Origin of the sequence: Devosia sp. (assembly GCF_017307495.1) — a bacterium.
Lineage (GTDB): Bacteria > Pseudomonadota > Alphaproteobacteria > Rhizobiales > Devosiaceae > Devosia_A.
Genome location: NZ_JAFKHE010000018.1, coordinates 113,565 through 170,061 on the forward strand (window position 1 = coordinate 113,565; position 56,497 = coordinate 170,061).

Annotated in this window: 54 protein-coding genes and 1 tRNA gene (2 of these 55 only partly in view); 29 read left to right on the forward strand and 26 right to left on the reverse strand. The window is 66.5% G+C overall.

Annotated features, from left to right (window positions below; all coding sequences use genetic code 11):
- Positions 1-203 carry the start of a Ppx/GppA phosphatase family protein gene (locus J0I99_RS11200; RefSeq protein ID WP_291397644.1) on the reverse strand. Its footprint begins 976 nt before the window's first position, so only the first 203 of its 1,179 coding nucleotides appear in the window; it begins with the start codon at positions 201-203; its stop codon lies beyond the left edge, outside the window.
- A 265-nt stretch (positions 204-468) separates the two neighbouring features.
- Here J0I99_RS11200 and J0I99_RS11205 point away from each other — a divergent pair.
- Positions 469-542, forward strand: a tRNA-Gln gene (locus J0I99_RS11205).
- 208 nt (positions 543-750) lie between these two features.
- Here J0I99_RS11205 and J0I99_RS11210 read toward each other — a convergent pair.
- The 4 genes from J0I99_RS11210 to J0I99_RS11225 form a co-directional block, all read right to left on the reverse strand.
- Complete coding sequence (locus J0I99_RS11210) at positions 751-1,422, reverse strand: trimeric intracellular cation channel family protein (protein ID WP_291390776.1); 672 nt, start codon at positions 1,420-1,422, stop codon at positions 751-753.
- 58 nt (positions 1,423-1,480) lie between these two features.
- Positions 1,481-2,782: a M20 family metallopeptidase gene (locus J0I99_RS11215; RefSeq protein ID WP_291390773.1), complete on the reverse strand. Its 1,302-nt coding sequence runs from the start codon at positions 2,780-2,782 to the stop codon at positions 1,481-1,483.
- Positions 2,783-2,973: 191 nt separating this feature from the next.
- The gene (locus J0I99_RS11220; protein WP_291397646.1) at positions 2,974-3,534 is read right to left on the reverse strand and encodes a hypothetical protein; all 561 of its coding nucleotides are present in this window, start codon (positions 3,532-3,534) and stop codon (positions 2,974-2,976) included.
- Positions 3,535-3,634: 100 nt separating this feature from the next.
- Positions 3,635-3,799 carry a hypothetical protein gene (locus J0I99_RS11225; RefSeq protein WP_291397757.1) on the reverse strand — a complete coding sequence of 55 codons (165 nt, stop codon included), beginning with the start codon at positions 3,797-3,799 and terminating at the stop codon, positions 3,635-3,637.
- Positions 3,800-4,532: 733 nt separating this feature from the next.
- Here J0I99_RS11225 and J0I99_RS11230 point away from each other — a divergent pair.
- Both J0I99_RS11230 and J0I99_RS20300 read left to right on the forward strand, forming a co-directional pair.
- The gene (locus J0I99_RS11230; RefSeq protein WP_291397648.1) at positions 4,533-5,903 is read left to right on the forward strand and encodes an MATE family efflux transporter; all 1,371 of its coding nucleotides are present in this window, start codon (positions 4,533-4,535) and stop codon (positions 5,901-5,903) included.
- A gap of 155 nt (positions 5,904-6,058) precedes the next feature.
- Positions 6,059-6,352, forward strand: a complete 294-nt coding sequence (locus tag J0I99_RS20300; RefSeq protein ID WP_367115392.1) for a TetR/AcrR family transcriptional regulator — start codon at positions 6,059-6,061, stop codon at positions 6,350-6,352.
- Here J0I99_RS20300 and J0I99_RS11235 read toward each other — a convergent pair.
- The 5 genes from J0I99_RS11235 to J0I99_RS11255 all read right to left on the reverse strand — a co-directional run bounded on the left by J0I99_RS11235 (position 6,261) and on the right by J0I99_RS11255 (position 11,517).
- On the reverse strand, positions 6,261-6,689 hold the full coding sequence (locus J0I99_RS11235) for a hypothetical protein (RefSeq protein ID WP_291397650.1): 429 nt from the start codon (positions 6,687-6,689) through the stop codon (positions 6,261-6,263). The two genes, J0I99_RS20300 and J0I99_RS11235, sit on opposite strands and share 92 nt — an antisense overlap.
- Before the next feature lie 71 nt (positions 6,690-6,760).
- Positions 6,761-7,459, reverse strand: a complete 699-nt coding sequence (locus J0I99_RS11240; protein WP_291397652.1) for a hypothetical protein — start codon at positions 7,457-7,459, stop codon at positions 6,761-6,763.
- A 24-nt stretch (positions 7,460-7,483) separates the two neighbouring features.
- Positions 7,484-7,729 carry a hypothetical protein gene (locus J0I99_RS11245; protein ID WP_291390764.1) on the reverse strand — a complete coding sequence of 82 codons (246 nt, stop codon included), beginning with the start codon at positions 7,727-7,729 and terminating at the stop codon, positions 7,484-7,486.
- Between the two features lie 123 nt (positions 7,730-7,852).
- The gene (locus tag J0I99_RS11250; RefSeq protein WP_291397654.1) at positions 7,853-10,525 is read right to left on the reverse strand and encodes a LuxR C-terminal-related transcriptional regulator; all 2,673 of its coding nucleotides are present in this window, start codon (positions 10,523-10,525) and stop codon (positions 7,853-7,855) included.
- 95 nt (positions 10,526-10,620) lie between these two features.
- Positions 10,621-11,517, reverse strand: a complete 897-nt coding sequence (locus J0I99_RS11255) for a LysR family transcriptional regulator (RefSeq protein ID WP_291397656.1) — start codon at positions 11,515-11,517, stop codon at positions 10,621-10,623.
- A 110-nt stretch (positions 11,518-11,627) separates the two neighbouring features.
- On the opposite strand from J0I99_RS11255, the gene J0I99_RS11260 reads away from it, so the two are divergent.
- The gene (locus J0I99_RS11260; protein WP_291390419.1) at positions 11,628-11,867 is read left to right on the forward strand and encodes a DUF2798 domain-containing protein; all 240 of its coding nucleotides are present in this window, start codon (positions 11,628-11,630) and stop codon (positions 11,865-11,867) included.
- Positions 11,868-11,871: 4 nt separating this feature from the next.
- Positions 11,872-13,254, forward strand: coding sequence for an MFS transporter (locus J0I99_RS11265; RefSeq protein ID WP_291397658.1), 1,383 nt, complete (start codon positions 11,872-11,874; stop codon positions 13,252-13,254).
- A gap of 308 nt (positions 13,255-13,562) precedes the next feature.
- On the opposite strand, the gene J0I99_RS11270 is transcribed toward J0I99_RS11265, so the two are convergent.
- The 3 genes from J0I99_RS11270 to J0I99_RS11280 all read right to left on the reverse strand — a co-directional run bounded on the left by J0I99_RS11270 (position 13,563) and on the right by J0I99_RS11280 (position 15,949).
- Positions 13,563-14,426: a VOC family protein gene (locus J0I99_RS11270; RefSeq protein WP_291397660.1), complete on the reverse strand. Its 864-nt coding sequence runs from the start codon at positions 14,424-14,426 to the stop codon at positions 13,563-13,565.
- A 58-nt stretch (positions 14,427-14,484) separates the two neighbouring features.
- On the reverse strand, positions 14,485-14,925 hold the full coding sequence (locus tag J0I99_RS11275) for a DoxX family protein (RefSeq protein WP_291390416.1): 441 nt from the start codon (positions 14,923-14,925) through the stop codon (positions 14,485-14,487).
- Positions 14,926-15,037: 112 nt separating this feature from the next.
- Positions 15,038-15,949, reverse strand: a complete 912-nt coding sequence (locus J0I99_RS11280; protein ID WP_291397661.1) for a LysR family transcriptional regulator — start codon at positions 15,947-15,949, stop codon at positions 15,038-15,040.
- 226 nt (positions 15,950-16,175) lie between these two features.
- On the opposite strand from J0I99_RS11280, the gene J0I99_RS11285 reads away from it, so the two are divergent.
- From J0I99_RS11285 to nagA, 7 genes are all read left to right on the forward strand, one after another.
- Entirely contained in the window at positions 16,176-17,471 is a 1,296-nt protein-coding gene (locus J0I99_RS11285; protein ID WP_291397663.1) for an ABC transporter substrate-binding protein, read from the forward strand.
- Between the two features lie 246 nt (positions 17,472-17,717).
- Positions 17,718-18,581 carry a carbohydrate ABC transporter permease gene (locus J0I99_RS11290; RefSeq protein ID WP_291397665.1) on the forward strand — a complete coding sequence of 288 codons (864 nt, stop codon included), beginning with the start codon at positions 17,718-17,720 and terminating at the stop codon, positions 18,579-18,581.
- Complete coding sequence (locus J0I99_RS11295) at positions 18,578-19,462, forward strand: carbohydrate ABC transporter permease (protein ID WP_291391751.1); 885 nt, start codon at positions 18,578-18,580, stop codon at positions 19,460-19,462. Before J0I99_RS11290 ends, J0I99_RS11295 begins: the two co-directional genes overlap by 4 nt.
- Positions 19,459-20,337, forward strand: coding sequence for an ROK family protein (locus J0I99_RS11300; protein WP_291397667.1), 879 nt, complete (start codon positions 19,459-19,461; stop codon positions 20,335-20,337). Before J0I99_RS11295 ends, J0I99_RS11300 begins: the two co-directional genes overlap by 4 nt.
- The gene (locus J0I99_RS11305) at positions 20,330-21,076 is read left to right on the forward strand and encodes a GntR family transcriptional regulator (protein WP_291397669.1); all 747 of its coding nucleotides are present in this window, start codon (positions 20,330-20,332) and stop codon (positions 21,074-21,076) included. The genes J0I99_RS11300 and J0I99_RS11305 overlap by 8 nt, the downstream gene beginning before the upstream one ends.
- 24 nt (positions 21,077-21,100) lie before the next feature.
- Positions 21,101-21,895, forward strand: a complete 795-nt coding sequence (locus tag J0I99_RS11310) for a sugar isomerase domain-containing protein (RefSeq protein WP_291391754.1) — start codon at positions 21,101-21,103, stop codon at positions 21,893-21,895.
- Between the two features lie 135 nt (positions 21,896-22,030).
- Positions 22,031-23,146, forward strand: a complete 1,116-nt coding sequence (nagA, locus tag J0I99_RS11315; protein WP_291397671.1) for an N-acetylglucosamine-6-phosphate deacetylase — start codon at positions 22,031-22,033, stop codon at positions 23,144-23,146.
- Between the two features lie 45 nt (positions 23,147-23,191).
- Here nagA and J0I99_RS11320 read toward each other — a convergent pair whose 3' ends face one another.
- On the reverse strand, positions 23,192-23,449 hold the full coding sequence (locus J0I99_RS11320; RefSeq protein WP_291391756.1) for a hypothetical protein: 258 nt from the start codon (positions 23,447-23,449) through the stop codon (positions 23,192-23,194).
- A 141-nt stretch (positions 23,450-23,590) separates the two neighbouring features.
- Here J0I99_RS11320 and J0I99_RS11325 point away from each other — a divergent pair, with 141 nt between their 5' ends.
- Genes J0I99_RS11325 through J0I99_RS11335 form a run of 3 tightly spaced genes read left to right on the forward strand, consistent with a single transcriptional unit; the run spans position 23,591 to position 26,987 of the window.
- Positions 23,591-24,403 (forward strand): BtpA/SgcQ family protein, encoded by an 813-nt coding sequence (locus J0I99_RS11325; protein WP_291397673.1) that lies wholly within the window; start codon positions 23,591-23,593, stop codon positions 24,401-24,403.
- Positions 24,403-25,497 carry a M42 family metallopeptidase gene (locus J0I99_RS11330; protein WP_291397675.1) on the forward strand — a complete coding sequence of 365 codons (1,095 nt, stop codon included), beginning with the start codon at positions 24,403-24,405 and terminating at the stop codon, positions 25,495-25,497. Before J0I99_RS11325 ends, J0I99_RS11330 begins: the two co-directional genes overlap by 1 nt.
- Complete coding sequence (locus J0I99_RS11335) at positions 25,497-26,987, forward strand: FGGY-family carbohydrate kinase (RefSeq protein ID WP_291397676.1); 1,491 nt, start codon at positions 25,497-25,499, stop codon at positions 26,985-26,987. The genes J0I99_RS11330 and J0I99_RS11335 overlap by 1 nt, the downstream gene beginning before the upstream one ends.
- A gap of 210 nt (positions 26,988-27,197) precedes the next feature.
- Here J0I99_RS11335 and J0I99_RS11340 read toward each other — a convergent pair whose 3' ends face one another.
- The 5 genes from J0I99_RS11340 to J0I99_RS11360 form a co-directional block, all read right to left on the reverse strand.
- Positions 27,198-27,506 (reverse strand): HigA family addiction module antitoxin, encoded by a 309-nt coding sequence (locus tag J0I99_RS11340; RefSeq protein ID WP_291391760.1) that lies wholly within the window; start codon positions 27,504-27,506, stop codon positions 27,198-27,200.
- Between the two features lie 42 nt (positions 27,507-27,548).
- A complete protein-coding gene (locus J0I99_RS11345; RefSeq protein WP_291397755.1) occupies positions 27,549-28,451 on the reverse strand; it encodes a carbohydrate ABC transporter permease in 903 nt (300 codons plus the stop codon).
- Between the two features lie 32 nt (positions 28,452-28,483).
- Positions 28,484-29,572, reverse strand: coding sequence for a carbohydrate ABC transporter permease (locus J0I99_RS11350; RefSeq protein WP_291391761.1), 1,089 nt, complete (start codon positions 29,570-29,572; stop codon positions 28,484-28,486).
- A 97-nt stretch (positions 29,573-29,669) separates the two neighbouring features.
- The gene (locus J0I99_RS11355; RefSeq protein WP_291397678.1) at positions 29,670-31,301 is read right to left on the reverse strand and encodes a twin-arginine translocation signal domain-containing protein; all 1,632 of its coding nucleotides are present in this window, start codon (positions 31,299-31,301) and stop codon (positions 29,670-29,672) included.
- Positions 31,302-31,589: 288 nt separating this feature from the next.
- Positions 31,590-32,042, reverse strand: coding sequence for an RbsD/FucU family protein (locus J0I99_RS11360; RefSeq protein WP_291391763.1), 453 nt, complete (start codon positions 32,040-32,042; stop codon positions 31,590-31,592).
- 70 nt (positions 32,043-32,112) lie between these two features.
- Between J0I99_RS11360 and J0I99_RS11365 the strand changes: the two genes are divergently transcribed.
- From J0I99_RS11365 to J0I99_RS11395, 7 genes are all read left to right on the forward strand, one after another.
- Positions 32,113-32,853, forward strand: coding sequence for a creatininase family protein (locus tag J0I99_RS11365; protein WP_291397680.1), 741 nt, complete (start codon positions 32,113-32,115; stop codon positions 32,851-32,853).
- Positions 32,854-33,230: 377 nt separating this feature from the next.
- Positions 33,231-34,172 carry a glycosyltransferase family 2 protein gene (locus J0I99_RS11370; RefSeq protein ID WP_291397682.1) on the forward strand — a complete coding sequence of 314 codons (942 nt, stop codon included), beginning with the start codon at positions 33,231-33,233 and terminating at the stop codon, positions 34,170-34,172.
- Positions 34,173-34,231: 59 nt separating this feature from the next.
- Positions 34,232-35,275 carry a dTDP-glucose 4,6-dehydratase gene (gene rfbB / locus J0I99_RS11375; RefSeq protein ID WP_291397683.1) on the forward strand — a complete coding sequence of 348 codons (1,044 nt, stop codon included), beginning with the start codon at positions 34,232-34,234 and terminating at the stop codon, positions 35,273-35,275.
- Entirely contained in the window at positions 35,272-36,168 is an 897-nt protein-coding gene (gene rfbD, locus J0I99_RS11380; protein ID WP_291397685.1) for a dTDP-4-dehydrorhamnose reductase, read from the forward strand. Before rfbB ends, rfbD begins: the two co-directional genes overlap by 4 nt.
- Positions 36,165-37,049 carry a glucose-1-phosphate thymidylyltransferase RfbA gene (rfbA, locus tag J0I99_RS11385; protein ID WP_291391768.1) on the forward strand — a complete coding sequence of 295 codons (885 nt, stop codon included), beginning with the start codon at positions 36,165-36,167 and terminating at the stop codon, positions 37,047-37,049. The genes rfbD and rfbA overlap by 4 nt, the downstream gene beginning before the upstream one ends.
- Entirely contained in the window at positions 37,049-37,597 is a 549-nt protein-coding gene (gene rfbC / locus J0I99_RS11390; protein WP_291391769.1) for a dTDP-4-dehydrorhamnose 3,5-epimerase, read from the forward strand. Before rfbA ends, rfbC begins: the two co-directional genes overlap by 1 nt.
- A gap of 10 nt (positions 37,598-37,607) precedes the next feature.
- A complete protein-coding gene (locus J0I99_RS11395; RefSeq protein ID WP_291391770.1) occupies positions 37,608-38,831 on the forward strand; it encodes a rhamnan synthesis F family protein in 1,224 nt (407 codons plus the stop codon).
- 64 nt (positions 38,832-38,895) lie between these two features.
- Here J0I99_RS11395 and J0I99_RS11400 read toward each other — a convergent pair whose 3' ends face one another.
- From J0I99_RS11400 to J0I99_RS11425, 6 genes are all read right to left on the reverse strand, one after another.
- The gene (locus J0I99_RS11400) at positions 38,896-39,615 is read right to left on the reverse strand and encodes an ABC transporter ATP-binding protein (protein ID WP_291397686.1); all 720 of its coding nucleotides are present in this window, start codon (positions 39,613-39,615) and stop codon (positions 38,896-38,898) included.
- Entirely contained in the window at positions 39,615-40,400 is a 786-nt protein-coding gene (locus J0I99_RS11405; protein ID WP_291397688.1) for an ABC transporter permease, read from the reverse strand. The genes J0I99_RS11400 and J0I99_RS11405 overlap by 1 nt, the downstream gene beginning before the upstream one ends.
- 194 nt (positions 40,401-40,594) lie before the next feature.
- Positions 40,595-41,419 (reverse strand): DUF2793 domain-containing protein, encoded by an 825-nt coding sequence (locus J0I99_RS11410; protein ID WP_291391946.1) that lies wholly within the window; start codon positions 41,417-41,419, stop codon positions 40,595-40,597.
- A 199-nt stretch (positions 41,420-41,618) separates the two neighbouring features.
- The gene (mce, locus tag J0I99_RS11415; protein WP_291397690.1) at positions 41,619-42,044 is read right to left on the reverse strand and encodes a methylmalonyl-CoA epimerase; all 426 of its coding nucleotides are present in this window, start codon (positions 42,042-42,044) and stop codon (positions 41,619-41,621) included.
- A 154-nt stretch (positions 42,045-42,198) separates the two neighbouring features.
- Positions 42,199-44,328, reverse strand: a complete 2,130-nt coding sequence (gene scpA / locus J0I99_RS11420; RefSeq protein ID WP_291397692.1) for a methylmalonyl-CoA mutase — start codon at positions 44,326-44,328, stop codon at positions 42,199-42,201.
- Positions 44,329-44,502: 174 nt separating this feature from the next.
- On the reverse strand, positions 44,503-46,479 hold the full coding sequence (locus J0I99_RS11425) for an acetyl/propionyl/methylcrotonyl-CoA carboxylase subunit alpha (RefSeq protein WP_291397693.1): 1,977 nt from the start codon (positions 46,477-46,479) through the stop codon (positions 44,503-44,505).
- Positions 46,480-46,619: 140 nt separating this feature from the next.
- On the opposite strand from J0I99_RS11425, the gene J0I99_RS11430 reads away from it, so the two are divergent.
- Entirely contained in the window at positions 46,620-47,570 is a 951-nt protein-coding gene (locus J0I99_RS11430) for a hypothetical protein (protein WP_291397694.1), read from the forward strand.
- 89 nt (positions 47,571-47,659) lie between these two features.
- Here the strand turns inward: J0I99_RS11430 and J0I99_RS11435 are convergent, their stop codons facing one another.
- Entirely contained in the window at positions 47,660-49,192 is a 1,533-nt protein-coding gene (locus tag J0I99_RS11435) for an acyl-CoA carboxylase subunit beta (RefSeq protein WP_291397695.1), read from the reverse strand.
- Positions 49,193-49,309: 117 nt separating this feature from the next.
- Between J0I99_RS11435 and J0I99_RS11440 the strand changes: the two genes are divergently transcribed.
- The 6 genes from J0I99_RS11440 to J0I99_RS11465 form a co-directional block, all read left to right on the forward strand.
- Positions 49,310-50,725, forward strand: a complete 1,416-nt coding sequence (locus J0I99_RS11440) for a short-chain fatty acyl-CoA regulator family protein (RefSeq protein ID WP_291397696.1) — start codon at positions 49,310-49,312, stop codon at positions 50,723-50,725.
- Between the two features lie 7 nt (positions 50,726-50,732).
- Positions 50,733-51,656, forward strand: coding sequence for a carboxylating nicotinate-nucleotide diphosphorylase (gene nadC, locus J0I99_RS11445; RefSeq protein ID WP_367115394.1), 924 nt, complete (start codon positions 50,733-50,735; stop codon positions 51,654-51,656).
- A complete protein-coding gene (gene cysQ, locus J0I99_RS11450; RefSeq protein ID WP_291391953.1) occupies positions 51,653-52,465 on the forward strand; it encodes a 3'(2'),5'-bisphosphate nucleotidase CysQ in 813 nt (270 codons plus the stop codon). The genes nadC and cysQ overlap by 4 nt, the downstream gene beginning before the upstream one ends.
- Positions 52,466-52,609: 144 nt before the next feature.
- On the forward strand, positions 52,610-53,158 hold the full coding sequence (locus J0I99_RS11455) for a PadR family transcriptional regulator (RefSeq protein WP_291397698.1): 549 nt from the start codon (positions 52,610-52,612) through the stop codon (positions 53,156-53,158).
- 14 nt (positions 53,159-53,172) lie between these two features.
- Positions 53,173-54,402 carry an efflux RND transporter periplasmic adaptor subunit gene (locus J0I99_RS11460; protein WP_291397700.1) on the forward strand — a complete coding sequence of 410 codons (1,230 nt, stop codon included), beginning with the start codon at positions 53,173-53,175 and terminating at the stop codon, positions 54,400-54,402.
- Positions 54,399-56,497, forward strand: the 5' portion of a protein-coding gene (locus tag J0I99_RS11465; protein ID WP_291397703.1) for an efflux RND transporter permease subunit. It continues 1,222 nt past the right edge of the window; 2,099 of the gene's 3,321 nt are visible here — the first part of the coding sequence; it begins with the start codon at positions 54,399-54,401; its stop codon lies beyond the right edge, outside the window. Before J0I99_RS11460 ends, J0I99_RS11465 begins: the two co-directional genes overlap by 4 nt.

A 56,497-nucleotide genomic window follows, 5' to 3' on the forward strand; every position in this document is an offset into this window, starting at 1 on the left:
CCAAGATCGAGAGCGGCATAGAGGGGCCCGCGCGGCCGACGCGCAGAATGGGCTGGGGAATGCGTCCGCCGTTCCGCTCCGCCCTGATCCGGTTGCCCCCCGGCTCCTGCGGTCGACTGGGCCGGGCTCGCGCCCTGCCCTTCACGGATCCGCAGCGTGGCAGCGGCCTCGACTGCGGCGGCAGACCGATCGAGATCGGCCAACCTTCAACTCCATCTCCTGTGCGGTCGCTGCAACCGGCCGGAACCGGGGCGCCCGAGCGCAGGCTTATTTTCAGTGTCGCCAAAAACCCTAGTGGATGATGGCGGTGCGTGCAACGCCCAGAATCGCCACGTCGCCGCCACGTGCACGCCGCCTCGATGAACGCTGATTGAACGCGAAATCGGGTGTTGATCCCAAACTCGAATGCCGCTAGAAGCCACCACCGAACGCCGAGGGCCATCCGCCCCGCGTTCCCAGGCACGCGCTTGGGGAATAGTTCAATGGTAGAACAGCGGACTCTGACTCCGTTAATCTTGGTTCGAATCCAGGTTCCCCAGCCAATCCTGACCAGCTGATTTCGCCTCGCTCTCCGAAGAGTGTCTCCAGAACAGAGGGTGGCGTTCGGTGACTCATCCCAGCCATCGCTGCGATCATATCCAGCAGCATGCCGTTGACGGCATCAGATATCCGCTTGGGCCGTCCTCGATCGTCTGATCCTGGGTCGCTGCAACAGGACGATGACGCAGGCGCACCGGGGCTGCGGCGACGTCAGCGGTCGAGGCCGGTGTCATCGTCCGCACTGTGGTGCGGCGCTGCTTCGTTCGGGCCTGTCGATAGCCGGGCCATCGGCAGATGCCAGCCGAAGTGTATCGCCATCAAGCGCAGGCCGAGGCAGGCCAGCCCGCCGACCAGTGCAGACACTCCATAGGGTAGCCCGAGCAGGTGGCCGACGACGACGATCGATGATCCGGCCAGGGCGGCAACGGCATAGAGATCAGACCGGAGAACGTGCGGGACCTGGGTGACGAGGACATCCCGCAGCATGCCGCCGCCGATGCCGGTGAGCATCCCCAGAAGGGCGGCCATGACTGGGCTCAGGCCGAACTGAAGAGCCTTCTGTGCTCCTGCAACCGCAAAGAAAGCCAATCCTACCGCGTCGAACAGCAGCACAGGGCTCCGCAGCCTGGCCACGCCGGGGTAGCGGAAGAAGGTGATCAGGCCCGCGATCACCGACACGACGAGATAGAACAGGTCGGTCAGCGCCGCCGGGGGAACGGCCCCGATCAACAGATCGCGCGTGATGCCTCCGAAATTGCCGGTGACGAACGCCAGGACAAGAATGCCGAACAGGTCGAGGCGGCGATTGGCTGCCGCCGTCGCGCCGCTCAGGGCGAAAACGAAGGTTCCGCCCAAGTCCAGAATGCGTATGAACACTTCCATCGGCATCATCCGGCCGCCGTGGGGATGCGGCGCCACCGCATGGATTGTGCCGGCATCGTCACTTCTCCGCGGTTTCTCCCAGCCAGGCGAGGGCACCGACGACAAGCGTTTCGATCCCGGTCTGCAATGTCGGATGCAGCACCGGCGCGAATTTCGGGCTGTGGTTCACCGGCAGGTCGTTGATGGTCCCGGCCTTTTTGGCTTTGGCGTAGGTCTTGGGATCGGTTCCGCCGACGAACCAGAATACCGAGGGGACCTGGAACGCGGTGGCAAAGCAACCGAAGTCCTCGCTCGCCGGCGCCGGACCGGTATGAAAGACGCGCTCCGTGCCGAAATGCTCCCTGAATGACGCGGCGATCCGGTCACTGGCGGTCTTGTCGTTGACGTTGAGCGGATAACGGTCGAGCGGAGTGATCTCCGGCTTGCGCGGGGCGCCTGACGCTTCGGCCTCGGCATTGACGATACGCTCGATGGCGGAAAGCACGTGCTTGCGCACGCCGGGATCGAAGGTCCGTACATTGAGTTTGATGATGGCGTCATCGGGGATGACGTTTTCCTTCGTGCCGGCCTGCAGCACGCCGACCGTGACGACGGCGGCATCGGTCGCCGCTACCTCGCGCGAGACGATGGTCTGCAAGCGGAGGACGATCGACGCCGCCATCACCACCGGATCGATGCTCGCCTGCGGCATGGATCCGTGGGCGCCGCGACCGAACAACCGGATCTGCAGGCTGTCCGCCGCCGACGTGATGGGCCCTGCACTACCGGCCATGGTGCCGGCCGCACCTACCATGACATGTTGGCCAAGGACGATATCGGGTTTGGGGAAGCGCTCGATCAGCCCGTCATCGACCATGGCCCGGGCACCCTGGGCCGTCTCTTCTCCCGGCTGGAAGACGACCATCAGCGTACCGTTCCACGCGTTGCGCGCCCTGGCGAACAGGATCGAGGCGCCAATGAGCCACGCAACATGCATATCGTGGCCACACATGTGCCCGACCGGCACCGTGTTGCCATCCTCGTCCTTCGCCTGCTGCTTGCTGGCGTAGTCGAGGCCCGTTGCCTCCTGGATGGGAAGGGCGTCCATGTCGGCCCGAAGCATCACGGTCGGCCCGTCGCCGTTGCGGAGCAGGCCCACCACCCCTGTCTTGCCGACACCCTCGGTGACCTCGTAACCGGCCTTCCTGAGCCTGCCGGCGGCAATTCCGGCAGTACGAGTCTCGTGCATCGACAGTTCGGGGTGGGCGTGGACATCCTTGTACAGCGCCTCGATGTCGGGGAGAATCTCGTCGACGGCGGCAAGAATCCCGGCCGCGCCGCCACGGGATGCCGCCGCCTTTTCGCGGATGTGTTTCGCCATGGACCTATCCTCCATCGCAACTTAACGCGCGATGGTCGCGCCTCGTTGAGGCGCCTGTCCAGATATTTCGATCGACACCCATCGGAGGGTTCCGGGATGGCCGGACACGTCTCGTCCTGCGCGGGACAGACCCGGTCACGGGCCACCCGATCCGGTTGCCGACATGCTGCGCCGCCAGGGTCCGTGCCCGGTCACGATCCCGAGCCGCTCGCCCTGCGGTCCTGAGCGACCAATTCGACCTCGACGCGGCTCAACTCGGAATACACGCGGTGCCGGCGGCGCAACGGCCACCAATCATACAGGTAGGTTTGCAGCGGCTGCCACATGCCCACCCAGCCGGCGATGGTGAGACTCTCGGACAGGAACGAGAACACGGTGCTGCCGCCGAGAGGCAGGAAGGCCCGGATGAAGAGGCAGGTGAACAGGAAGCCCAAGCCGATCGCCAGGCCCACCCTGCCCTCGGCCATGACGCGGCGGAATTCCAGTCGGGTGAGTTGAGCCCGATAGGCAAAGAAATTGTGTATCGCCTCCCGCACCATTTCCGATGCGTCCTTGCCGGCCGAGTCCGTAACATAGATTCTCAGGGCGAGGCGCGCGGAAACACCGTACTCGCGCGCCCAGCCTACGATGAAGTCCTCGGCATCGCGCGCCAGATCCTTGGAGCGGAACGGTGATGGATCGAGCCTGTTGAAGAGTGCTTCCACGTTGGGAATGCTGAGTTCGATGTACTTCCGATCGCCGCTCTTTTCCACGTCCCTCGCCTTCCTCGAATTCTCCTCGGAGCACCATCCGGAACGGTCCGCCGTACCTGGTGTCGGGTCGGGCGCGCGCCGCCGCATACTGTCATCGATGTCACGCGCCTCGATCGGCGCGGGCCGGGACGGCACCGAACAGGGCATTGAGCCCCTCGGCCATCGTTGGATGCGCCAGGATGGCGTCCCGAAGCGCACCATAAGGCAGCCCTGCCAGCATCGCCGTCTGGCCCACGACGACGTCATAGCGCTCCGGTTCAGGCATTGCTGTGCTCCGTTGCCCGCTGCGTTGGCATCACGCGCTGCCGGCTGAGAGCATGTCGAAAGAAACCTTGCGCAGTCTCGGCCGGATCGCTCCCCCGGCGCGGTCGCCTCGGGCGGTAAGTCCGGTGGCGAACGTGACATTGGCAGAGTGCAGTCCGTTCCGGATTCGGCATTGCTCCGCTTGGCTCCAGGTCTCGGGGGCTCGTTCACCATCGGGTGCAGGAACAAGCATGTGACAATCGCAGCGAGAAGTCGAACAACGGGAGCGTGTGTCATCCACTCCGCGGGGGATCGCCATCGATGCCGCGTTGCGGCCTGCCCAACAGATATCGGCCTGCCCCCAACTGCGGCGAGCGCCAGGAAGACAGCAACGTCGGGATCCGGGAACGCGCGTCGACCGCCGCCAACTGCCAAGTCGCTTGACGCCGGGCCGAAGGCCGACTATTGCGCTGCCCAAGGTTTCAGGGACCGGCCGCTCGCCGACATCGTGTCGTGGTGAACTCCTGATTGAACTGGCCGTATCACTCCTCGCCTGCGGAGCGATGGCAACGCGAGCCCCATCTTCATTGCCTCCGCCTTGCTGATGGAGAACGGCATGAGTTCGCTCAACTGTCCGACCTGACCTGATCGAACGCGGCTCCCATCGAGCCCGCAGCGATCGCATTCATCCATTCGAATTCTTCACCAGCCGAGTGCGGCGCGACGCGCCCCAGGCTGAACCAGGATGCTTTGTCATGTCGGCAAATCCCCCCAATGTCTTTCTCACCGGGTCGATCCCCCGCACCTTCGCCAGGACAGCTCTGCCCATCGTCCTGCTCACCAGTCTCAATGGCGTGCTGACGGTCGTCGATGCCATCCTTCTGGGCGCACTGGTCGGGCCCGAGGCGATTGCCGCGGTGACGCTCGTGTTCCCGATCTCGATGTTGCTCATCGCGTTGGCCACCGCCGTCTCGACCGGAATGGCCAGTATTCTTGGTCGCCTGCTCGGCGCAGGACGCGACGCCGATGCCCGGCGCGTGTTCGCGGGAGCGCACGGTATCGCGCTCTGCATCGGTGCGGCGGCGGCCGCCATCTTTGCACTCGTCGGCTGGCCGCTGGTCAACCTGGCGGCGGGCGGATCGCATTCGATCGCAACGATGGGCTACAACTTCCTCAGCATCTCGATCTTCACTTCACCTGCATTGTTCCTGCTCTCGCTGCACTCCGACGCCTTGCGCACGGAGGGACGCATCGGCTTCATGGCGGTCGCGGGGATATGCGTCGCCCTCGCCAATGTGGTGCTCAACTACGGCTTCATCGTTTGGCTCGGCCTGGGCGTTACCGGGTCGGCGATGGGGACGGCCGTCGCGCAGCTGCTCGCCCTGATGCTCATCGTGCACTACCGCGTCTCGGGTCGGGCACGGCTCACGCTGTCGCTGAAGGACCTGCGAGATTGTCGCCATGGCTGGGGCGAGATTCTGGCACTGGGCGCTCCCCGGAGCCTTACGTTCATCGGCATTTCGCTCGCGGCGGCGGCGACCATCTACGCGTTGGGAACCGTTGGCGCGGCTCACTTCGAACAGGAGGTCGCCGCGTACGGCATCGTCACGCGCATCGTGTCGCTGGCTTTCTTCCCGCTGCTCGGCATGAGCCTCGCGCTGCAGGCGCTTGTCGGCAACAATGCCGGTGCCGGACTCTGGCAGAGGTCGAACGACAGCTTGAAACTGTCGCTGTGGGCGAGCCTCGCCTACTCGGCGGTGGTCGAGGTGGTGCTGATCGGCTTCCGGCATGAGGTGAGCAGGCTGTTCACCGCCGACCTGGAGGTCCTGGCGGCGGTCGATCGCATCATTCCTGTGTTTCTCGCCCTCTACTTCACCTTCGGGCCGATGATGATGATCGCAAGCTATTTCCAAAGCCTCGGCGACGTACGCCGTTCGGCGATCCTCGCGCTGTCGCGGACCTATCTGTTCGCGCTTCCGATGATCTTCCTGCTGCCAGGTTTCATGGGCGAGATCGGCATCTGGATCGCCAGCCCGGTGGCGGACGTGATGCTGGTGATTGTCGCAATCGTGACGCTACGCGGAATGTCCGGCCAGCGCCGCTGGGGTCTCTTCCAGCCCGCGTGAGGGTCACACGATGAGGGGGCGTCTGCTGGCGCCCCCTTGGCCGGCAGGCGACCGCGAATTGCTGCGTGCACGGCCGATTTCATCTGTGTCAGATCAGGGCTTCAGGCGAGGATTGCTCGTTTTTGACCTCGCACCGGAATTGGAGCTCAGGCTCGATGAAGCCCAGGAAGACCACAGTTCTCGAACAGCGTCGCAAACCCAGGCAAGCACGGGCCCAGGCAACCGTCGCGGCAATCCTGGAAGCGGCTGCCCGGATACTTCGGATCGAAGGGCGAGCGGCCTTCAATACAAACAGAATCGCGGAACATGCCGGAGTCAGCATCGGCACCCTCTACCTGAACAGCACCGGGTATGCGATCACATCGCGCTCCCCTGAGTGGAGGCAGTGCCGCGGAAGGGTTCAGCCTTGCCCAGAACGGTCGATGCCACATGCCGCCACGGCACGATGAAGACGAATGGCAGCGCCACGGCACAATTGAAGAGCGTCGAGAGCGTGCCTTCGTCGAGCGCGCCATCGAGCCACTTGGGCAGGGCGACGGTGGACACCCAGATCAGCTTCCAGCCGATCTCGAAGACCAGTAGCGGCAACATGCGGATCGGCGAGAACAGGCCGGCGACGGACAGGACGCCCAGGGCACTGAGGAGTGCGACCACAGCGCCGTCCATGCGCGGCAGATTGGACAGCCCGTCCATGTAGACGGGCGCGTAGCGGAGCGAGGTGCCGACGACAAGCACGGCGTAGCAGGCGCGAAGCAGAGTGAGACGCAGGGTGGAGAACGGAGGCATCGGGGGGTTTCCTCGACCAGAGCTGATGGGGGCAGGCGAGCGGCATTTCCGCCGCTCGCCGATCGAACCGGCTACGCCGCGGCGACCGCGGTCCTGGCACGCGACGGGCTGGCGATGGACTTGCGGGGGAACCACAGGGCGAACCCGAGCCAGACGAACGCCAGGCCCATCGGGATCGCGGCGTAGCGCTGGAACTCGTGCGGCAGCAGGGCAGCGGCGGGCGTGAGCAGCGCGGCCAGCGCCAGTACAATCGAGGGGACCTTGGGCAGGACACCGGCCCTGACCGTCGCGATGCCGAGCAGGATGCCACCGGCCAGATAGAGCACGCTCAGCACGCCGTAGACGGCTCCCATGGCGCCGATGTCGAGCCGGCCGGGATGCTGGTTCACGATGCCGAGGAGGCTGTCGACGAACTCTGGCGAGACGGGAGCGAGCGGCGGCAACAGGAACAGCTCGGCGAAGACGTAGCCCGTCTGCAGCCACCAGCTCAGGGCGAACAGGATGAAGGCCGTGAGGCCAAGCCACCCTGCCCTGCTCATCTGCCGGAAATAGAGGCCGGCGGTGCCCACGATGAAGAACAGGCACATCGCGAACTTGAGCGAGATGATGACGGCCCACGGTGTCGTGGTGACCGAGCTGACGAAATCGGGCGGATGAATCGGCTGGATGCCGGCGAAGATCAGCCCCGCCAGGATGGCGAAGGGCCCGGTGGCGCGGATGAGATGGTCGGCGGAGAGCAGGCGATTGGCGGTGGCAGAGGTGGTGGTCATGGTAGTCCTCCTCAGGGGCTGTGATCAGGTGACGGTCTTGGGTGGGACGTGAGCGACGGAGACGAGCGACACGCCAAGGTCACGGATGCGCTGCAGCAGGCCGTGCAGAACGGCCTGATCGGCAGTGACGCCACGCAGCAGCGTGACGCCGCCGGCTTCGTGGATCAGCTCGGGGACACCGAGCCGGTCGGCCCAGTGCTGGTCGAGATGGCCGCGAACACGGATATCGTAGGTTCCGGATGGGCTTGAGCTATCGGAGCTCGTCGTCATGATGTCCTCAGCATTGTCGTGGCGAACCGCAGTTCGCTGAGGAGGACCATGACGCTGGGCGTGGTGAGCCCGCTTCACCAGATGTGGTGAGCGGACGCGGTGATTTGCGCTTTTTCTTTTCCGCTAGGCGCGGGTCGACGGAGAAAACAGGTCGAGCTCGCCGGCCCGGCGGACGGCGGCCCTGCGGCTGTTCACGCCCAGTTTCTCGAAGATGTTCCTGGTATGGGTGCGAAGCGTGTTGAGCGAGACGCTCAGTTCATCGGCGATCTCCGGACCGCTGAGGTCGCTGCGCAACAGCCGGAGGACGTCGGCCTCCCTGTCGCTCAGCGGCTCGATCAGTTCCGGATGCTCGCGTAGCGCCGGCTCGATAACACCACCCTCGGTCAGCGCGATGCTGCGCACGAAGGTCGATGAAGCCTCGCGCCTGCTCAACTGCCCGACGAGACCGACGAGACCCGCACCTTCGTCGATGAAGGGGCGGCAGATGCGCTCCGGCTCGGCCAGCGCGATGGCGCGCCGAAGCGCGTCGACGGCCGCAGGACTGTCATGTCGCGATTTGTGCGCGAGTGCCGCGAGCAGGTGGATGTCGATGAGGCTGCGTTTCCGTCCGCCCTGTGCCGCCGCCTGGGCCAGGCGCTCGACGAGACCCAGGGCCCTGTCCACCGAACCCGCGTCGCCGAGCGCGAGCAAGAGCCGCGCCAGCGTCTTGTGCTCGAACTCGCGCAGGTGACTGAGCGAATCTTCGGATCCGATCCCGACCGCCCGCGCCCATTGCCCGGCTTCATCGAGCCGGCCCATGCGGATGTGAACATTGGCGATCAGGGCCGGCACGGGGCGCACGTTGGGAAAGAAGTCGCTGATGTAGCGCCGCTCGGCTTCCTGCAGGTGCTCGAGCGCCTCCGCGCCCCTGCCCTCGGCCAGGTCGAGGCGAGCCCGCGCGACCCGCGAGCGGTAAGGATACTGCGCCAGCCCCCAGCCCTCGCCGAGTTCCTGGCACCGGTCGAGATGGTCGCGGGCCATTGCGCGCTCGTTGCGCTCGAGGTGCAGAAACGCGAGGCTCGCATGCATATCGGCAATCCCGCGCGCGACCGGCCGGCCGTCGTCGGTCGCAACGCTCAGCGCCGCCTCGCAGAGGCGCAGGGCTTCGGTGAGGCGGCCCTGTGCATTGCGGATGTCGGCGAGTGCAATCGTGGTTCCCTGAACGTCGGCGCGATGGCCCTGGTCGCGGAGCCCGTCACGGCAAACGGTCCAGAAACTGGCGGCCTCATCGAGCTCTCCCCTGGTCCACGACACGATGCCCAGGAACCCTGCCGCACCGGCCCGCGCCAGATGGTCGTCGACCGGCGCCAGCTCCAGCACTCGACGGGCGTGCCCGGCGGCGGCCTCGACGTCTCCGCGCACCTGCGCAAGCGCTGTCCGGTAGAGCTCGACATGCGCCAGCAGCGGCTTGGGATCGGGGAGCTTGACGACCTCCGCTTCGGCAGCCGTGAGCCGCTCCTCGATGCCGTCGAAGACGCCGAGCGACGTCAGCACGCCCGCGTAGGCAATGCCGAGCATTGGCCGCTTGCGGACCACGGCGTCGGGGATCGGCTTCATCCAGGCGCGAAACATTGCCTCGTGCCGATGCTTGCGCATCTCGGGGATGGCGCGTTCGATCAGGTCGGCGGCCCACTCGTAGTCTTCCGCCTCGAGCGCATGATGGATCGCTTCGGCACGCTCCCCGTGAGCCTCGAACCAGATGCTGGCCCGGCGATGAATTGCGGGCAAAGCCTGCGTCTGGGTTTCGGAGAGGTGGCCGCGCAGGACGTCAGCGAACAGGTGGTGGTAGCGGAACCATTGGCGGTGGTCATCGAGCGGCACCAGAAACAGGTTCTGGCGCTCGAGCCGATCCAGCATCTTGCGGCCGCTGCCCGGCTCGCCCGTGACGGCGTCGCAGAGCGGTGCGCTCATGCGGCGCAGGACCGACGTGGTCATCAGGAAATCGCGAACGTCGTCGGCAAGGCGCCCGAGCACTTCCTCCACCAGATAGTCCACCACGAAGCGGCCACTGCCGGCGAAGTCGTCAATGAAGGCCGCGGCATCGTCGCGGCCTTCCAGTGAGAGTACAGCCAGTTGCAGCGCGGCGATCCACCCCTCGGTCTTCCGCTCCAGCTTCTCGGCGTCGGCGGGCGAGAGGCCCAGGTGCATGACGTCGTTGAGGTAGGTCACCGCTTCGTCGGCGGTGAACCTCAGCTCGGTCGACCGTATCTCGACCAGGTCGCCGCGCACGCGCAGCCGGGCAAGCGGCAGGGCCGGGTCGGCACGCGTATTGATCACGACGTGGACGTTGGGTGGCAGGTGCTCGACAAGGAAAGCGAGCTGCCCGTGAATGTCCTTGTGATCGACCAGATGGAAATCGTCGAGGACGACGGCGAGGGGCTTCTCCGCCGCGGCGAGCTGGTTGATCAGGAGCGCGACCAGTGCCTGGTCCGGCTGCATCGCGGCGGGCACGTCGGGAAAGGCGGTGCCCGCCTTCGCGTAGCCGGTGCGCACTGCAGCGACGAGGTGCGACCAGAAGATCGATGGCTCATTGTCGCTTTCGTCGAGCGATAGCCAGGCGATCGAGGTCGCCTCGTGCCCCGGCTGTGCCAGCCAGTCTGCCAGCAGGGTCGTCTTGCCGAACCCCGCCGGCGCCGAGATCAGCGTGAGCTTACTCTCGAGGCCGCGGTCGAGCAGGTCGTGCAGCCGCGGCCTCGAGACGACGCGGGGCCTCGGCACCGGCAGGTTCAGCTTCGTGGAAACGAGCGGTACGGCCATGGTGCCACAGTTCTGGGCCCGGCCCGTTGCCGAAGCAAGCCTGCAAACAGGCGAAAGGGAGGCCCTGTCGCTGCGCCGCTGCGCACCGTGGACGATCAGCGGGTCTTGCCGGTGGAACACGCAGTGCGCAGGCAGGAGCGAAGCCACCGATGCGCCAGATCTCCATCCATGCGCGGGTGCCAGAGCATCGAGACCGTGAAGCCGGATATCGCGAAGGGCAGCGCGAAAGTACTGACGCCGCGTCGTAACCCCGCGGTGTGTCGCTCGGGAACCGTCGCGATCAGGTCCGTGTCACGCGCGAGCGCGATGGCCGACGCAAAGCCATTCACGATCAGGCCGACCCGGCGCTCGGCTCCGGCCGTCCGTGCTGCCTCATCGACCTCGGAGCTGTGCAGGCCGCGCCGCAGGATCTGCACGTGCTCGGCCGCTCCATAGCGATCAAGCGTGACGCGCGCCTCCAGAACCGGGTGACCGTCGCGCGCGACGCCGATCCAGCGATCCTCGAACAGCGGCATCGCCCGCATCTCCGGCGCGGTGGTCGTGTCGATCACGCCGGTTTCGACGTCAACCTCGCCCTCGCGCAGCGGCGCACTCTCCTTGTCGGGCTTGGCAACGAACTGCAGGGTCACCCCGGGTGCTTCCTCGCGGATTCGGGCGACAAGGCGCGGACCGAACGTCTCCACGAAGCCCTCGCTCGTGCGCAGGACAAAGCGACGTTCCAGCGTCGCGAGGTCGAGCTTCTCGGCCGGGCGCAAGATCATCCGCGCTCCCTCGACGATCGTGCCGACCTGACCGCGAAGTTCCAGCGCCCGCGGCGTCGGGACCAGCCGCCGCCCGGCCCGGACGAGCAGTGGATCGCCGGTGACTTCGCGCAGCCGGGCCAGCGCCCGGCTCATCGCGGAGGGGCTCAGCCGCAAGCGTCGCGCCGCTCCCGCCACGCTGCCTTCGGAAAGCAGAACATCCAGCGTCACCAGCAGATTGAAGTCGGGCATCGGCGTTGTCCCATGTGGCGTCTCGTGCACGAATAAGATGCAAACGTTGCGTGTTCCGCAATAGCGAGCCGAAGCGTAACTGCTGGGCATTCACTCCACAGGAGCATCAAATGCCTGCTCGTTACGCCCCCGTCCTGTTCGGCTTCATCCTCTCGGGACTGATGTCGTTCCTCGTCTCCGGCATCGCCACCTTCCGCAACGCCGGCCTGGTCGACGGTTTCCTCAACATCTGGATCGGCGCCTGGCTGCCGTCGTGGCTGATCGCGTTCCCGGTGGTGCTGGTCGTCGCGCCGGTCGCGCGCAAATTGGTCGGTGTCCTCGTCAAGGCGCCGGCGCCTGCCGCTCGCTAGTCCGGTGTCCGAACTCACCTCAAATGGTCAGGGCTGGCGCCTCGCCGCCCTGTCCCTCGCGATGCTGCTGCCGTCTCTCGGCATCAGCGTCGCCAACATCGCCCTGCCCAGCCTGCGCGCGGCTTTCGACGTCTCGAGCCAGGAAGCCCAGTGGGTCGTCATTGCCTATCTGGTTGTCGTCACCTCGTCGCTCGTCACCGCCGGCCGACTGGGCGACCTGCTCGGCCGCCGGCCGCTCCTCCTTGCCGGCATTGCCATCTTTTCCCTGGCGTCGCTGGGCGCCGTGCTTGCGCCGACGATCTGGGTGGTCGTCCTCGCCAGGGCCATTCAAGGCGTTGGCGCAGCGATGATGATGTCACTCACTGTCGCCGCGGTCAGCGATGCGGTTCCGGCCGAGCGCTCGGGCACCGCGATCGGACTGCTCGGCACCGTCTCGGCCATCGGCACAGCCGCCGGACCGTCGCTGGGTGGGCTGCTCATAGGCATGTTCGGCTGGCCGTCGATCTTCGTGCTGATGGCTGGCGCCGGCCTGGTGGCCGCGCTGTTCATCGGCACCCAGCTGCCCGCCGTCGCGACGGTTCATCGCCGGCCGGCCTTCGACGTGCCCGGCGCCCTGGCGCTCATGCTGACCATTGCGGCGTTCGCGCTGGCGACGACACTGAGCCCCTTCACGATAGTGAACGCCGCCCTTGGTGGGGTAGCCGTACTGGGCACGGTCGCATTTGTTCACATCGAAGGGCGGGCTGCGGCGCCGCTGGTGCAGCTCGATCGGCTCAGGCGACCCGCCGTCGCCGCCGGACTGCTCTCCATCGGCCTCGTCTCCGCGATCGTCATGACGACGCTGGTGGTTGGCCCCTTCTATCTCACCGGCGTGCTCGGCCTCGACACGGCCGGTGCCGGTCTGGTGATGACGATCGGGCCGACGGTCTCCGCCATCGTCGGCCTGCCCGCCGGACGCATCATCGATCGCAGCGGCTCGACCGTGGCCGGCTATTTCGGGCTGCTGGCACTTTTCGGCGGAACGGTCGCCATGATGCTTCTGCCGGGCAGTCTCGGCCTTGCTGGCTATGTCTTCAGCCTCGTTCTGATCACGTCGGGCTATGCCCTGTTCCAGGCCGCCAACAATACGGCGCTCATGACCGGGGCCCCCAGGGACCAGCGCGGCGTGACCTCTGCCATGCTGGCCCTGGGCCGCAATGTGGGCCTGATCACCGGCGCATCGGCCATGGGAACACTGTTCTCGCTGGGCTCGGGCGGCGGCGGCATGGCCAGCGGGTCCGGACTTCAGGCGGTCTTCGCCGCGGCGTCCGTATTCGTCGTCCTGGCACTTGGCCTGTCGACCTGGGCCAACCGCGTGGAAGCGACCTCGAACCAGCACTCTTCCTGATGGAGCGCCGGCCCGTCGTTCCTTCCTGGTGGCGTTGTAGTAGCCCTCGATATTGTAGGCGACGAAGTCGCTGCCCTTCTTCCCACCCGGCACCGTCGTGTTGAGAAGCACGTGGAACCTCGAGCCGTCAGGCGGCAAGCTGGGCATGATCTCGATGGAGCCGCGACCCTCGGCTGCTCAGCTCAGAAGGGGAGAATGAATGCGGGCCTCTCGCTACGCCGATCCAGACGTCTGGATCGGCGTTGCCGACTTGCTGATCCCGCGTTGTGCTGGATTGGGCCGCCGCTCGACGAGCGGCGGCCCACACTTCAGTTCTTCAGCGTGAGCGCGGTGCCCCACGGGTCGCGCAGCGTCGTGCCGGCGTCGGACTTCACCGCTTCGATGCCCGCTGCTTCCGCCTTTGCGACAATCCTGCCGATCTCGGCAGGGTCCTTGACGATGATCTCGACACCGTCGAGGCCCGCCATGCCGGCCGGCCGCCGCGAGGCGCCGCGGCTGTTCCAGACGTTGCCGGCCAGCTGGTGGTGGTAGCCACCGCTGCCGTAGAAGCTGGCGCCCGGGTAGTCGACGGTCGATACCAGACCGAGCACATCGCTGTAGAAGCGGTCAGCCGCCCGCGTGTCGCCGACCTGCAGGTGGACGTGGCCGATGCTTCCCTGCTCCGGGAAGCCCAGATAGGTGCGATCACCCGCGGCGCCGAGAAGGTCCTGGACGTCCAACGGGTCCGTGGACATCTGGATATTTCCGCCGGCGTCGAGCCATTGCGCGACCGGGCGGTCGACATAGACTTCGATGCCGTTGCCCTCGGGGTCGGCGAGATAGAGCGCCTCGCTGACGATGTGGTCCGACGCACCCTGCAGGCGGATGCCTTCGTCGGCGACGTGACGGAGCCAGCGGGCGAGATCGCCGCGGGTCGGCATCAGGAAGGCCGTGTGGAACAGCCCAGCCTGGCGCCGGTCGTTGGCGGCGAGGTTGCGATCGGACTCGAGCCCGAGCAGCGGAGTCTTGCCGCTGCCCAGGACGACCTCGCGATCGTTGCGCGAAACCTCGTTGAGGCCCAGCAGGGCCTTGTAGTAGCTCGAGACCGCATCGAGGTCGCGGACCTTCAGCCGGACAGTGCCGATCCGCATCGGAGCGGCACGCATATCGAAGAACTCATTCGCGTCGGTCATTTGCATTCACTCCCGTGAGGGGATGGCCGCGGGGGGGTCCGCGGCCACATCGAGGCGATTACTTGCGGCTGCGCTTGACGGCGAAGGCGCCGTCACCGAGCAGCGACTGCACGACGAGGGCGATCGCCCAGAATGCCGGAAACTCCCAGCCGCCGCCTTCGTTCGAAAAGAAAAAGCCGGCCGCACCGTGCGGGGCGTAGATCGAGCCGAGCAGGACCGGAACCAGGGCCAGCGAAACCCAGCGGGTCCAGACGCCGGCGATGAGCGCGACACCACCGGCAAGCTCGGCGGCGATGACGAGATAGGCAAGGAAGCCCGGAAAGCCGAGGCTTTCGAAGTAGCCAACGGTGCCCGCAGGCGTGAAGATGACGAGCTTGAGCCAGGCGTGGGCCAGGAACAGCCCGCCCATGGAGACGCGCAGCACGGTGGCGCCAAGGTCGGTGTTCGAAATGCCGGCGAAGAGAGCCGGACGAGCGGCGGTCGAAGAAGCGATGGTCATGATGTCTCCTTGGTGACGCATGGCGTCGTGTTCATGGAGAGGAAATGGCCCCTTCTGCACTTAATGATAATCTATCACTCTGGAAGTTGATTGCATCCAAAATGGAAGAACTCTACCAGCCTGCATCCCAATGCGGCGTGCCGCGGTAGCGCTCGGCAAGGAAGTCGACGAGGACCCGGACCTTGCCGGCCAGGTGACGGCTGTGCGGGTAGAGGGCGTGGACCGCATAGGGCTCCGGCTCGAACCCTTGCAGCACCCGACGGACCCGGCCCGCTCGCAGGGCATTGCTGGCAACGAAGCTCGGCACGCAGGCGAGCCCCAGACCCGCTTCGGCGGCCTGCAGGCCGGCCTCGGCATTCGAATAGCGAATCCGGCCATCCACCTGGATGCTGAACTGCTTCTCGCCATCGCCGCCGAACGGCCAGCGGCCCGGTTCCCTGAAATTGGTGTCGATGATGCAGTCGAACCGCGACAGGTCGGCGGGCGCCGACGGCTCTCCGTGTCGAGTGAGGTAGTCCGGCGAGGCGACAACGATGATCCGCATGTCGCAGAGCTTGCGCGCGATCATGCTCGAGTCCCCGGGGCGCCCTACCCTGACCGCCAGGTCGAAGCCCTCGTCGACGAGGTTCACGACGCGGTCGGAGAAGCTGACGTCCAGCTCGATGTCGGGGAAGCTCCAGGCGAACTCGTTCAGGGCAGGCGCGATCTCCATGCTGCCGAAGGTCAGCGGTGCCGTCAGCCGCACGCGACCACGCGGAGCATGCGAGGCGTCACGCAGGTCGGCGTCGAGATTGTCGAACTCATCCAGCAACGGGCGCAGGCGGTCGAAGTAGGCCTGCCCTGCCTCCGTGGCGGACACGGCCCGGGTCGTTCGGCTCAGCAGGCGCACGCCCAGATAGCCCTCGAGGCGCGAGACCAGCTTGGATGCCTGGCCGGAGCTGGTTCCCAGCCGTTCCGCGGCACCGGTGAAGCTGCCCGTTTCCATGACGGCGACGAACATCCTGTCGCATTCCAGCCTGTCCAATTCGGTCCCCTCGACATTCCGGCCGACGATAGCACAGGCGTGGCCGCCACCGCGCCCCACCCCCGTTGCCCTGCTCGACCCCTCATTCCCGTGACGCATGCGGGCGTCGGGCGTGGGGCGCCGCAGGCTTGAAACGACCCCTTGACCAAAGTCGTTATAACGTCATAACTCTGTGGGGTCAGCCGGGCATGAAGCGTGTCTCGGCGCTGCAGGGAGAATTCCAATCATGCTTTTCCGGGCTTCGCTGGGTGCCGTCGGCACCGTTGCAGTCCTGCTGTCGAGCACCGCGCTGGTGCAGGCCGCCGACGTCTCCTTTCTTACCCACTGGGCGCCGGATACGGTGGCCAAGCTGGAAGCTGCCGCGGCGACCTATACCGCCGCGCACCCCGACACCAAGATCACGGTGCGCGCCGTGCCGTTCGGCGACCTGCTGACGACGCTGCGCACCTCGGGTGGCGGCGCCGGCGGGGCAACCATTGCCGGCATCTACGACGCCTGGCTGCCGGACCTGAGCAAGGACAAGCTCGTCGCTCCGGTTCCCGATGCGATCGCGGCCGACACCAAGGCCAACTGGCCGGCCGGCGTCATCGGCGCGGCCTCGATCGGCGGCGTTCTGTACGGCATCCCGAACGAGATCGACGTCTACGCGCTCAACTACAACAAGAAGCTGTTCGCCGAGGCCGGCATCGCCGAAGCGCCCAAGACCTGGGACGAATTCCTCGCGGCGGCCGAGAAGCTGACCGACAAGTCCAAGGGCCAGCAGGGTTTCGGCCTGATCAATTCGTGGGCCGCCGGCGTGCTGCACCCGTTCTCGTCGCTGCTCGTCTCGAACGGCGGCGACCTCGTCGTCGACGGCAAGCCGACGCTCGACAGCGAAGCGGCCAAGCAGACCTTCGAGCTCTACGAGAAGCTGATCAAGTCGGGCTACTCCGACCCGGCCATGGCCACCGCCGACGCCAATACCACGGGGCCGTTCCTCGACAGCTTCGTGTCGGGCAAGACCGGCATGATCATCATGGCCAACTGGTGGGAATCGGCGCTGAAGGCCGGCATGGGCGATGCCTTCGCCGATGTCGCGACCGCCCCGATCCCGGTCGGCCCGTCCGGCGACACCGCCCGCTCGATCTCTTACTCGTGGATGACGGTGGTCAACGCCAAGGCGCCGGCCGACGAGCAGGCCGCGGCGTGGGACTTCCTCAACTGGCTCAACGGGCCGGAATCGGGCCCGAACGGCGCCTCGGCCATGGGCGACATCCTGATGTCGATGGGCATCCTGCCCTCGCGCACCTCGGATGGCGTCGCCTTCGCCGACCGGCTGTCGAGCGACCCGTTCCTCAAGGGCTATACCGAGACGCTTGCCAACGCCAAGCCGTTCCCGGTCGTGCTGGGCGGCCAGGAGTTCTCGGAATCGCTGCAGAAGACGCTGGAAGCCATCCAGTTCGGCCAGCTCTCGGCCGCCGATGCCCAGGCCACCGCACAGGCCGACGCGACCGAGATCCTCGCGCGCAACGCAGCGAAGTAACAACGCAGGGGGGCGGGTTGGGCCCGCCTTCACCACTCCCGGGGCCGAAAGCACCCCCACCCCTGTCCCTCCCCGCAAGGGGGAGGGAGACCCTCACACAACGACCGGCGCTGATGGGACGAAGACTCGTGAGCGCAGGTCACCTCCCCCTTGCGGGGGAGGGACAGGGTGGGGGGATATTGGGGCACCCAGGCCAGAGACGAACACACTTCCATGCACTCCACTCAGCACCGATCGGCGATCACGATGCTCGCGCCCGCCACCGGGCTGATCGGGGTCTTCATCCTCTTGCCGATGCTGCTCACCATCTGGCTGAGCTTCCAGAGCTGGTCGACCCAGACCGGGTTCGAGACGGCGACGTTCGTCGGCATCCAGAACTTCATCGACATCTTCGCCAGCAATTCCGTGGGGCGCGACTTCAAGGCGGCGCTCGTCAACACGGCGATCTACACGGTGCTGAGCGTCGCGATCATCCTGCCGCTCTCGGTGCTGCTGGGCCTCCTGGTGCACCAGAAGCTGGCGCCGGGCGGAGTGTTCCTCCGCACCGTGCTGTTCTCCACCTACATGGTGCCGATGATTGCCGTGGCGCTGGTGTTCTCCAAGCTCTACTCGCCCACCGAGGGCCCGCTGAACCAGATCCTGGGCTGGATCGGCATTCCGCCGCAGACCTGGCTGAGTTCGCCGCAGACGGCGCTGGTCTCGATCGTGCTCCTCAACGTCTGGCAGCAGGTGGGGTACTTCACCGTGCTTGCCGTGGCCGGGCTCACGCAGATCCCGGACTCGCTCTACGAGGCGGCCCGGATCGACGGAGCCAATCCGGTGCAGCGGTTCTTCGCGATCACGCTGCCGCTGCTGGGCAATACGCTGCTGTTCTCCGCGGTGATCTGCATCATCAACGCCGTGCAGGTGTTCGAGCCGGTGGCGCTGATCACGCAGGGCGGCCCGGTGAACGCGACCAACGTGCTCACCTTCCACATCCGCCGGGTCGGCATCGAGCGCGCGCAGGGCGGGCTCGGCTCGGCCATGGCGGTAACGCTGATGCTGGCGCTGATCGTCGCAATTGCGGCGCTGTTCGCCTTCGCCCGCTCGCGGGAGGGCAAGACGCAATGACCGCCACCACCGTCCCCGCCGCCGACCGTCGCGTGCTCGCCCGACCGCGCCATCGCGCCACCCCGGTGCAGGCGCTGCTGGTGCTCGCCATCATCGCCGCCGCCGTGATCGCGGCCTTCCCGCTCGCCTGGATGATCCTCACCAGCCTGAAGACGCCGCAGGAGACGATGCAGGTGCCGCCGGTGTGGCTGCCGGCGAGCCCGAACCTGGATGCCTATGCGCAGGTGTCGGACGTGGTCAGCCTCGGCCGCTCGTTCTGGAATTCGGCGATCATCGCGCTGACCACGACCGCGGCGATCATCGTCACCAGCCTGATGGCCGGCTACGCCTTCGCCAAGTACGAGTTCCGCTACAAGGAAGCGCTGTTCGGGCTGCTGATCGCGACCATGTTCCTGCCGCCGATCGTGACGCTGATTCCGCTCTACCGGATCACCGGCTATCTGGGCCTCAATGCCAGCCTCGCCGGCGTCGTGGTGCCCAACCTCGCCAATGCCTTCGGCATCTTCCTGATGCGCCAGTTCATCAAGGGCGTGCCGGACGAGCTGATCGAGGCCGCGCGCGTCGATGGCGCGTCGGAACTGCGCGTGCTGTTCCAGATCGTCGCCCCGGCGGTGATGCCGGCGATCGCAGCACTGGTGCTGTTCGCCTTCGTCTATCACTGGAACAGCTACCTGTGGCCGCTCACCGTGCTGCAGGGCAATGCCGAGCAGTACCCCATCGTCATCTCGCTCTCGCGGCTGTTGAGCTACAACCGGGGGGCCATGAACACCGGGCTGGTGATGGCCGGGGCCACCCTCGCGGTGCTGCCGCCGGTGCTGCTGTTCGTGATCCTGCAGCGCTTTTTCGTCGACTCCGTCGTCGCATCGGGGGTGAAGGGATGAGGGCTATCCTCGCCATCGACCTGGGCGGCACGCGCCTGCGTGCCGGCATCGCGGACAGCGCGAACCCGGCCGGGGTGACCGCTGTCGGGGAGTGGCCGGCGCCGCAGGCCCGCGAGGATTTCCTCGCACAGCTGAGGCAGCTGCTGATCGCGCACGGGGCGACCCACCTGGGCATCGGCATACCCGGCCTCGCGCAGGGGACGACCTGCCGCTGGGTCCCGAACCTGAGCTATCTCGACGGACTCGACCTCGCCGACGCGCTGCCCGGCATCTCGATCGGGCTCGGCAACGATGCGCAACTGGCGCTCCTCGCCGAGGCCAAGGCCGGTGCGGCGAACGGGCTCTCGGATGCCATCCTGCTCGCCATCGGAACCGGCATCGGTTCGGCCGTGCTGGCCGGCGGCCGGATCGTTACGGGCAGTGGTGGCGGGGCCTGCTCGTTCGGCTGGGCGGCGGCCGACGTCGCCGATGCCGGCGAAGATCGCAGCGGGTGGCTGGAGCGCCAGGCGTCGGGCCGGGCGCTCGATGCGGCTGCGGCCGGCATCGGCCTGCCCGATGGCTCGGCACTGGTTCGTGCGGCACGGTCGCGTGATCCGGAGGCGCTGCAGGCGCTGGAGGCGCCGATGCATGCCCTCGGTACGGCGCTTGCCGGGGCGGTGGCGCTGCTCGACCCCGAGGCGGTGATCCTCGCCGGCGGCGTAGCGGCTTCGGTGGACGTTCTGGCGCCGATCGTGCTGCCGGCGCTCAGGCGGCAACTGCCGCCGCACCTGCGCACGATCGGCATCAGGCCGGGACAATTCGGGCCGAAGGCCGGACTGGTGGGCGCCGCTTTCGCGGGGGCCTACGGGGTCAACTGGAGGGATGGGCATGGATGAACCGGCAGGTCTCGTGAAGCCCGACCGGCGGCGACCGGAACCCTTGTGGCACCAGGCCGAGACGACGCTGCGCGAGCTGATCGAGCGTGGCGAGTGGAGCTCGGGCATGCAGATTCCCAACGAGGACCGCCTCGGCGAGATGCTCGGCATCTCGCGCATCACTCTCAGGCATGCGCTGCGCAACCTCGAGGAAGCCGGGCTGCTGCGGCGCGAGCATGGACGGGGTACATTCGTGCGCTCGGCCACCGTGGTGGCCGGCGTGCGCGGGCTGACCAGCTTCACCGACGAGATGAAGACCCTGTCGCTGGCCGCCGGGACGCGCCTGATCGAGGCGCGCCGGGTGCTGGCGGATGAAGAGATTGCCGACGCGCTCGAGATCGCGCTGGGCGAGCCGGTGGTGCAGCTCAAGCGCCTCAGGCTCGGCAACGGCCTGCCCATCGGCATCCAGGCCAGCCACCTGCCCGAGATGCGGGTGCCGGGGCTGCTGGAAGATGCCGCCAACGTTCAATCGCTCTACGGCTGGCTGCGCGAGCACTGCGGCATCACGCCGGTGAAGGCCAAGGAAGTCTATCGCGTGGGGCGGGTCGCCGAAGCCGATGCCGAACTCATCCAGCTTGCGGCGGGCACCCCGGCCTTCGAGGTCGAACGCATCGCCTATGACGCAAGGGGGCCGTTCGAATACGCCCTCTCCACCATGCGCGCGGACCGCTACGAGATCCGCTCCACCCTCTACGTGTAACGCTTTGTTCTGAAAGGCAAACCCATGTCCACCCTATACATAAGCAAGCTGGTGAAGATCGCCGAAGCGGCGGCCGCTGCCAATGCCGACGCCTTCGACAAGGCTTCCTCCGCGGTGGCGGAGACCCTGGCCAACAAGGGCCTCGTGCACCTCTACGGCTCAGGCCACTCGGTGCTGCCGGTGCAGGAAACCTATCCGCGCTATGGCTCCTATGTCGGCTTCAACCCGCTGACCGACCCGCGCGTCATGTGGCACAACATCCTCGGCGCCGGCGGCGTGCGCGAACTGCTGTGGCTCGAGCGCACCGAGAACTATGCCGAGAAGTTCCTCGACCACCAGCCGCTCAATGCCGGCGACACCATCGTGATCTTCGGCCACTCGGGCTCCAACGCTTCGGGCATCGATACGGCGCTCTACGCCAAGAAGCGCGGGCTGACGGTGATTGCCATCACCGCGAAGTCCAACGCCGGCAAGCCGGCCACGCACTCGTCGGGCAAGCGCCTGCCGCACGCGGCGGACATCGTCATCGACACCGGCTCGCCGGTGGAAGACGCGATCGTCGACATCAAGGGCTGGTCGCGTCCGGTTGCCGGGTCGTCGACCGTGCTGGCCATGATGATGATGCATGAACTGCTGGCCGAGAGCGCGCAGAAGCTGGCCGATCGCGGCATCGAGCTGCCGGTCTTCGCCTCCCCGACCATCCCGGGCGTGACGCTGCACGACACCGACATCATCTACGGCGTCTATCGCGAACGGATGATCGAGGCGCAGCAGAAGCACCTGCCGCAGTTCAAGAAGTCCATGGCCCAGGAAGACTGAGGCTCTGTCGACCAAGCTCTGCCCCTCACCCTAACCCTCTCCCCATAGGGGAGAGGGGACGCCCGACCACCGCCACCGCCGCATCGCTCCCTCTCCCCTCTGGGGAGAGGGCCGGGGTGAGGGGAAGCATCACTCATGACCACAGCATATCTCGGCGCCCGCATCTTCGATGGCGAGGCCTTCCATGACGACGCCGCCCTCGTGGTCGAGGGCAGCGAGGTCGTTGCCATCGGCCCGGCCCCGGTCGATGCAGAGATCGTGCGCCTCGATGGTGGTCTGCTCGTGCCCGGCTACATCGACCTGCAGGTGAATGGCGGCGGCGGGCACCTGGTGGGACCCGGCACGACTGCGGCCGATCTTGCCCTCGTCTGCGACACCCATGCCCGCTTCGGCGTGGTCGGCCTGCTGCCGACGCACATCACCGACGCACCTGCGGTCACCGACGCGGTGCTGGCTGCCGGCGCCACGGCGGCGCGAGCTGGAACGCCCGGTTTCCTCGGCCTGCACCTCGAGGGGCCGCACCTGTCGCTGGCGCGCAAGGGGGCGCACGATCCCCGGCTGATCCGGCCCATGGACGAGAGCGACCTCGTGCGGCTGGAGCGGGCCCGGAGCACCCTGCCCCATCTGCTGGTGACGGTCGCCGCCGAGACGGTGACGCCGGAGCAGATCGCGCGGCTGACGCGGGCCGGCGTGATCGTCAGCATCGGACATTCGGATGCCTCGTTCGAAGTCGCCGCGGCGGCGATCCGGGCCGGCGCAACCATGGCGACGCACCTGTTCAACGCGATGAGCCAGGTCGGCAATCGCGACCCTGGCGTCGCCGGCGCGGCGCTGCATCATGGCGGCGTGTGGGCCGGCTTGATCGCCGACGGCATTCACGTGCACCCGGCGACGATCGGCATCGCGCTGCGCAGCAAGGCCGGACCGGGGCGGATATTCCTCGTCTCCGATTCCATGTCGCAGGCGGGGACCGACCTCACCAGCTTCGAGCTCAACGGCCGGACGATCTTCCGCAAGGACGGGGCCCTTCGGCTCGCCGACGGCACGCTGGCGGGCGCCGACCTGACGCTCGATGCTGCAGTGCGCTATGCCCATTTCAGCCTCGGCCTGCCGCTCGAAGAGGCGCTCCGCATGGCCTCGCTCTATCCGGCGCAGGCCATCGGCGCGACCGGGCTCGGGCGCGTCACGCCGGGCAGCGTGGCAAGGCCGGTGTGGCTGGATGACGGGCTGAACGTGCGGACGCTGCCGTGATCACCGGAGTCATCCCCGGCACATTTGGGGAGCAGCTAGACCCCATCACTCCCGGAAGCTGTAGCGCGGGGCGTTGTCCGGTTGGCTCAGTATGGCGCGGAGGTCGTTGTCGCCGGCGGCATAGTCCACCGGGGCGTTGTCGGGCCTGGCGGTGACCTGCATTCCGATCCAGCCGGCGGCGATGGCGAGGATCAGCGCACCGATGCCGGCGAAGCGGTATTTCCTGGCGCGCTTGGCGATGCGGCCCGGCAGCAGCCAGAGCCAGGCGAGAGGGATCATCAGGAGGAGAAGGAGCAGTTCCATGGCGGAACCTCGCGACGGACGCCCCACCAAGCTAGCGCAACATGGTTAAGGATTGGTGTGGGCGGCCTGTCCCTTCCCCATGGACGCACCGCCGGCCGCCTGCTACGCATAGGCCATTAGTAAAGCGGTTTACAAAGAACAATGACAGCCAAGTTCAAGACTGTTTTCGGTGCGGGGAAGCCGGTCATCGCGATGGTTCACCTGGGCGCGCTGCCCGGCTCGCCGCTGCATGACCACGAGGGCGGCGTCGAGGCCATCGTCGAGAATGCGCGCAAGGACCTGCAAGCGCTGCAGGCGGCCGGGTTCGATGCGGTGATGTTCGGCAACGAGAACGACCGCCCCTACGAATTCGAGGTCGATACCGCCTCCACCGCCACGATGGGCTACGTCATCGGCCGGCTGCGCTCCGAGATCACCGTGCCGTTCGGGGTGAACGTGCTGTGGGACCCGCAAAGCTCGATCGCGCTGGCGGCGGCGACCGGCGCCCGCTTCGTGCGCGAAATCTTCACCGGCACCTATGCTTCGGACATGGGGCCGTGGACGCCGGATGCGGGCAAGGCGATGCGCTATCGCGACCGGCTCGGCCGGCAGGACCTGGCGCTGCTCTACAACGTGAGCGCCGAGTTCGCCTACTCACTGGATCAGCGCTCGCTGCCCGACCGGGCCCGGAGCGCGGTGTTCTCGTCGATCCCCGACGCCATCCTCGTTTCCGGCGCCATCACCGGCGAGGCGGCCAAGATGGTCGACCTCGAAGCGGTCAAGGCGGTACTGCCGGCGACTCCGGTGCTGGCCAATACCGGGGTCAAGCACGCGACCGTCGCAGATGTGCTCAAGATCGCCGACGGCTGCATCGTCGGCTCGTCGCTGAAGGTCGGCGGCGACACGTGGAAGGCAGTCGATCCCGACCGCGCCGCCGAGTTCATGCGGATCGTCCGGCAAGCCAGGGGATACTGATGGCGCTCAAGGCTCTCGTCACCGACCTGATGCTGATCCCCGGCCTCTCGGGCTACGAGGGCCGGGTGCGAAAATACCTCCGCACGGCCATGAACGGGCTGGGGATATCCTCGACCACCGACCGGCTCGGCAACCTGATCGCGACGCTCGAGGGCGACAAGGACGCGCCGCGGGTCATGCTGTTCGCGCACATGGACCAGCTTGGCCTGATCGTCCGGAAGATCGAGGCCAACGGCCTCGTCCGGGTCGAGCGGCTGGGCGGCGTGCCGGAGCGGGCGCTGCCCTCGACCGAGGTGCTGTTCTGCCTCGGCGAAGGCAAGGACGTGCCGGGCCTCATCGCCCACAAGAGCCACCACGCGACCGGGCAGGACGAGAAGTACAGGGTGCTGCCCTACCCCGAGCTCTATATCGACGCCGGATTCAAGTCCGCCGCCGAGGTGCTCAACGCCGGCATCGATGTGGGCACGCCCGTGGTCTATGCGCCGAAAGTGACCGAGCTGGCCAACGACCGCATCGCCGGCACCTCTGTGGATGACCGGGCGGCCTGCGCCGTGATGGTCGAAGTGGCGCGGGCGCTGAAGGGCGCCAAGAAGCGCCCGACGGTGCATTTCGTCTTTTCGGTGCAGGAGGAGTTCAACCTGCGCGGCGCGCTGACGGCGGCGCAGGTGCTGGTGCCGGACGTCGCCATCCAGCTCGACCTGATCCTTGCCACCGACACGCCGGACATGGCGGCGCGTGGCGACGTCAGGCTCGGCGGCGGGCCGGCGATCTCGCTCTACTCCTTCCACGGCCGCGGCACGCTCAACGGCACGCTGCCGCATCCAGCCATGGTGCAGCTGTTCGAGCAGAGCGCCGAGGCGAAAAAGCTGCCGCTGCAGCGGAGCGCCCATATCGGGGCGCTGACCGATCTCAGCTATGTGCAGCTCGTCGGCCAGGGTGTCGCTTCGATCGATGTCGGGTTTCCGATGCGCTACTCGCACTCCTCGCTCGAGGTCTGCGACATGGGCGATCTCGAGCAGCTGACGACGCTGCTGGTCGAAGCGCTGCCGCGGATCGATGCGAAATTCAGCCTCGATCGGGACGACTACATCTGATGCGCTACTATCTCGGGATCGACATCGGCACCTACGAGAGCAAGGGCGTGCTCGTCGATGCGACGGGCAATATCGTCGCCAGCGCGGCGCGGCCGCACAAGATGCTGGTGCCGCAGCCCGGCTGGGCCGAGCACCGGCCGCGCGAGGACTGGTGGGGCGATTTCTGCTTCATCTCGAACAAGCTGATCGCCGACAGCGGCGTCGCGCCGACCGACATCAAGGCGGTGGCGGCGAGCGCCATCGGACCGTGCATGCTGCCGGTCGACGCCGACGGCGAGCCGCTGATGAACGGCGTGCTCTATGGCGTCGATACGCGGGCGGCGAAGGAAATCGCCGAGCTGACCGAGCGCATCGGCGAGGACGTGCTGCTGTCCCGCTGCGGCAATGCGCTGACTTCCCAGTCGATCGGACCGAAGATCCTGTGGCTCAAGCGCAACCGGCCGGAGCTTTACGCCAGGACGGCGAAGATCTTCACCTCGACCACCTACATCACGCACAAGCTGACCGGGCGGTACGTGATCGACCACTATTCGGCGGCCAATTTCTCGCCGCTGTATGACGTCGAGAAGCTGGCGTGGACCGATGAATTGGCGGGCGACATCATCGGGCTCGACAAGCTGCCGGAAGCGATCTGGACCACGGAGATCGCCGGCACGGTGACGCCAGAGGCCGCCGCCGAGACCGGCCTTGCCGTCGGCACGCCCGTCACCTGCGGCACCATCGATGCGGGCGCCGAGGCGCTGAGCGTCGGCGTGCTCGACGACGGCGACATGCTGCTGATGTATGGCTCGACCATCTTCATCATCGAGATCACCCCGGTGCGGGTGCCCGATGCGCGCCTCTGGTACGCACCCTGGTTCTTCCCCGGCAAGCACGCCGCCATGTCCGGCCTCGCGACCTCGGGCACGCTCAGCCACTGGTTCCGCGAGCAGTTCGGCAAGGAGCTCGATCCGGCCACCGCCGTGATGGCGCTGGCGCTCGAGGCGGAAGGCTCGCCGCCGGGTGCCAACGGCCTCGTCATGCTCCCCTATTTCTCGGGCGAGCGGACGCCGATCCACGACACCGAGGCCAAGGGCGTGCTGTTCGGCCTCAACCTCACCCACACGCGCGGCGACATCTACCGCGCCCTGTTCGAGGGCATCGCCTTCGGCACGCGCCACGTGTTCGAGACTTATGCCGATGTCGGCCAGCCACCCAGGGCGATCCTCGCGGCCGGTGGCGGCACCAAGAACCGGGTGTGGTCGCAGGCGACCTCGGATGTTTCCGGGCGAACGCAGATCGTGCGCCAGAAGACCGTCGGTGCCTCGTACGGCGACGCGTTCCTTGCCGCGCTGGCGATCGGCGACGTGAAGGCCGACGACATCCGCGACTGGAACCCTGTCGATCACCAGATCACACCGGACGCCGGTCTGGTCGAGCTTTACGCGCGGCGCTACCGCGTGTTCCGGGAACTGTATGAGCGGAACAAGGACCTGATGCGGGAATTGTAGTCAACGCCCATCACTCTAGGCCGTTATCAGTTCACTCTCAGCATCATCCCTCGCTTCCAGCCGTCATCCCCTCACTCTCAGTCGTCATCCGCGGGCTTGACCCGCGGACCCATGGGATGCCGCTGCATCGCTGGGTCCCCGGGTCTTCGCCCGGGGATGACAGCGAGTGTGGAGAGATCTTCCTGCAGGAAAGCGGAAAGCCTGCCTCGGCTAGGCGGCATCAGCCAGTGGCTTGGCACGGCTGATCCTTTTGATCTCGTCGGGGTCGTTCATCGCCAGCCACAGGTCCGTGCGACGCTGGACGTTCAGCCAGAACTCTGGGGTGTTTCCGAACACCTTGGCGAGGATCAGCGCCGTCGGCGCGGTCACCGAGCGACGGTCGTTGCACAGTTCGTTCACATGCTTGCGCTGCACGCCCATCGCTTCGGCAAGCGCGGCCTGGGTCAGCCCAAGCGGTTGCATGAATTCCTCGACGAGGATTTCTCCGACGGTAGCCGGCTTCCGTGCGGTCGTGAGCATCTGGATCACCTGTAGCTGTGGTCGTCTAGATAGACGTCCGCCTCACCCCTTCACGCTGCCCGCCGTGAGCCCGCGGATGATGAAGCGCTCGAGCAGGACGCCGACCAGTACCAGCGGAGCGATCGCAGCGGTCGACAACGCGGCCATGCTCCACCAGTTGATGCCCTGCGAGCCGGTCTGGCTGGCGACCATCACCGGCAGGGTCTTGGCCTGCGAGCCGGTGAGGAGGGCGGCGAAGAAGTACTCGTTCCAGCACAGGATGAGCGACAGGATGAAGGCTGCGACCATGCCCGGCAGAGCCATCGGCAGGATGATGCGGAAGAACGTGCCCCAGGGGCCGAGACCATCGACCTGGGCGGCCTCGTCGAGCTCGATGGGAATGGTGTCGAACTGGTCCTTCATGATCCAGATGACGATCGGTAGCACGGTCAGCGTGTAGAGCAGGACGAGGCCGACCGTGGTGTCGAGGAGCGCCAGTTCGCGATAGAGCACGAGGAACGGGAGCGCCAGGACGACCGGCGGCAGGATGAGCTGGCTCAGGAAGAAGAAGCTCAGGTCCTGGTTCTTCATCCACAGGAACCGGTAGGTGAAGCGGCTCAGCCCATAGGCAGCGAGCGCCCCGATCAGCACGGCAAGCGCGGAGGCGCCGAAGGCGGTGAAGATCGAGTTGAGGAAGCGGTTGAGGAACTCGTCGCGGACGGTGGAAACGTTGCCGATCGTGTCGGGTGACAGGCCGAGCGAGCGCCAGCCGAGCCAGTTGGGCTGGAAATCGACCCAAGGGACCATGCGGCCGAGTTGCACGTCCTTGGCCACCTTCATCGAGGTGGTGATGGTCCAGTAGACCGGAAACAGCGAGACGAAGGCCCAGAAGACCAGCGCGGCATAGATGCCGACCTGGCCGGCGGTGTGCTTCAGTCGACGGGCGGCAGTGCCGCTGTCTGCCATGTGGGCCGGGGCGGCGGCGGCTTCGGTGGCCATCAGGTCATCCTCCGCATGCGCTTGCTCAACACATTGAGCAGGACTGTGATGAAGATGACGATGACCACGAGGTAGAACATGGCCAGCATGGTGCCATAGCCGACGTTCGAGCGGTCGCGGTACTCGCGGTAGATGAAGCTCGAGACGCTGTCGGTGGCGCCGCCGGGGCCGCCGGAGGTCACGGTGATGATGATGTCGGCGAGCTTGAGCTTGAAGATGATGCGCAGCACGATCGCGGTCAGCGACACGGGCAGCATCAGCGGGAAGGTGATCTGCCAGAAGCGCTGCCAGGGCGAGGCGCCGTCGACCTTGGCCGCCTCGGTGATTTCCTTGGGCAGGGCCTGCAGGCCGGCGAGCAGCAGGATCATCACGAACGGGATCGACACCCACGCGTCCATGATCTCGATCCAGATGCGGGCGACCCAGGGGTCGGTGAAGAAGCTCGGGTTCTGGAAGCCGATCCAGCGGGCGAAGCGGGCGACCGGGCCGAAGCGGTATTCGAGCATCGACTTGCCCACCATCCAGCTGACGGCGACGGGCGACAGCATCAGCGGGATGAGGAAGACGACGCGCCAGAATTTCCGCGCCCGGATTTCAGCGTTCAGCAGCAGCGCCAATGCAAAGGCGATGGCGTATTCGACGAGCACGAACAGCACGTAGATCACCATGTTGACCATGGCGTTCCAGTAGAAGGGATCGCGCAGCAGCTGGAACAGGTTGTCCAGCCCGTTGAATTTCTGCCCGGTCAGCGAGGCGAGGTTCCAGTCGGTGAAGGCGATCGACAGGCCGAACAGGGTCGGAAAGATCGCCATGGCGACCGTGAACAGCCCGGCGGGGAGGATGAACAGGGCGCGCCAGCCGGCCTGGCCGCGCATCAGCACCTGCCCTGCGCCGATGGCCACGGCGAAGACGAGGAAGGCGAACAGGGTGGGACGCCAGTTGGTGAGGCCCAGCTTCAGGATGCCGGCGGCATTCAGTGCCTGCGCCAGCGCGGTGAGGATGAACAGGAGCGTGCCGGCAATGATCAGCCCCCTGCCCCAGCTTCTACGCAACGGCGCAATTGCGCTTTGATTGGATGCGATCGCCATCCCTGCCCCAGTTCGACAAATTCACGTTGTGAACCAAATCGGCTGGTGACGGTCTGCCACCAGCCGAGGGTTGTCAATCAGTGCTACGGCCGTCGCCTCACATACCCAGCGAGGCCTTGTAGAGCTTGATCTGGTTGTCGCGGCCGATCTGGTCGGTGATCTTCTCCCAGGCCGCGGCAATGGCGTCGGCCGTCTCCTGGGCGGAGGCGTACTGGCCATTGATGCCCTTCACCAGTTCGTCCTCGGCGATCGAGTAGTACTGGAAGATGCCGGGGATGCGCGGCTCGATGGCGCCGTTGGGATGGTTGTAGCTGTCGAGGTTGGAACCGAGATAATCCTCGACGAAGGCGCGATCATAGCCGGCCGCCACCCACTCGTCATAGTTGAACTGGGAGTTGCGGTAGGGCTGGAAGCCCGACGGATAAGCCGCCGTCCACAGCGCGATGTCCTTGCCGCCGAGGTGCGCCGCGGCGGACCATGCGGCCTTGCGCTTCTTCTCGTCGCCCGAGACGCGGCTGGTGACGTAGATGCCCCAGCCAAGGTAGGCGAGGTTGGGCGCGAAGTTCTCCTTCTCTTCCCAGGCCGCGGTCTTGGAATTGTAGACCTTGTTGGCGCCGGGGTTGATCGAGAAGCCGACGACATCGCCGACGACCGAGGTGTCGGAGGTGCGGGCGTTGGAGCCGACGTCGCCCCACCAGCACAGCGCCGCGCCGGTGCCGCCGAGGAACTGGCTGAAGGCGGTGGTGTTGGGGTCGGCGTTGAGCTGATCCGGCGGATAGGCGTTGGCCTTCACCAGGTCCATCACGTCCTGGATCGCCTGCACCCAGCCGGGGTTGTTGACGCGCGGCTTCATGGTGTCGGGGTCGAACAGCCAGGCCGGATCGTCCGGATGCTTGGCATAGGCCGCGGCCCGGTCGCCGAGGAAGTAGAAGCCGAAGCCGCCCCACTGATACTTCAGCGGGTCGAGGAAGCCATAGGCCGGCGCGCCGGTCAGCGGGTCGGACTTGCCGGCAAGGGCGGCGGGGAGCTTGGCGATCTCCTCCCAGTGGGTCGGGACCGGCTGGCCGCTGATCGAGCCGTCACCGAAATAGTCCTTGCGGTACGCGAAGGTGTGCGTGTCGCCATCGATGTTGATGCGGTAGGTCTTGCCGTTCCAGGTGCCGACCGGCGGCTGCAGGTAGCCCACCAGATCCTTGGAATCGATCTGCTCGGCGACCCAGTCGGGCATCTCGTCGAGCAGGCCCTTGCCGGCGGTGTCGCCTTCGAAGGGTGCACCCATCTCGGTGATGTCGAAGTCCACCGTGCCGGTGGCGATCGACTGTTGCAGGCGGGCGTTGTAGTCGGCCTGGGCGAGGTCGATCCAGTTGATCTTGGCGCCGGTATAGGCCTCCCACGGCTTGAGGAAGCCGCGGAACAGGAAGTTGTGCAGGTTCTGGTTGTTGAGCCCCATGAAGGTCAGCTCGACGCCGGCGAATTCGCCCTGGGCGACGTTGGCCTTGGTGGCGCCGAGGCAGAGTTCGCCGACCTTCTGCCAGTCGGCATCGGTGGGCGAGCCCTTGCCGACGCCGGGGATCTGCAGGATCTGCGCGCGCAGGTTGTCCTGCGCCACGGCCCGGCCCATGAACGAGCTCGACAGCGCGGTGCCGGCGGCGAGCGCGGCCGCACCCTTCATGAAGTTGCGGCGGCTGGCCTGCACGGCCATCACGTGATTGTAGAGATCGACTCTCACTTGTTCCTCCCATCAGGTCGCCATGTCGGCGACGGTCCGGCATCCGCGCAGGGCGCCCGATGAGAAGCATGACGTGCAGGAGGGCACGCCGCGGCGCACCCCAAGTCCCTCAACACCCTGCCTACGTCCCTCCCAGGGAGCGCTTCCGGTCTGTGCGGAAGCTTGCCCGATGGTATGGAGCCAACATGTTAGAAGTCAACAAGCTGGCGATCCCGCGCCGGTCACTGCTTCACATTTAGGGGGTTGATTTCATTGGTGAGCGGATCAGCCATTCACCGATAAATGAAATCAGGCTTCGGGCGGCAATACGCCCTTCTTGAACAGGAAGCAGCCATAGAAGCGGCGCTCGCCGGTCTGGATGACAACGTACGACTTCTTCGCCGCCTCGTAAAAGGCGAAGCGCTCGATCGAACCCATCGGCCACGACTTGCCCTCGGCCTTGTCGATGGCAGCCTGTACTTCCTGCTGCACCGGCGGGACTTCGTCCGGCTTGCCGACGATCTCCATGCGCAGCGCCGGATGCGGAACGAAGCTGTCGAGCGGCATCAGCGAGAGAATGGCCTGCGCGGCGCGGCCGGCGGTGACGTTCTCGAGCTTCAGCAGCTTGCCGTAGACGGTCTGGCGCGCGATCGAATCCGAGGGGAAGTTCATGTCGGCGATGATCAGGTCGTCGCCGTGCCCCATGGATTTGAGCGCGTGCAGCACGTCGGCGTTCAGGATGGGGTCGATTCCCTTGAGCATGATGTTCCTCCCGCTCGTTGTTGCCGCTACTGTCCATGGATTGAGCCGGGGTGCAAGCGAGGGGAAGACGATGCGCTACGAGATGATGCTGCCGCACCAGATCCGGCGCGCGATCGAGGAGAACTGGCCGGTCGTGCTGCCGTTGGGGGTGCTCGAGTATCACGGCGAGCACATGGCCGTGGGCATGGACACGCTGGCCGTAATCAAGGTGCTGGAGCGGCTGGAGGACGAGCTGAACCTGGTCATCCTGCCGCCGTTCTACTATGGCGCGGCGAGCTACGCGGTGGAGCCGCCGGAGGGAAACGGCTCGATCCAGGTCGGCCAGCAGGCGCTGGCGCCATTCGCGGGCGAACTGTTCCGCAGCCTGTTGCGCGTGGGCTTCCGCAACATCCACTTCTTCATCCATCACCAGAGCGAGAACTTCGCCGTCGGCATGCCGACCGACCTGAGCTTCAAGTTCGCGGCGCGGCAGGTGATCTTCGCCTTCATCGAGGAGCAGCGCGGCGAGGGCTGGTGGGGCAATCCGGCGATGCGCGACTACTATGCGCAGCAGGCCGCCGGGGACGACCCGTTCAACTGGATCAAGGGCCACCCGCTGATGACGCCCGAGATCGTCGCGCAGTATCCGTTCGACCATGCCGGGATCGGCGAAACCTCGCTGATGCTGGCGCTCTGCCCCGAGGCGGTGGAGCTGAACCGGCTGGACGGCACCCGGTGGTACACCGAGAGCGCCCGCGAGGCGTCGGCGGAACTGGGCTGGAAGGGGGTCAAGCTGATCGAGGCGCACCTGCGCTCGGTGCTGGGCCGGTAGCCCTCCCCAATTACCGGGGTCATCCCCGCGAAAGCGGGGCTCTCCGTTCGCGATGGTGAGGGCCGCACTAAAACGGAGGTTCCCGCTTTCGCGGGAATGACCCTGTGGTTGGGGACGATGTAGGCGAGCGGCGTAAGCGCGGGAGGCTCAGCCGGTGCGGCGCCCTCGAACGAAATACCGTTCGAACCCCGGGATTTGCCACGCTTCAGCCGCAAGTTGCGATTTGATGCTCAAGTTGCTGGCGAATATCCCGCGCGGCACTATATCAAGGCGATAACCAGCTGGATTCCGCCGCATGGCGGGATACGCACCTGGACAAATACACGGGGTCCCCTATCCCGGGAGCGGCCAAAATATCCGCGATCGACGATGTTGACGTGAAGTACAGCGCGGCACCTGCCGGCCAACGGCTGGCCGTGCTCATGGCTACATTCGAGGGCGCCAAGTATATCGACGAGCAGTTGCGCTCGATTGCGGCGCAAGACTGGGATGCCATCGACATCTGGGCCTCCGACGACGGCTCGACGGATGGTACCGTCGAGGTTCTGCAGCAATGGGCGGCGAATTGGCGCCGCGGAACCTTCACGATACTCAGGGGCCCCGGACGCGGCTTCGCCGACAATTTCCGGGCCCTGCTGGTCAATTCCGCCATCGAGGCGGATTATGTCTGCTTCTGCGACCAGGACGACATCTGGCTGAGCGACAAGACCCGCGCCGCAATCGAGACGCTGCGCCCGAGCGGAGACCGCCCTGCCCTTTACTGCGCCCGTACCATCATCGCCGACGAGAGCGGGCGCGAGCTGCAGCGCTCGCCGCTGTTCCGCCGGCCGCCCAATTTCGCCAATGCACTGGTGCAGAGCATCGGCGGCGGCAACACGATGGTGATGAACCGGGCCGGGCATCGGCTGGTGCAGGAAGCGGCGCGGCGCACGCCCTTCGTCAGCCACGACTGGTTCAGCTACCTGATCATCGCGGGCGCCGGCGGGGCCGTGACCTATGCCGAGACTCCACATGTGCGCTACCGCCAGCATCCGGGAAACCTCGTCGGTTCCAACCACGGCTGGCGCGCCTTTGGGGAGCGGATTCTCGCCGCGTTCGGCGGGCGCTTCTCGCACTGGAACGACGACAACGTGCGGGCGCTCGAGGCCTGCCGCGACATGCTGACGCCGCAGGCGGTGGCCACGCTCGAGATGTTCCGCGAGGCACGGCGCGGACCGCTGCTGGAACGGCTGCACAAGCTCAGGCAGTCGGGGGTCTACCGGCAGACGCGGTTCGGCCAGTTGACTCTTTACGCAGCGGGGCTGTTGGGGAAGCTGTGACGCTGGTAATACGGCGCCAGCAATGCAGCTAAGGTCCCGCGCGGAAAGGACCAATCCAAATGACCATCCTGGTGACCGGGGGCGCCGGGTTCATCGGCTCGAACTTCGTGCTCGACTGGCTGGCGACCAGCAGCGAGCCGGTGGTGACGCTCGATGCGCTCACCTATGCCGGCAACCTCAACAACCTGAAGAGCCTCGAGGGCGATGCGCGCCACAGCTTCGTGCGCGGCTCGATCGGCGACACGGCGCTGGTCGGCCGGCTGTTGCGCAGCCACGATGTGCGGGCGGTGATCAACTTCGCCGCCGAAAGCCATGTCGATCGTTCGATCTCGGGGCCGGCGCCGTTCTTCGAGACCAATGTCATGGGGACGCTGGGTTTGCTCGAGGCAGTGCGCGGATATTTCGCGCAGCGTAGCGACTTCCGCTTCCTGCATGTGTCGACCGACGAGGTCTACGGCACGCTGGAGCGCGACGAGCCGGCCTTTGCCGAGACGAACCCGTACAGGCCCAACAGCCCCTATGCCGCCTCCAAGGCGTCGTCGGACCATCTCGTCCGCGCCTATCGCGAGACCTACGGGCTGCCGGTGCTGGTGACCAACTGCTCGAACAATTACGGGCCGCTGCAGTTTCCCGAGAAACTGATTCCGCTGATGATCCATAACGCCTTGGCGGGTAAGGCTTTACCCGTATACGGCGATGGGCTGCAGGTGCGCGACTGGCTCTATGTCGGCGATCACTGCTCGGCGCTGCGGCGGGTGCTGGAAGCGGGGTCGTTGGGCGAGACCTACAATGTCGGCGGCAACAACCAGAAGACCAACATCGAGGTGGTGCGGGCGCTCTGCACCCTGCTCGACCGCAAGCGCCCGAAAGCCGACGGGACGAGCTACGCGGGCCAGATCACGCACGTGACCGACCGGCCCGGGCATGACCGGCGCTATGCCATCGACGCCCGCAAGATCGAGCGCGAACTCGGCTGGTCGCCGGCCGAGGCGTTCGAGAGCGGGCTCGAGAAGACCGTCGACTGGTACCTTGCGAACGAGGATTGGGTGGCCGACGTCACCAGCGGCGCGTACCGCGAATGGGTGGCGAGGCAGTACGGATGAAGCTGCTGATCCTCGGGCGCGACGGCCAGGTCGGCACGGCCCTGACGCAGGTCCTCGCGCCGCTCGGCGCCATTGCCGCCTATGGCCGGCAGGGCGCGGATTTCAGCCATCCCGCCGATCTCGAGGGCGTGGTGAAGCGCGAGCAGCCGGACGTGATCGTCAATGCCGCAGCCTACACCGCCGTCGACAGGGCCGAGAGCGAGCCGGAACTGGCTCGGCTGGTGAACACCGAGGGGCCGGCGGTGCTGGCGCGGGTGGCGGCCGAAACCGGCGCCTGGATGATCCACTATTCCACCGACTACGTCTTCGACGGCAGCGGCACGACCGCCTGGGCAGAGGACGATCCGACCGGACCGCTCAACGTCTATGGCGAGACCAAGCGCGCCGGCGAGGAGGCGATTGCGGCCTCCGGATGCAAGCACCTGGTCTTCCGCACCAGCTGGGTGCATGCGCCGGGCGGCAACAACTTCATCGCCAAGATGCTGAGTCTCGCGCAAAGCCGGGACGAGCTGAAGGTGATCGACGACCAGCATGGCGCACCGACCAGCGCGCGGCTGATCGCCGAGGTGACGGCACGCGCCATCCAGCAGATCGCCAACGACCGGCCGATCCCGTCGGGCCTCTACCATCTCGTCGCCTCGGGCGAGACGACGTGGAACGGCTACGCGCGCTTTGCCATCGCCGAAGCGCTGGCGCGCGGCGTGCCGCTCAAGCTGGCGCCGGAGCGGGTGCTGGCCGTGCCGACCTCGGCCTTCCCCACCCCTGCCCGGCGGCCACTCAACTCACGGCTCTCGACACTCAAGCTGCGCGACGCGCTCGGCATCGATCTTCCGAACTGGAAGACCGACGCCATGGGCACGCTCGACACCATCCTACCGGAGAAAATGACATGACGGAGCGGCGCGGGATCATCCTCGCCGGAGGCGCCGGCACACGGCTGCATCCGGCGACGCTGACCGTCTCCAAGCAGTTGCTGCCGGTCTATGACAAGCCGATGGTGTACTATCCACTGTCGACGCTGATGCATGGCGGCATCCGCGAGGTGCTGGTCATCTCGACCCCCGATGACCTGCCGCGTTTCCGCATGCTGCTCGGCGACGGCAGCAAGTGGGGCATGGCGTTCCGCTACGTGGTGCAGCCGAGCCCGGACGGGCTGGCGCAGGCCTTCATCCTGGGCGCCGACTTCGTGGGCGGCCGGCGTTCGACGCTGATCCTCGGCGACAACATCTATTTCGGGCACGACCTGAGCAAGCTGCTGGCCGAGGCCGACAAGCGGCCGTCCGGTGCCAGCGTCTTCGCCTATCACGTCAACGACCCCGGCCGGTACGGCGTGGTCGAGTTCGACGGCATGGGCAAGGCGGTGTCGATCGAGGAGAAGCCGCAGGCGCCGAAATCGAACTATGCGGTCACCGGCCTCTATTACTACGACGAGGAGGTTGCCGAACTGGCGCGCTGCCTCAAGCCGTCGGATCGGGGCGAGCTCGAGATCACCGATCTCAACCGGCTGTACCTGGAACGCGGCCAGCTGAATGTCGAGCTGATGGGGCGCGGCTTTGCCTGGCTGGATACCGGCACGCACGATTCCCTGCTCGAGGCTGGCCAGTTCATTGCCACGCTCGAGAAGCGCCAGGGTTTCAAGGTCGCCTGCCCCGAGGAGATCGCCTGGCGCAACGGCTGGATCGATGACGCGGCGTTGGAAAAGCTCGCGGAGCCGTTGAAGAAAAGCGGCTATGGCACCTATCTGCTGCAGATTTTGCGAGAGGGCCGCGGCTGATGCACGTCACGAAGCTGGAGATCGAGGGGCTGATGACGTTCGAACCGCGCGTCTTCAGCGACGATCGCGGCGCCTTCTTCGAGAGTTTCAACGACCGGGTGTTCCGCGAAGCCACCGGGTTCACCGGCCAGTTCGTACAGGACAACCACTCGATCAGCCGCAAGGGCGTGGTGCGCGGGCTGCACTACCAGCTCGCGCCGCATGCGCAGGGCAAGCTTGTGCGCGTGGTCGCGGGGGCGGCGTTCGATGTGGCCGTCGACATCCGCCGGGGCTCGCCGACCTTCGGCCGATGGGCCGGGATCGAGCTCAGCGCCGGGAACCGCCGCCAGTTCTGGATTCCACCCGGGTTCGCGCACGGCTTCGCCGCGCTTGAGGACGACACCCAGTTCCTCTACAAAACCACGGATTTCTGGCACGGACCGAGCGAACGTGCGATCCGGTGGGACGATCCCGGGCTGTCGATCGATTGGCCCCTGAGCGGCGCGCCGATCCTTTCGGGCAAGGATGCCGCCGCGCCGGGGCTCGACAGGGCCGAGCTCTTCAACTGACGGGACCATCTTGAACATTATCCGACTGTTCGTCCGCCAGGTGCTGTTCCCGTTCCTGCGGCTGCTGGTACGCGCCCTGCTGATGCCGGGCCTGGTCATCGGCGACTGGATCGCCGGCTGGCGCCTCGCGCGGCAGGGCGACGTTGTCTCGATCGAGGCCTATTCGGAGGCGAGCGGCGGTACGTTCTGCGTGTTCCACCTCTACCAGCGCTATACCTTGCCGGCCAACGTGGTCCACGCGATCGCCGTGCTCAAGGAGCTCGGCGTCAACGTTGTGGCGGTGAGCAACCTGCCGCTGGCCCCGGCCGAGCTCGAGCGGCTCAAGCCCTACCTTCACACCTTCATCCAGCGCCGCAACTTCGGCCGCGATTTCGGCGGGTACCGCCGCGGCGTGCTGCACGTGCTCGACCGGCATGCACCGGACCGGCTCATCCTGCTCAACGACAGCATCTTCTTTGCCCGGCGCGGCCTGCGCGAGTTCTTCACCGAGATGTCGCGGGACGGCGGGTTCATCGGCGCCAGCGAAAACCACGAGATCAGCCATCACGTCGGCAGCTACGCCCTGAGTTTCGGGCCGCAGGTGCTCAGCGACCCGCGCTTTCGCAAATACTGGCAGGACTACCGGTCGACCGAGATCCGCCCGCGCGTGATCTGGAACGGCGAGGCGGCGCTCAGCAAACTGGTCGAACAGACCATCAAGGTGCGGCCGCGGGTGATCTACTCGCTGCAGCGGCTCGACGCGGCGCTCAAGCAGGCGAGCTGGCGTGACCTGGTGGTGTCGGCCTCGCAGATGCCGGAGAACTATCAGGGGCACAATCCGCTGCGCCAGCTGGTGCGCGAGTCGCGCAAGCCGATGCGCGAGGCCCAGCCTGTGACCAAGGCCATGCTGCTCGACAGCGCCAGCCTGACCCTGCCGATGCCGGAAGAGGAACTGGTGCGGGACATGAACGCGCAGTACCGCCGCGAGCTGCAGCGCGACCTGCTCGACTACGTATTCCATGGCAGCCAGATCCACTGGGGCGCGCTGCTCCTGACGCAGTACCTGCAGATGCCCATCATCAAGCTCGATCTGGTGCTGCGCTCGATCTACGGGCTGGGCGAACTGGACAGCTTCGCCCCCTTCCTCACCGAGGACGAGTTCGCCGAGTTCCACCAGTTGGTCACGGCGCGCGGCGAGCCGATGATGCACGGCACGCTGAAGCAGAAGCTGATGATGATGACGGGGCTGATGTAGGGCGAACTTTCATGATGGAAGGCCGCACGAGCATCGGACTTCGCCCGGTCGAGACTCCCGAGTTCTAGCTCGGTCCGATGCCCTCGAAGCGCTTCACCCGTCCATGCTCGAGTTCCAGCAGCTTGTTGCAGGTACGGGCAATCAGGTCGGGCTGATGGCTGGCGAGGATGATGATGCCGGCCTTCTCGGCCAGCTCGTCCATGCGGCGGGTGGCCTTGGCCTGGAAGGCCGCGTCGCCGGCGCCAATCCATTCATCCATAAGCAGAATCTGCGGCTCGAGCGTCGTGGCGATGGCGAAGGCCAGCCGCGCCCCCATGCCCTGGCTGTAGCTCTTGAACGGCATGTCGATGAACTCGCCGAGCTCGGAGAAGGCGATAATTTCATCGGTCTTTTCCGCGATCTCGGCCTCGCTCCAGCCATTGATGAGCCCGCGCAGCAGGATGTTGCGGCGACCCGTCGCCTCGGCGCGGAAACCGAGGTCGATATTGAACAGGGCATCGACGCGGCCAGCGACGGCGAGCGCCCCGCCCGTCGGTTCGTAGATCCCGTATAACACCTTGAGAAGCGTAGTCTTTCCGGCCCCGTTGGCTCCGACCAGCCCCAGCCGGTCGCCGGCCTTGAGCTCGAAGCTCACCCCGTCGAGGGCGGTGACGAAGCGACGGTTGCCGCTGCCGGAAATGGTGCCGCCGGTCTGCTGCTCGACGCGCTTGTCGCGCGGGCGGAGCGAGAGCCTTTCGCGCACTTCGTAGACAAGGCGCAGGTCGTGGGCGGAAATCGAGACCATCAGACGATCAGCGCCACTTTCTTGCGGTAGGCGCCGAGCATAAGCACGGCAAGCGCCCAGACGACGAGGGTAAAGACGATAGAGAAGGCGAATGAGCTCCAGTGCACGGTGCCGTCGACGATGGGCTGGCGCACCATGTCGAGGAAATAGGTGAACGGGTTCCAGTAGTAGAGCGCGCCGCGCAGGCCCCCCTCCCCTTCATGCGTCCAGAACAGCGGCGTCGCGAACATGGCGACCCGCATCAGGTTGGTGACGATGAACTGGCTATCGGGGAAGAACACGCCGAGGAAGCCGAACAAGGCCACAACCGCGGGCGAACAGACGAGGATGATGACGAGGCCGAGCCCGGCCCAGAGCCAGGCCGGCGTGATGTTCACCTGCGCGAAGACGAGGATGACGGCACAGCCGAACACGGCGTAGAGGCCGCGGATGACGTTCTGCAGCGTCACCCGCATCACGTAGGCGGAGAGCGGCAGGTTGGTGCCCCTGATGAAGCTCTGCTCGCGCTCGAACAGGGTCACCGCCTGCGAAATCGAGTCGTTCATGTAGTTCCAGACCAGCAAGCCGGTCGCCACATAGATGGCGAACTGGGCCGAGGGGGCTGGCGCGAACACGAAGATGAACGTAGCCGCGAAGGCGAAATAGTTGATCAGCAGCCACAGCGGCCCGAGCGTGGTGCGCCGGTGCTGGTCGCCGATATCCTCGGTGGCGAGCGTGATCCAGACGCGGCGTCGGGCATAGCCCGCCGCCATGTCGGCCCAGGCATTGGCGAGAATTCTGTGCATCGGCCCCACGGGTGTTGTCGGCGCTCGGGTAGCACAGGCGCGGGATGGAGGGAATGAGGGCCGGTGCGTGGGGTAGAGTTGCGACGCCGCAGTCGGGCCTCCCTCCCCCTTGAGGGGAGGGATCGAGGGAGGGGGTCGTGCGGTGATCAACGATGGCCCCCACCCCCACGCCCTCCCCTCAGGAGGGGAGCAGATCAGCTGACCACAGCGCGATCCGCCACGCGCCGCCAGTTGGTGCCATCCGAGAAGGCGAGCGTCGCACCGCCCGCTTCGTTGGAGACGAAGATCATCTGGCCGGCACCGGCACTGGCGGCCGGGACGCCGGCGACGGTGTAAGGCTTGCAGCGGATCGGACCATCGACGTCGAGTTTCACCGCCGGCGAGGCCGTGCCGATGCCGACCTTGCCCGATGTGTCGACCACCAGCGCCTCGGTCCAGGCCGAGCCATCCGGGCTGACCTTGATGTGCAGGTTATCGTCGCCTGCAGTGCCCAGTTCGGCGCGGCCCGAGAAGCTGGTCTGGTAGAGCAGGCTCGCCGTATCGCCCGATGAATGCTTGTTGAGTTTCACCTGTACGCCGGCCGAGGCGTTGGTGAACAGTACGGCTTCGCTGTCGACGGCGAGGCGGTTGGTATCGTCGGCGGCGGCGTTGATGCCGAGCCTTGGCACCTTGCCGTCGAGTCCGACGGTGGGCTGCCACGCCGTGCCGGTCCAGACGACGATGCCGCTCTCGTCGACAAGGTAGGCGATCCAGCCCGGCTCGGGCGCGTGGAACAGCCAGGCCGCGCCGTCCCAGGCTGCGATCTGGCCGGCCTTGCCGGCCCAGGCGCCGGTGGGGCCGGCGGCGACGATGTAGCGGTCGCCTTCGGCAGGGCTGGCCGGCGGAGCGGCAAGGTCGCGGTCGAGCACCGCGAGTTGTGCCAGCGTGTCGAGCGCCGCAATCGCTTCGTTGTGGGTGACGTGCTTGCCGGCCTGGGCTGGGAGAATGAACGGCAGTTTCAGGTGCGTACTGGTGGTCACGGCGTCCCTCGCGTGTTGTTGCGCGAAGGATAGGGCGCGCGGATGGAAGGGGGATAAGTGCGAGTGGGGATGCGCTCGGATCTGCCTTCTCCACCGGGTCATCCCCGCGAAAGCGGGGATCTCCGTTGGCCGCGCGCACCGCAAACAGAGGTTCCCGCTTTCGCGGGAATGACCCGGTGGGTTGTGGGACGAACGGCGTTCAGGCCGGCTGCAGCTCGGGCTTGACCTCTTCGAGCTCGATCAGCGTGCCATCGAAATCCTTGGGGTGGAGGAACACTACCGGGAGGCCGTGGGCGCCGATCCTGGGCTTGCCATCGCCGAGCACGCGGGCGCCGGCCTCGGTGAGGGTGCGGATGGCCGAGGCGAGGTCGGCCACCTCGTAGCAGACATGGTGCATGCCGCCCGACGGGTTGTTCTCGAGGAATTTCGCCACCGGCGAGTTGGCCCCGAGCGGGGTCATCAGCTCGATCTTGGTGTTTTCGAGCTGGACAAAGACGACGGTGACGCCGTGCTCGGGCAGGTCGTGCGGGGCATGCACATCGGCGCCGAGCAGGTCGCGATACTTCGCGGCGGCGGCAGCGAGATCGGGAACGACGATGGCAACGTGGTTGAGGCGACCGATCATTCAAAGCTCCGGGCGATGGCGAAAGGCCCCCTCACCCGCCATTGCGCGGCGACCTCTCCCCCAGAGGGAGAGGTGTCGCTGTGGCGGGGCCGGTTCCTCACCTCTCCCTCGGGGGAGGGGTCGGCCGAAGGCCGGGTAAGGGGGCCTTCCGGGATCATCGGTTCGATAACCTCCCCTCGATCTGGTTCAGCACCGAGAACGCCGCTTCGAGGACGTTGGTGCCGGGGCCGAAGATTTCGGCCACGCCGGATTGACGAAGGAACTCATAGTCTTGCTCCGGGATGACGCCGCCGACGATGACGGTGACGTCGCCGAGGCCCCTGCCCTTCAGTTCGCCGATCAGCTCGGGGACGAGGGTCTTGTGGCCGGCGGCGAGGGAGGAGACACCGACGGCATCGACCTTCAGGTCTGCGACGTGGTCGGCGACTTCGGGGGCGGTTTCGAACAGGTCGCCCATGTGGACGACAAAGCCGAGGTCGGCGAAGGCGGTGGCGATGACCTTGGCGCCGCGATCGTGGCCGTCCTGGCCCATCTTGGCGATGAAGATGGCCGGCGGGCGGTGCTCGGCGGTCTCGAAGCCTTTGATGCGCCGCTGCAATTCCGCGAACTGCGGGTCGTCGTGGTAGCTCTGTGCATAGACGCCAGAGATGACGCGGGTGACGGCGGAGTGGCGGCCGAAGACCGCCTCGAGGGCGGCGGAAATCTCGCCCAGCGTGGCGCGGGCGCGCGCGGCCTCGACGCTGGCGGCGAGCAGGTTTCCGCCGGATTCTGCGTTTTCCTGCAATGACTTGAGCGCGGCAGCTACGGCATCCGGATCGCGGGTGCGGCGGATGTCGGCGAGGCGGGCAATCTGCTCGTCGCGGACCTTGTGGTTGTCGATCTCGCGGATGACGATTGGTTCTTCGTTTTCAAGGCGATAGCGGTTGACGCCGACAATGACGTCCTCGCCGCGGTCGACGCGGGCCTGGCGCAGGGCGGCGGCCTTCTCGATCTCGAGCTTCGGCGTGCCGGCCTGCACCGCGGCGGTCATGCCGCCCTCGGATTCCACCTTCGAAATCAGGGCACTGGCGCGCTCTACCAGATCGGCGGTCAGGGCCTCGATGTAGTACGAGCCGCCGAGCGGATCGACCACGTCGGTGACGCGGCTCTCGTGCTGCAGGATCAGCTGGGTATTGCGGGCGATGCGGGCGGAGAATTCCGTCGGCAGCGCAATGGCTTCGTCGAAGGAGTTGGTGTGGAGGCTCTGGGTGCCGCCGAGCACCGCCGCCAGCGCCTCGATAGTGGTGCGGACGATGTTGTTGTGCGGGTCCTGCTCGGTCAGCGACACTCCACTGGTCTGGCAGTGTGTGCGCAGGACCAACGATCTTCCATCCTTGGCCCCCAGCCGCGTCATGAACTTCTGCCAGAGGGTTCGGGCCGCGCGGAGCTTGGCGACCTCGAGGAACAGGTTCATGCCGATGCCGAAGAAGAAGCTCAGGCGCGGCGCGAAGGAATCGATGTCGAGGCCGCGCGCCTGCGCCGAGCGCACGTATTCGATGCCGTCGGCGATGGTGTAGGCGAGCTCCTGCACCGCCGTCGCCCCGGCCTCGTGCATGTGGTAGCCCGAGATCGAGATCGAGTTGAATTTCGGCATATGCTCGGCGGTGTAGGCGATGATGTCGCCGACGATGCGCATGCTCGGCTCGGGCGGGTAGATATAGGTGTTGCGGACCATGAACTCCTTGAGGATGTCGTTCTGGATGGTCCCGTCGAGCTGCGCCTGCTTGACCCCCTGCTCCTCGGCCGCGACGATGAACATGGCGAGCACCGGCAGCACGGCGCCGTTCATGGTCATCGAGACCGACATCTGATCGAGCGGGATGCCGTCGAACAGGATCTTCATGTCCTCGACGCTGTCGATGGCGACACCGGCCTTGCCGACATCGCCGGTAACGCGCGGGTGGTCGCTGTCATAGCCGCGGTGGGTGGCGAGGTCGAAGGCGACGCTGAGGCCCTTCTGCCCGGCGGCGAGGTTCTTGCGATAGAAGTCGTTGCTTTCCCGGGCGGTGGAGAAGCCGGCGTATTGCCGGATGGTCCACGGGCGGTTGGCGTACATGGTGGCGCGCACGCCGCGGGTGAACGGGGCCGCGCCCGGCAGGCCGGGATCGGTGGTGACGTCGTCGGGGAAATAGGCCGGGCGGACCGGAAGGTCGCCGTAGTCGCGGTTGAGGGACTCGACCGGGGTGTCGCGGAGGTCCTTCTGGGCGAGCTTGGCCCAGTCGGCGAAGGTGGGGCGGCTAGACATCGAGCACTTGGCCTCCCCCCACCCTAGCTTCGCTGCGGCCGCGATGCGGCCAAGCTGCGCTACCCTCCCCACGAGGGGGAGGGAGGACTGTGGCACCGACGAAGCCCAATCGTCTCCCTCCCCCTTGTGGGGAGGGAACAAGGGTGGGGGTGCCCCACGCTCGGACGTCGAACATCATACCGCCTCGAACTCCAAGATCACCTCGTCCACCGCCAGCACCGACCCCGGCTTGACGCGAACCTTGCTCACCTTGGCCCGCTTCTCCGCCTTCAGCACGTTTTCCATCTTCATGGCCTCGACGATGGCCAGGGTCTGGCCGTCCTCGACGATGTCGCCCTCAGCGACATCGATGCGCACGACCTGGCCAGGCATCGGGCAGAGCAGGAACCTGCTGAGGTCGGGCGGGACCTTCACCGGCATCAGCGGCATCAGGTCGGCGACATGCGGCAGGAGCACCTTGGCGACGAGGTCGGCGCCGCGCCAACGCAGGCGGAAGCCGCCGGTGACGCGGTTGATCCGCACATGGTGCAGGCGCCCGTCGACGCGGGCGATGCACAGGCTCATCCCCGGCTTCCAGCCGGTTTCGACCAGCAGCTTCCGGCCGTCGGGGGCCGTCAGCCAGTACTCGATGCCGTCGGCATGGACGGAGAAGTCCCAGCGCCGGCCATTGATCAGCACGGCGCGCGGCTCCGGCGTTGCCGCAAAGGCGCGCTTGTCCACCGCGAAGGCCGACGTGCAGGCGAGCGCCGCCAGATGCGTCAGAGAATCCGCATCGAGCTCCACGCCGTTGAAGCCATTGGGGAATTCCTCCGCGATGTAGCCGGTGGTAAGGCGGCCATCGCGGAAGCGCTGCTGCGCCATGACGGCGGAAAGGAAGGGGATGTTGTTGCCCACACCCTCGAGCTCGAACTCGTCGAGCGCCACTTCCATGGCATCGATCGCCTCGATGCGCGTCGGAGCCCAGGTGCACAGCTTGGCGATCATCGGGTCGTAGAAGGTCGAGATCTCGCCGCCGTCGGCGACGCCGGTATCGTTGCGGACGACCAGTTCGGGCGTCGCCTGCTCGGCGGGCGGGCTGTAGCGGGTCAGGCGGCCGACGGAGGGGAGGAAGTTGCGGTACGGGTCCTCGGCATAGATGCGGCTCTCGATGGCCCAGCCGTTGATCGTGACATCGGCCTGGGTGAGCGGCAGCTTTTCGCCCGCGGCGGCAAGGAACATCAACTCGACGAGGTCGAGGCCGGTGATCAGCTCGGTGACCGGATGCTCCACCTGCAGGCGGGTGTTCATCTCGAGGAAGTAGAAATTGCGGTCCTTGTCGACGATGAACTCGACCGTGCCGGCCGAGGTGTAGCCCACGGCCCTCGCGAGGGCGACGGCCTGCTCGCCCATGGCCTTGCGCGTCGCGGCATCGAGGAAGGGCGACGGGGCCTCCTCGATCACCTTCTGGTTGCGGCGCTGGATCGAGCATTCGCGCTCGTTGAGCCACAGCACGTTGCCGTGCTGGTCGCCGATCAACTGGATCTCGATATGGCGCGGCTCGGTGACGAATTTTTCGATGAAGATGCGGTCGTCGCCGAACGAGGACGCGGCTTCGGACTGCGAGCGCTCGAAGCCCTCGAGCGCCTCGGCATCATTCCCGGCGATGCGCATGCCCTTGCCGCCACCGCCGGCCGAGGCCTTGATCATCACGGGGTAGCCGATGGACCTGCTGATGCGAACGGCTTCGTCGGCGTCTGCGATGAGTCCCATGTGGCCGGGGACCGTGGAGACGCCAGCCGCGGCTGCGATTTTCTTGGACGTGATCTTGTCGCCCATGGCCTCGATGGCCTTCACCGGGGGGCCAACGAAGATGATGCCGGCCTGCTCGAGCGCCGCGGCGAAGGCCGGGTTTTCGCTCAGGAAGCCATAGCCGGGGTGCACGGCCTCGGCGCCGGTCTGTTTGCAGGCAGCGACGATCTTTTCGATCGAAAGGTAGGAGTCGCGGGCGGCCGAGCCGCCGATATGCACGGCCTCGTCGGCGAGCTTGACGTGCTGGGCGTCGCGATCAGCGTCGGAATAGACCGCGATTGTGCGGATGCCCATGCGGCGCGCGGTGCGGATGACGCGGCGGGCGATCTCGCCACGGTTGGCGATGAGGAGAGAAGTGAACATGGACTCAGACCTTACGCCAGCTGGAGCGCGGAGTGTGGGGCATTTGCATCAAGTACGGCGTATCGGCGCGTTGGGTTCTTAAGCTGGAGGTATCTCATGTACCCTTCTCGGCGTCTGTCTCGCCCTTGAGGAGCCCCAGAATGATTCGATCGATCCGTACCGGCCTGCTGCTGTCCGCAACGGCCCTGGCGCTTGTCGCGGCACCGGTGGTGCTCAATGCGACGCCGCTCTCCGACCTTTCGGCGCTTGCCGGCGGCAAGGGTAACGGGAACGGAAACGGTGGAGAGAAGGGCAATAGCGGGAACGGCAACAGCGAGAACGCCAAGGGTGGCAACGGAAACTCCGGCGGGGCCTCCAACGGCAACGGCGGCGGCAACTCCGCCAAGTCTTCCAACGGCAACGGCGCGAGCAAGAAGGTCGCCGCCACGGAACTCGCCCCGACCGTGAAGGCCAACGGCAAGGTCCAAAAGACCAAGAACCTCAATGCCCAGCTGGCGGGGCTGAACTCGCTCAACCGCAACGTCAACGGGCTGATGAACAGCAACGACAAGCGCATGGTGCTGGTGCGCGAGTTCGTCCAGGCCGGCGCTGACCTGTCGGCCGCGAGCGCGGCGCTCGATCAGGCCGGGACGCTGCTGGGCGAGCTTCAGACGACGTTCGACACCTACATGACCACCTATGTCGGCACGGCCGGCCTCGTCGCCTATGACGGTTCCACGGTTTACGATGCCCCGACGCTCCAGGGCCTCACCGATCGGTTGGCTGAACTCGATGCGGCGATCCTGGCCGACCCGACCAACCAGGCGGCGATCGACGAGCAGGCGATCCTGGCGACGGCACTCGACGCGATCAATGCAAGCGCCGAACTGGCCGCGGTCGCGGCGCAGCAGGGCGTGGTCGACGGGCTCGACGCAGAGGTCGCGGCGCTCGAAGAGGCGACGAGCGAAGAGGCGCTCAAGGCCGCGCTGCTCGCTGCCGCCAACAAGAACCGCGTGGCCGCCGGTGGCGACGCCTACCTGACGCCCGAAATCATGGCGTGGGCCCAGGGCAAGATCGACACGCTGACCGCGGATTACATCGCGCAGCAATAGCTCGGCCGACCGGAGCGCGGGGCCACCCCTACCCTTGATCCCTCCCCAAATGGGGGAGGGAGATGCGAGTTGAGGGGTCGGCTGCCGCCTCACAGCGGGATGTTCCCGTGCTTCTTTGCCGGGATCACGGCCTTCTTGCCCTTCAGCATCTCGAACGCGCGGACGACGCGGCGGCGGGTTTCGCGCGGCATGATGACGTCGTCGATGAAGCCGCGCTCGGCGGCGACGAAGGGGTTGGCGAAGCGGGACTCGTAGTCGGCGGTGCGCCGGGCGATCTTCTCCTTGTCCGAGAGCTCGGAGCGGTAGAGGATTTCCGTTGCGCCCTTGGCGCCCATGACGGCGATCTCGGCGGTAGGCCAGGCGTAGTTGACGTCGGCGCGGATGTGCTTGGATGCCATCACGTCATAGGCGCCGCCATAGGCCTTGCGGGTGATCACGGTAACTTTGGGCACGGTGGCTTCGGCATAGGCGAAGAGGAGCTTGGCGCCGTGCTTGATGATGCCGCCATATTCCTGCGCGACGCCGGGGAGGAAGCCCGGCACGTCGACGAGGGTGAGGATCGGGATCGAAAACGCGTCGCAGAAGCGAATGAAGCGCGCGGCCTTCTTCGACGAGTTGATGTCGAGGCAGCCGGCCAGCACCAACGGCTGGTTGGCGACGACGCCGACGGTGGAACCGTTGAGACGGATGAAGCCGACGAGGATGTTGCCGGCGTGGTCCTTCTGGATCTCGAGGAAATCGCCCTCGTCGGCGAGCTTCTCGATGACCTCGCGCATGTCGTAGGGCTTGGTGGCGCTATCGGGGATGATGGTGTCGAGGCTGGGCTCCTCGCGCTCAACCGTGTCCTCGACGGCGACGACCGGCGGCTTGTCGGTGGCGCTGAGCGGCAGGAAATCGAACAGGCGGCGGACTTCGAGCAGGGTCTCGATGTCGTTGTCGAAGGCGGCATCGGCGACGGACGATACCCTGGTGTGGGTCCCTGCCCCGCCGAGTTCCTCGTGGGTGACGATCTCGGAGGTGACGGTCTTCACCACGTCCGGGCCGGTGACGTACATGTAGGACGTGTCCTTCACCATGTAGATGAAGTCGGTCATGGCCGGGGAATAGACCGCGCCGCCGGCAGTCGGGCCCATCACCACGGAGATCTGCGGAATGGCGCCGGAGGCCTGGACGTTGCGCCAGAACACCTCGGCGTAGCCGCCGAGCGCCGCGACGCCTTCCTGGATGCGGGCACCGCCGGAATCGTTGAGGCCGATCACGGGGGCGCCGTTCTGCACGGCGAGGTCCATGATCTTGCAGATCTTCTGCGCGTGGGTTTCCGACAGAGAGCCGCCGAAGACGGTGAAATCCTGGCTGAAGACGTAGGTCAGGCGGCCGTTGATGGTGCCCCAGCCGGTGACGACGCCGTCGCCGGGAATGATGGTCTGGTCCATGCCGAAATCCACCGCGCGGTGGGTGACGAACATGTCGTATTCCTCGAAGGAGCCGGGATCGAGCAGCACGTCGAGGCGCTCGCGCGCCGTCAGCTTGCCCTTGCCGTGTTGGGCGTCGATGCGCTTCTGCCCGCCGCCGAGACGGGCGTCGTTCCGCCGCTGTTCGAGCGCGGCGATGATCTTCTGCATGTGTCCCTGTCCTTCCGAAGCCTCGACAATAGCCTGACCGTGGCGCCGGAAGGAGACAAGAAGGTGCCATCGTGCTAATTCCGCAAACTTGCAAAGTGTGAATTTGTGGATTTGCGAATGGCACAGCGGAAGGTCTTCGCCGGCGGCAAGGTGCGGGCGGCGCGGCAACGGGCCGGGCTGACGCAGCGCGAACTCGCCACCCAGCTCGATATCTCGGTGAGCTACCTCAACCAGATCGAGAACAACCAGCGACCGCTGACCGCAGCGCTGATGCTGGCCCTGTCGGAGCAGTTACGGCTGGACCTCGCCGACCTTGTCTCGGACAAGGCGGACCGGCTGCTGGCGGACCTGCGCGAAGTGATGGCGGACCCGATGTTCGGCGAGGCGGCGCCGGGGCTGATCGAGCTCAAGTCGGTGGCGGCGAGCGCGCCGGACATGGCGCAGGCGGTGCTCCGCCTCTACGACGCCTATCGCCGGGCCAACGAGCGGCTGGCAAGCGCCGACGCGGCCCTGGCCGGCAGCGGCGCGGGGGGCGCGCAGACCAGCTACGAGGAGGTGCGCGACTTCTTCCACTATGCCGGCAACTATATCGACCGGCTGGATGTCGCGGCGGAGGCGCTGGCAGGCCGGCTTGGCGGGGAGCCGCTCGGACGGCTCGAGCGGCTGGCAGCGCATGTCGAGGCGGCCTGCGGGGTGACGGTCGCGTTCGAGGCGCCCGAACGGCCGGAGCAGATGCGGCGGCATGACCGGGCACGCGGGGTGGTGAGCCTCAATGCGCGGCTGGCGCCTCCGACGCTGTTCTTCCAGCTTGCGGCGCAACTGGCCCTGCTCGCCGAGGCCGAGGCGATCGACGAGATCGTGCGCGGCGCGGGGTTCAAGACGGCGGAGGCGGCGGAGATCTGCCGGATCGGGCTGGCGAACTACTACGCGGGGGCGCTGCAGATGCCCTATGGCGCGTTCCTTGCGGCGGCGGACAGCCATGCCTACGACATCGAGCAACTGGCCTTCACCTTCGGCGCCTCGCTCGAACAGGTCGGGCACCGGCTGTCGACCATGCAGCGGCCCAAGGCACGGGGCGTGCCGTTCTTCTTCGCGCGGGTGGATGCGGCGGGGACGATCACCAAGCGACACTCGGCGACGCCGCTGCAGTTCCCGCGCTTCGGCGGCGCCTGCCCGCTGTGGAACGTGCACCGGGCGTTCGAGGCGCACGGGCAGATCATGCGGCAACTGGCGGAAACGCCGGACGGCAACCGCTACCTCTGCCTCGCCTGGTCGGAGGAGAAGCGCATCGGCGGCTTCCGCGGCCCGGTGCGGCGCTATGCGTTCGCGCTCGGCTGCGAGATCGCCCATGCCGGCCGGCTGACCTATGCGGCGGACCTGAACCTCGACCGGCCCGCCGCGTTCGAGCCGATCGGCATCTCGTGCCGTATCTGCCCGCGCGGCGACTGCCTGCAGCGCTCGGTGCCGCCGCTGGACGCACGGCTGACGATCGATGCGGACAGCCGCGCGGTGGTACCGTACCGGCTGGGATAAGCGGTTCTTGCCGGGGGATGGCAATGGACTTGCCCACCCCGTTTCGCGTAAACCGACGCCCGCGATGCAAGATGGCTTCAACATACCCGTGCTTCCCCCCGCCCTCGTCGATGATGCGGTGCGGCGTGCGCTGGGCGAGGATCTCGGCCTGAGCGGCGACCTGACGTCGCTGGCGACGATCCCGCCCGACGCGCAGGCGACGGCGACGCTGTCGGCGCGCGAGCCGGGGGTGATCGCGGGGCTGCCGCTGGCACTCGAAGTGTTCCGGCAGCTGGGCGGTGGCGTGGAGTTCGACCCGCAGGTCGCGGACGGCGCGCGGGTCGACAAGGGCAGCATCGTCGCGGTGGTATCGGGAGATGCGCGGCAACTGCTTGCCGGCGAGCGTACCGCGCTCAATTTCCTGAATCATCTCAGCGGGATCGCCTCGCTTACGAACAAGTTCGTCGAAGCCGTGGCGGGGACGAAGGCGCGGATCTGCGATACGCGCAAGACGACGCCGGGACTGCGCGCCTTCGAGAAATACGCGGTGCGCTGCGGCGGCGGCGCGAACCATCGCTATGCCTTGAGCGACGCCATCCTGATCAAGGACAATCACATCGCGGTCGCGGGAAACGCGGGCAAGGCGTACCGGGCGGCACGGGCGGCAGCGGGACACCTGGTCGCGATCGAGATCGAGGTCACCACGCTGTCACAGCTCGAAGACGTGCTGGAGGCCGGCGCGACGGTGGTGATGCTGGACAACATGGACAACGAGCTGCTCAAGGCAGCGGTGCGGCTGAACGACGGTCGGGCCCGGCTCGAGGCCTCCGGCGGCGTGACGCTGGAACGGGTGCGCGGCATCGCCGAAACCGGCGTCGACTTCATCTCGTCGAGCCAGATCACCATGGGCGCCAAGCCCCTAGACCTAGGACTGGACGTCGAAATCCGATGAACGCGCCCTATACCGACCTCATGAACCAGGCGGCGATTGCCGCGGCCAAGGTGATCGTCGCGGTCTATGACCGCGACGTGGTCGCCATGCGGAAGTCCGACGGTTCGCCGGTCACCGAGGCGGACCAGGAAGCAGAAGCGATCATTCTCGCGCACCTGGCAAAGAGCGGTTTGCCGGTCCTCGCCGAGGAGAGCGTATCGGGCGGTCACATCCCGGCACTGGGCGAGCGCTACTTCGTCGTCGACCCGCTGGACGGGACCAAGGAGTTCCTGAAGCGCAACGGCGAGTTCACGGTCAATATCGCCTATTGCGAGAACGGCCGGCCGGTCAGCGGGGTGGTGCTGGCTCCGGTGACGGGTGACATCTATTGGGGCGGGCCGGACGGCGCGTTCGCGGGCAAGGTGGTCGACGGATCGATCAGCGGTTCGGCGCGCCTGAGCGTCAGCCGGGTGAAGCAGCCGCTGCGCATCGTCGCCAGCCGCTCGCACGGGCATCCGGCCCTGGCGGTGGTGTGCGAGGAACTCGCGGTGGCCGAGAACGTCTCGGTCGGATCGTCGCTGAAGTTCTGCCTGCTGGCGGCGGGCAAGGCCGAACTTTACCCGCGGTTTACCCCGACCTCGGAATGGGACACCGCGGCCGGCCAGGCCGTGCTTCAAGCCGCCGGTGGGGTGGTGCTGGATCTGGACGGGCTCCCGCTCACCTGCGGACACCCGGACCGGAAGTTCCTCAACACCTGGTTTGTCGCGGCATCGAGCCGCGAACTGGCGCTATCTGCCCTGGCGCATATGGCACGTTTCGCCGAAGCCTGAGGCCGAAATCCGTTAGCATTCAAACGGTTGGCCATGAGAATCCTGCATGGCAGCCCCCCGGGGCACCGGTGTTGTGCTTTTCCATCGTTCCATATATACGCCCGGCATATGCTGGTCCGTCATATGCCGGCCCGATAGGAAGCCATGAACGTCAGAACGATCTGTCTCGCCATCCTGTATGACGAGGACGCCACCGGATACGAGATCAGGAAGCTCTCCGTCGAAGGGGAGTACTCGTATTTCATCGATGCGAGCTATGGCTCGATCTATCCCGCGCTGGCTCGCCTGGAGCAGGAAGAGCTCGTCACCTCGCGCGTCGAACCGCAGGACGGCAAGCCGGCCAAGAAGATCTACTCGATCACTGCGGCAGGCCGTTCAGCTTTCATTCAGTCGCTGTTCGAGAAGCTTGGGGAGGACGAGTACCGAAGCGAGTTCCTGCTGTTCCTGCGCTTCGCTTCCGAACTACCGCAATCACTGGTCGAGCAGCGCCTCACCGAACGACTCGCCGAAGTCGACGCGACGCTCGCTGATTTCGACCGCATGACCGAACAACACAACCACCCCGGAGACGCCTGGGTCATTGCCTACGGCCGCACTTGTATGCAGGCGGCCCGCGACTACATCCAGGCCCACGGGGCCGAATTGATCGCGCTCGCGCGTCCCGATCGGGATGCCGCTGCCGCGGCCGAGTAGAGGGACTAATCAGAATGCGTGCGATCTATTCATACGGCGTCGCCGGCGCCATCGTCATTGTCGGTGCGCTCTGGCTCGGCAGCGGCACGTTCGTCGCTGGCGGCAACGGACCCGGCAACGGCGAAAAGCCGATCATTGCGTTCTTCGACAAGAATGCGGAGACCACTCACACCGCCGAGGCCGGACACGCGGCGGGCGAGATCGACCCCAAGCTGACCATCGCCGAGCGCGTGGCCGAGGCGTCGGGCGCCGAGGCACCGCTGCAGTCGGTGCGCACGGAGACCTACACGGTGCAGCCGATGCCCGTTGAAGTCCCGCTGCGTGGCCGCACCAAGGCCAAGTCGGTGGTCTCGATCACGCCTGAGACGCAAGGTGTCGTCACCGCCGTCAACGCCGTCAAGGGCCAGGTCGTGAAGCCGGGCGACGTGCTGTGCACGCTCGACGAGGGCACCCGCGCCGCCGCCGTGGCGCAGGCGGAAGCCACGCTGGCGCAGGCGCAGACGAGCTTCGACTCCAACAAGGCGCTGCGGGACAAGGGGCTGGCGGCTGCCAATACGGGCATCGCCGCCGAGGCCGCCCTGCGCCAGGCCCAGACCGCGTTCGACCAGGCCAAGCTCGAATTCGACCGCGCCAAGGTGACCACCAAGATCGGCGGCGTGGCGCAGGATCCGATCGCCACCGTCGGCAGCGTGCTGAGCCCCGGCCAGGCCTGCGCCACGGTCGTCGAACTCGATCCGATGCTGTTCGTCGCCAACGTGCCGGAAGCGCGGATCGCGCGCGCCGAACTCGGCCTGCCGGCCAAGGTGACGACCGTCACCGGCCAGACCGTCGAGGGCAAGGTGAGCTTCATCGCCTCGCTCGCCGACGAGGCCACGCGCTCGTTCCCGATCGAGATCGAGATTCCGAACAAGGACGGCAAGGTGCTGTCGGGGGTGACCGCGACCGCAACCGTCTCCATGGGCACCCTGCCGGCGCACCTGCTGCCGCAGTCGGTGCTGACCCTCGACGACAACGGCGCACTTGGGGTGCGCGCGGTTAAGGATGGCGTCGTCGAGTTCTATGCCGTGACCATCATCTCGGACTCCCGCGAGGGCGTCTGGGTCACGGGCCTGCCTCCGACGGTGGATGTGATCACCATGGGCCAGGAGTATGTCGTGCCGGGCCAGAAGGTCAACGCGACCAACGTTACGGGGACGCCTCAGTCCGAAGGGACCAAGGCCGCTGCTGAAGGGGTGCAGTCATGATGAATTTCCTCGAGCGCGTCCTGCGGATGCCGCGGGTCGTGCTGACGGTGATGGCACTGCTGCTCATCGCCGGCTTCGGCGCCTACACCTCGCTGCCGAAGGAAAGCTTCCCGGCGATCGACATCCCGTATTTCTACGTCTCGGTGAGCCAGACCGGCGTCGCCCCGCGCGACGCGGAGCGCCTGTTGGCCAAGCCGATCGAGGACCGCATCAAGGACCTCGACGGGCTGGAGAACTACACCTCGACCTCGAGCACCGGGCATGCCTCGGTGTTCCTCGAGTTCAACGTGAACGCCGACAAGGACAAGGCGCTCTCCGACATCCGCGCCAAGCTCGACGGCGTCTCGTCCGAGCTGCCTGCGGACGCCAACGACCCGACCGTGAACGAGATTTCGTTCTCGAACATGCCGTCGATCTCGGTGGCGCTCTATGGCGACGTGCCGGAGCGCACGCTGGTGCAGCGCGCCAAGGACCTCCGCGACGAGCTCGAGAACATCCCGACCGTGCAGAGCGTGACCATTTCCGGGTCGCGCGACGAGATGCTCGCGGTCACGATCGACATGAACCGTCTCGAGGCCTACAACCTCACCGCGGCCCAACTGCTCGACGCGCTCGCCAAGAACAACATGGTGGTGCCGGGCGGTACGCTCGATACCGGCAAGGGCTCGTTCAACGTTGAAGTGCCCGGCCTCATCACTTCGGCGGCAGACGTCTACTCTCTGCCGATCAAGGCCGACGGCGACAACGTCGTGACCTTCGGCGACGTGGCGACCATCACCCGCACCTTCGCGGACGCGACCGAATACGCCCACGTCAACGGCCAGCCGGCGATCACGCTGGGCGTGATCAAGGAACTGGGCACCAACGTCATCGACGTGTCCGACCAGGTGCGTGCGCGTACCGCGGCCTTCACCAAGTCGTGGCCGGCCGGCATCCAGCACTCGTTCCTCGTCGACCAGGCCGACTCGACCAAGTCGCTGTTCCGCTCGCTGGAAGCCGCTGTGCTGACCGCCGTGGCGCTGGTGATGACCGTGTGCGTGGCGACGCTGGGCGTCCGCCCTGCCCTCATGATCGGCACCTCGATCCCGATCTCGTTCATGATCGCGTTCCTCGTCGTGCAAATGATGGGCATGACCATCAACATGATGATCATGTTCGGCCTCGTGCTGGCCGTGGGCGTGCTCGTCGACGACCCGATCGTGGTGGTGGAATACGCCGAACGAAAGCTGCAGGAAGGCGTCTCCAAGAAGGAGGCGTTCATCCTCGCGGCCCGCAAGATGTTCGTGCCGGTGGTCTCGGCCACCTTCACGACGCTGGGTGCGTTCGTGCCGCTGCTGTTCTGGCCGGGCATCATCGGCAAGTTCATGAGCTACCTGCCGATCATCGTGATCGTGGTCATGGTCGCCTCGCTGCTTTCGGCGCTGGTGTTCATGCCCGTGATCGGCGCGATCATCGCCTCGAGCCACGTCGACGAAAAGGCCAAGGAAGCGGCCGACGTCGTCATGTACCCGGACAAGTTCGACACCAGGAAGGTGAAGGGCGCGACCGGCGTCTACGTGCGGACGCTCGCCCACCTGATCCGGCATCCGATCATCACGCTGGCAGTCGGCTTCTCGATCGTCATCGGCATGTTCGCGCTCTACATCACGCATCCGACCGGCATGGAGGCCTTCCCGGCCTCCGAGCCCGAGTTCGGCACCGTGAACGTGATCGCGCGCGGCAACTATTCGCCGATCGAGATCCGCGACATGCTGGTCGAGGTCGAAAAGCAGGTCCTGCAGGTGCAGGGCGTGCAGGACTCGATCATGACTTTTGCCGGCTCGGGCGGCAGCTTCGGCGGCAGCTCGCCGCCGGACACGATCGGCCAGTTCAACCTGCAACTGATGCCTTGGAACGAGCGCGTCAAGGCCGAGGAGATCTTCCAGAACATCCGTGACCGGGTGAAGGACATCTCGGGCATCCAGGTGCAGATCGCGGCGCAGGAAAACGGCCCGCCGGCCGGCAAGGCGATCAACCTCAGCGTCGAGAGCAGTGTCTATGACGACCTCACGCCGGTGGTGGCCAAGCTGCGCAACTACATCCAAAACGACCTCGG

Coding starts and splice junctions, on each gene's coding strand:
- J0I99_RS11210 (WP_291390776.1), bottom strand. CDS start 1,422: ATGGAAGTGTTCATACGCATTCTGGACTTGGGCGGAACCTTCGTTTTC.
- J0I99_RS11215 (WP_291390773.1), bottom strand. CDS start 2,782: ATGGCGAAACACATCCGCGAAAAGGCGGCGGCATCCCGTGGCGGCGCG.
- J0I99_RS11225 (WP_291397757.1), bottom strand. CDS start 3,799: ATGCCTGAACCGGAGCGCTATGACGTCGTCGTGGGCCAGACGGCGATG.
- J0I99_RS11230 (WP_291397648.1), top strand. CDS start 4,533: ATGTCGGCAAATCCCCCCAATGTCTTTCTCACCGGGTCGATCCCCCGC.
- J0I99_RS20300 (WP_367115392.1), top strand. CDS start 6,059: ATGAAGCCCAGGAAGACCACAGTTCTCGAACAGCGTCGCAAACCCAGG.
- J0I99_RS11235 (WP_291397650.1), bottom strand. CDS start 6,689: ATGCCTCCGTTCTCCACCCTGCGTCTCACTCTGCTTCGCGCCTGCTAC.
- J0I99_RS11240 (WP_291397652.1), bottom strand. CDS start 7,459: ATGACCACCACCTCTGCCACCGCCAATCGCCTGCTCTCCGCCGACCAT.
- J0I99_RS11245 (WP_291390764.1), bottom strand. CDS start 7,729: ATGACGACGAGCTCCGATAGCTCAAGCCCATCCGGAACCTACGATATC.
- J0I99_RS11250 (WP_291397654.1), bottom strand. CDS start 10,525: ATGGCCGTACCGCTCGTTTCCACGAAGCTGAACCTGCCGGTGCCGAGG.
- J0I99_RS11255 (WP_291397656.1), bottom strand. CDS start 11,517: ATGCCCGACTTCAATCTGCTGGTGACGCTGGATGTTCTGCTTTCCGAA.
- J0I99_RS11260 (WP_291390419.1), top strand. CDS start 11,628: ATGCCTGCTCGTTACGCCCCCGTCCTGTTCGGCTTCATCCTCTCGGGA.
- J0I99_RS11270 (WP_291397660.1), bottom strand. CDS start 14,426: ATGACCGACGCGAATGAGTTCTTCGATATGCGTGCCGCTCCGATGCGG.
- J0I99_RS11275 (WP_291390416.1), bottom strand. CDS start 14,925: ATGACCATCGCTTCTTCGACCGCCGCTCGTCCGGCTCTCTTCGCCGGC.
- J0I99_RS11285 (WP_291397663.1), top strand. CDS start 16,176: ATGCTTTTCCGGGCTTCGCTGGGTGCCGTCGGCACCGTTGCAGTCCTG.
- J0I99_RS11290 (WP_291397665.1), top strand. CDS start 17,718: ATGCTCGCGCCCGCCACCGGGCTGATCGGGGTCTTCATCCTCTTGCCG.
- J0I99_RS11295 (WP_291391751.1), top strand. CDS start 18,578: ATGACCGCCACCACCGTCCCCGCCGCCGACCGTCGCGTGCTCGCCCGA.
- J0I99_RS11300 (WP_291397667.1), top strand. CDS start 19,459: ATGAGGGCTATCCTCGCCATCGACCTGGGCGGCACGCGCCTGCGTGCC.
- J0I99_RS11305 (WP_291397669.1), top strand. CDS start 20,330: ATGGATGAACCGGCAGGTCTCGTGAAGCCCGACCGGCGGCGACCGGAA.
- J0I99_RS11310 (WP_291391754.1), top strand. CDS start 21,101: ATGTCCACCCTATACATAAGCAAGCTGGTGAAGATCGCCGAAGCGGCG.
- nagA (WP_291397671.1), top strand. CDS start 22,031: ATGACCACAGCATATCTCGGCGCCCGCATCTTCGATGGCGAGGCCTTC.
- J0I99_RS11320 (WP_291391756.1), bottom strand. CDS start 23,449: ATGGAACTGCTCCTTCTCCTCCTGATGATCCCTCTCGCCTGGCTCTGG.
- J0I99_RS11325 (WP_291397673.1), top strand. CDS start 23,591: ATGACAGCCAAGTTCAAGACTGTTTTCGGTGCGGGGAAGCCGGTCATC.
- J0I99_RS11330 (WP_291397675.1), top strand. CDS start 24,403: ATGGCGCTCAAGGCTCTCGTCACCGACCTGATGCTGATCCCCGGCCTC.
- J0I99_RS11335 (WP_291397676.1), top strand. CDS start 25,497: ATGCGCTACTATCTCGGGATCGACATCGGCACCTACGAGAGCAAGGGC.
- J0I99_RS11340 (WP_291391760.1), bottom strand. CDS start 27,506: ATGCTCACGACCGCACGGAAGCCGGCTACCGTCGGAGAAATCCTCGTC.
- J0I99_RS11345 (WP_291397755.1), bottom strand. CDS start 28,451: ATGGCAGACAGCGGCACTGCCGCCCGTCGACTGAAGCACACCGCCGGC.
- J0I99_RS11350 (WP_291391761.1), bottom strand. CDS start 29,572: ATGGCGATCGCATCCAATCAAAGCGCAATTGCGCCGTTGCGTAGAAGC.
- J0I99_RS11360 (WP_291391763.1), bottom strand. CDS start 32,042: ATGCTCAAGGGAATCGACCCCATCCTGAACGCCGACGTGCTGCACGCG.
- J0I99_RS11365 (WP_291397680.1), top strand. CDS start 32,113: ATGCGCTACGAGATGATGCTGCCGCACCAGATCCGGCGCGCGATCGAG.
- rfbB (WP_291397683.1), top strand. CDS start 34,232: ATGACCATCCTGGTGACCGGGGGCGCCGGGTTCATCGGCTCGAACTTC.
- rfbD (WP_291397685.1), top strand. CDS start 35,272: ATGAAGCTGCTGATCCTCGGGCGCGACGGCCAGGTCGGCACGGCCCTG.
- rfbA (WP_291391768.1), top strand. CDS start 36,165: ATGACGGAGCGGCGCGGGATCATCCTCGCCGGAGGCGCCGGCACACGG.
- rfbC (WP_291391769.1), top strand. CDS start 37,049: ATGCACGTCACGAAGCTGGAGATCGAGGGGCTGATGACGTTCGAACCG.
- J0I99_RS11400 (WP_291397686.1), bottom strand. CDS start 39,615: ATGGTCTCGATTTCCGCCCACGACCTGCGCCTTGTCTACGAAGTGCGC.
- J0I99_RS11405 (WP_291397688.1), bottom strand. CDS start 40,400: ATGCACAGAATTCTCGCCAATGCCTGGGCCGACATGGCGGCGGGCTAT.
- mce (WP_291397690.1), bottom strand. CDS start 42,044: ATGATCGGTCGCCTCAACCACGTTGCCATCGTCGTTCCCGATCTCGCT.
- scpA (WP_291397692.1), bottom strand. CDS start 44,328: ATGTCTAGCCGCCCCACCTTCGCCGACTGGGCCAAGCTCGCCCAGAAG.
- J0I99_RS11425 (WP_291397693.1), bottom strand. CDS start 46,479: ATGTTCACTTCTCTCCTCATCGCCAACCGTGGCGAGATCGCCCGCCGC.
- J0I99_RS11430 (WP_291397694.1), top strand. CDS start 46,620: ATGATTCGATCGATCCGTACCGGCCTGCTGCTGTCCGCAACGGCCCTG.
- J0I99_RS11435 (WP_291397695.1), bottom strand. CDS start 49,192: ATGCAGAAGATCATCGCCGCGCTCGAACAGCGGCGGAACGACGCCCGT.
- J0I99_RS11440 (WP_291397696.1), top strand. CDS start 49,310: ATGGCACAGCGGAAGGTCTTCGCCGGCGGCAAGGTGCGGGCGGCGCGG.
- cysQ (WP_291391953.1), top strand. CDS start 51,653: ATGAACGCGCCCTATACCGACCTCATGAACCAGGCGGCGATTGCCGCG.
- J0I99_RS11455 (WP_291397698.1), top strand. CDS start 52,610: ATGAACGTCAGAACGATCTGTCTCGCCATCCTGTATGACGAGGACGCC.
- J0I99_RS11460 (WP_291397700.1), top strand. CDS start 53,173: ATGCGTGCGATCTATTCATACGGCGTCGCCGGCGCCATCGTCATTGTC.